At 41.7% G+C, this 57,671-nt stretch carries 44 protein-coding genes, 2 tRNA genes, 2 pseudogenes and 1 riboswitch (1 of these 49 running past the window's edge); of the genes and pseudogenes, 10 read left to right on the top strand and 38 right to left on the bottom strand.

Features of this window, described 5'->3' with window-relative positions:
- The 7 genes from G4417_RS01790 to G4417_RS01760 form a co-directional block, all read right to left on the bottom strand.
- Positions 1 to 43, bottom strand: the beginning of a protein-coding gene (locus G4417_RS01790) for a hypothetical protein (RefSeq protein WP_173682431.1). 1,028 nt of this gene lie to the left of the window's left edge; only the first 43 of its 1,071 coding nucleotides appear in the window; the start codon lies at positions 41 to 43; its stop codon lies beyond the left edge, outside the window.
- Positions 44 to 128: 85 nt separating this feature from the next.
- Positions 129 to 2,249 (bottom strand): glycoside hydrolase family 3 C-terminal domain-containing protein, encoded by a 2,121-nt coding sequence (locus tag G4417_RS01785; RefSeq protein ID WP_173682430.1) that lies wholly within the window; start codon positions 2,247 to 2,249, stop codon positions 129 to 131.
- An 80-nt stretch (positions 2,250 to 2,329) separates the two neighbouring features.
- Complete coding sequence (locus G4417_RS01780; protein ID WP_173682429.1) at positions 2,330 to 3,889, bottom strand: response regulator; 1,560 nt, start codon at positions 3,887 to 3,889, stop codon at positions 2,330 to 2,332.
- Positions 3,882 to 5,669, bottom strand: coding sequence for a sensor histidine kinase (locus tag G4417_RS01775; protein WP_173682428.1), 1,788 nt, complete (start codon positions 5,667 to 5,669; stop codon positions 3,882 to 3,884). Before G4417_RS01775 ends, G4417_RS01780 begins: the two co-directional genes overlap by 8 nt.
- Before the next feature lie 122 nt (positions 5,670 to 5,791).
- The gene (locus G4417_RS01770; RefSeq protein WP_173682427.1) at positions 5,792 to 6,640 is read right to left on the bottom strand and encodes a carbohydrate ABC transporter permease; all 849 of its coding nucleotides are present in this window, start codon (positions 6,638 to 6,640) and stop codon (positions 5,792 to 5,794) included.
- 3 nt (positions 6,641 to 6,643) lie between these two features.
- The gene (locus G4417_RS01765; protein WP_173682426.1) at positions 6,644 to 7,546 is read right to left on the bottom strand and encodes a carbohydrate ABC transporter permease; all 903 of its coding nucleotides are present in this window, start codon (positions 7,544 to 7,546) and stop codon (positions 6,644 to 6,646) included.
- Between the two features lie 295 nt (positions 7,547 to 7,841).
- Positions 7,842 to 9,209: an extracellular solute-binding protein gene (locus tag G4417_RS01760; RefSeq protein WP_243872046.1), complete on the bottom strand. Its 1,368-nt coding sequence runs from the start codon at positions 9,207 to 9,209 to the stop codon at positions 7,842 to 7,844.
- Between the two features lie 356 nt (positions 9,210 to 9,565).
- Here G4417_RS01760 and G4417_RS01755 point away from each other — a divergent pair, with 356 nt between their 5' ends.
- Together G4417_RS01755 and G4417_RS01750 are read left to right on the top strand one after the other, a co-directional pair.
- A complete protein-coding gene (locus G4417_RS01755) occupies positions 9,566 to 10,750 on the top strand; it encodes an iron-containing alcohol dehydrogenase (RefSeq protein ID WP_173682425.1) in 1,185 nt (394 codons plus the stop codon).
- 116 nt (positions 10,751 to 10,866) lie between these two features.
- Positions 10,867 to 10,939 (top strand) — tRNA-Phe (locus G4417_RS01750).
- A 107-nt stretch (positions 10,940 to 11,046) separates the two neighbouring features.
- Here G4417_RS01750 and G4417_RS17670 read toward each other — a convergent pair.
- Complete coding sequence (locus tag G4417_RS17670; protein ID WP_420314184.1) at positions 11,047 to 11,148, bottom strand: DUF6783 domain-containing protein; 102 nt, start codon at positions 11,146 to 11,148, stop codon at positions 11,047 to 11,049.
- A 120-nt stretch (positions 11,149 to 11,268) separates the two neighbouring features.
- On the opposite strand from G4417_RS17670, the gene G4417_RS01745 reads away from it, so the two are divergent.
- Positions 11,269 to 12,552, top strand: coding sequence for an O-acetylhomoserine aminocarboxypropyltransferase/cysteine synthase family protein (locus tag G4417_RS01745; protein WP_055059960.1), 1,284 nt, complete (start codon positions 11,269 to 11,271; stop codon positions 12,550 to 12,552).
- A gap of 103 nt (positions 12,553 to 12,655) precedes the next feature.
- Here G4417_RS01745 and G4417_RS01740 read toward each other — a convergent pair whose 3' ends face one another.
- Positions 12,656 to 13,750, bottom strand: a complete 1,095-nt coding sequence (locus tag G4417_RS01740) for a 3D domain-containing protein (RefSeq protein ID WP_173682424.1) — start codon at positions 13,748 to 13,750, stop codon at positions 12,656 to 12,658.
- Between the two features lie 421 nt (positions 13,751 to 14,171).
- On the opposite strand from G4417_RS01740, the gene G4417_RS01735 reads away from it, so the two are divergent.
- Positions 14,172 to 14,244, top strand: a tRNA-Gly gene (locus G4417_RS01735).
- A 394-nt stretch (positions 14,245 to 14,638) separates the two neighbouring features.
- Here the strand turns inward: G4417_RS01735 and G4417_RS01730 are convergent.
- The 11 genes from G4417_RS01730 to G4417_RS01680 all read right to left on the bottom strand — a co-directional run bounded on the left by G4417_RS01730 (position 14,639) and on the right by G4417_RS01680 (position 28,693).
- A complete protein-coding gene (locus G4417_RS01730; protein WP_019160977.1) occupies positions 14,639 to 15,823 on the bottom strand; it encodes a phosphoribosylaminoimidazolecarboxamide formyltransferase in 1,185 nt (394 codons plus the stop codon).
- Between the two features lie 34 nt (positions 15,824 to 15,857).
- Positions 15,858 to 16,571 (bottom strand): IMP cyclohydrolase, encoded by a 714-nt coding sequence (locus tag G4417_RS01725; protein WP_173682423.1) that lies wholly within the window; start codon positions 16,569 to 16,571, stop codon positions 15,858 to 15,860.
- 71 nt (positions 16,572 to 16,642) lie between these two features.
- A riboswitch (ZMP/ZTP riboswitch) is annotated at positions 16,643 to 16,723 on the bottom strand.
- Between the two features lie 124 nt (positions 16,724 to 16,847).
- A complete protein-coding gene (locus tag G4417_RS01720; protein WP_173682510.1) occupies positions 16,848 to 17,552 on the bottom strand; it encodes an N-acetylmuramoyl-L-alanine amidase family protein in 705 nt (234 codons plus the stop codon).
- A gap of 246 nt (positions 17,553 to 17,798) precedes the next feature.
- The gene (gene guaB / locus G4417_RS01715; RefSeq protein ID WP_173682422.1) at positions 17,799 to 19,256 is read right to left on the bottom strand and encodes an IMP dehydrogenase; all 1,458 of its coding nucleotides are present in this window, start codon (positions 19,254 to 19,256) and stop codon (positions 17,799 to 17,801) included.
- 110 nt (positions 19,257 to 19,366) lie between these two features.
- Complete coding sequence (locus tag G4417_RS01710; protein WP_173682421.1) at positions 19,367 to 19,870, bottom strand: DUF6106 family protein; 504 nt, start codon at positions 19,868 to 19,870, stop codon at positions 19,367 to 19,369.
- Positions 19,871 to 20,238: 368 nt separating this feature from the next.
- A complete protein-coding gene (groL, locus tag G4417_RS01705) occupies positions 20,239 to 21,858 on the bottom strand; it encodes a chaperonin GroEL (RefSeq protein ID WP_173682420.1) in 1,620 nt (539 codons plus the stop codon).
- A gap of 130 nt (positions 21,859 to 21,988) precedes the next feature.
- Positions 21,989 to 22,273 carry a co-chaperone GroES gene (gene groES, locus G4417_RS01700; RefSeq protein WP_008705701.1) on the bottom strand — a complete coding sequence of 95 codons (285 nt, stop codon included), beginning with the start codon at positions 22,271 to 22,273 and terminating at the stop codon, positions 21,989 to 21,991.
- Between the two features lie 565 nt (positions 22,274 to 22,838).
- The gene (gene codY, locus G4417_RS01695) at positions 22,839 to 23,624 is read right to left on the bottom strand and encodes a GTP-sensing pleiotropic transcriptional regulator CodY (RefSeq protein ID WP_008705703.1); all 786 of its coding nucleotides are present in this window, start codon (positions 23,622 to 23,624) and stop codon (positions 22,839 to 22,841) included.
- A 373-nt stretch (positions 23,625 to 23,997) separates the two neighbouring features.
- On the bottom strand, positions 23,998 to 26,067 hold the full coding sequence (gene topA, locus G4417_RS01690) for a type I DNA topoisomerase (protein WP_173682419.1): 2,070 nt from the start codon (positions 26,065 to 26,067) through the stop codon (positions 23,998 to 24,000).
- 131 nt (positions 26,068 to 26,198) lie between these two features.
- Positions 26,199 to 27,116: a DNA-processing protein DprA gene (gene dprA, locus G4417_RS01685; RefSeq protein ID WP_173682418.1), complete on the bottom strand. Its 918-nt coding sequence runs from the start codon at positions 27,114 to 27,116 to the stop codon at positions 26,199 to 26,201.
- A gap of 20 nt (positions 27,117 to 27,136) precedes the next feature.
- Complete coding sequence (locus G4417_RS01680) at positions 27,137 to 28,693, bottom strand: YifB family Mg chelatase-like AAA ATPase (RefSeq protein WP_334296869.1); 1,557 nt, start codon at positions 28,691 to 28,693, stop codon at positions 27,137 to 27,139.
- 286 nt (positions 28,694 to 28,979) lie between these two features.
- On the opposite strand from G4417_RS01680, the gene G4417_RS01675 reads away from it, so the two are divergent.
- Positions 28,980 to 29,195, top strand: coding sequence for a helix-turn-helix domain-containing protein (locus G4417_RS01675; protein WP_020993399.1), 216 nt, complete (start codon positions 28,980 to 28,982; stop codon positions 29,193 to 29,195).
- Positions 29,196 to 29,273: 78 nt separating this feature from the next.
- Here G4417_RS01675 and G4417_RS01670 read toward each other — a convergent pair whose 3' ends face one another.
- The 7 genes from G4417_RS01670 to G4417_RS01640 all read right to left on the bottom strand — a co-directional run bounded on the left by G4417_RS01670 (position 29,274) and on the right by G4417_RS01640 (position 41,752).
- Positions 29,274 to 29,876, bottom strand: a complete 603-nt coding sequence (locus G4417_RS01670; RefSeq protein WP_173682400.1) for a hypothetical protein — start codon at positions 29,874 to 29,876, stop codon at positions 29,274 to 29,276.
- 53 nt (positions 29,877 to 29,929) lie between these two features.
- On the bottom strand, positions 29,930 to 31,345 hold the full coding sequence (locus G4417_RS01665; RefSeq protein ID WP_173682416.1) for an amidophosphoribosyltransferase: 1,416 nt from the start codon (positions 31,343 to 31,345) through the stop codon (positions 29,930 to 29,932).
- Between the two features lie 208 nt (positions 31,346 to 31,553).
- Positions 31,554 to 33,509: a fructose-1,6-bisphosphatase gene (locus G4417_RS01660; protein ID WP_173682415.1), complete on the bottom strand. Its 1,956-nt coding sequence runs from the start codon at positions 33,507 to 33,509 to the stop codon at positions 31,554 to 31,556.
- Between the two features lie 97 nt (positions 33,510 to 33,606).
- Positions 33,607 to 38,097: a PolC-type DNA polymerase III gene (locus tag G4417_RS01655; protein ID WP_173682414.1), complete on the bottom strand. Its 4,491-nt coding sequence runs from the start codon at positions 38,095 to 38,097 to the stop codon at positions 33,607 to 33,609.
- 46 nt (positions 38,098 to 38,143) lie between these two features.
- Positions 38,144 to 39,196, bottom strand: coding sequence for a flavodoxin-dependent (E)-4-hydroxy-3-methylbut-2-enyl-diphosphate synthase (gene ispG / locus G4417_RS01650; protein ID WP_173682413.1), 1,053 nt, complete (start codon positions 39,194 to 39,196; stop codon positions 38,144 to 38,146).
- 85 nt (positions 39,197 to 39,281) lie between these two features.
- Complete coding sequence (locus G4417_RS01645; RefSeq protein WP_173682412.1) at positions 39,282 to 40,424, bottom strand: toxic anion resistance protein; 1,143 nt, start codon at positions 40,422 to 40,424, stop codon at positions 39,282 to 39,284.
- A 35-nt stretch (positions 40,425 to 40,459) separates the two neighbouring features.
- Positions 40,460 to 41,752 carry a 5-bromo-4-chloroindolyl phosphate hydrolysis family protein gene (locus G4417_RS01640; RefSeq protein ID WP_173682411.1) on the bottom strand — a complete coding sequence of 431 codons (1,293 nt, stop codon included), beginning with the start codon at positions 41,750 to 41,752 and terminating at the stop codon, positions 40,460 to 40,462.
- A gap of 346 nt (positions 41,753 to 42,098) precedes the next feature.
- On the opposite strand from G4417_RS01640, the gene G4417_RS01635 reads away from it, so the two are divergent.
- Positions 42,099 to 43,124, top strand: a complete 1,026-nt coding sequence (locus tag G4417_RS01635; RefSeq protein ID WP_008705724.1) for a branched-chain amino acid aminotransferase — start codon at positions 42,099 to 42,101, stop codon at positions 43,122 to 43,124.
- A 160-nt stretch (positions 43,125 to 43,284) separates the two neighbouring features.
- Here the strand turns inward: G4417_RS01635 and G4417_RS01630 are convergent, their stop codons facing one another.
- The 3 genes from G4417_RS01630 to G4417_RS01620 all read right to left on the bottom strand — a co-directional run bounded on the left by G4417_RS01630 (position 43,285) and on the right by G4417_RS01620 (position 45,746).
- A complete protein-coding gene (locus tag G4417_RS01630; protein WP_173682410.1) occupies positions 43,285 to 43,776 on the bottom strand; it encodes a dihydrofolate reductase in 492 nt (163 codons plus the stop codon).
- A gap of 104 nt (positions 43,777 to 43,880) precedes the next feature.
- A complete protein-coding gene (gene thyA / locus G4417_RS01625; protein WP_022381165.1) occupies positions 43,881 to 44,729 on the bottom strand; it encodes a thymidylate synthase in 849 nt (282 codons plus the stop codon).
- Positions 44,730 to 44,780: 51 nt separating this feature from the next.
- A complete protein-coding gene (locus G4417_RS01620) occupies positions 44,781 to 45,746 on the bottom strand; it encodes a diacylglycerol/lipid kinase family protein (RefSeq protein WP_173682409.1) in 966 nt (321 codons plus the stop codon).
- A 384-nt stretch (positions 45,747 to 46,130) separates the two neighbouring features.
- Here G4417_RS01620 and G4417_RS01615 point away from each other — a divergent pair.
- Together G4417_RS01615 and G4417_RS01610 are read left to right on the top strand one after the other, a co-directional pair.
- Positions 46,131 to 46,619 (top strand): annotated as a pseudogene (locus G4417_RS01615) (alpha-amylase family glycosyl hydrolase); the annotation flags it as partial.
- 261 nt (positions 46,620 to 46,880) lie between these two features.
- Positions 46,881 to 47,936, top strand: coding sequence for a LacI family DNA-binding transcriptional regulator (locus G4417_RS01610; RefSeq protein ID WP_173682408.1), 1,056 nt, complete (start codon positions 46,881 to 46,883; stop codon positions 47,934 to 47,936).
- A 161-nt stretch (positions 47,937 to 48,097) separates the two neighbouring features.
- On the opposite strand, the gene G4417_RS01605 is transcribed toward G4417_RS01610, so the two are convergent.
- The 3 genes from G4417_RS01605 to G4417_RS01595 form a co-directional block, all read right to left on the bottom strand.
- Complete coding sequence (locus G4417_RS01605; RefSeq protein WP_173682407.1) at positions 48,098 to 49,762, bottom strand: alpha-glucosidase; 1,665 nt, start codon at positions 49,760 to 49,762, stop codon at positions 48,098 to 48,100.
- A 193-nt stretch (positions 49,763 to 49,955) separates the two neighbouring features.
- Positions 49,956 to 50,891 carry an AraC family transcriptional regulator gene (locus G4417_RS01600; RefSeq protein ID WP_173682406.1) on the bottom strand — a complete coding sequence of 312 codons (936 nt, stop codon included), beginning with the start codon at positions 50,889 to 50,891 and terminating at the stop codon, positions 49,956 to 49,958.
- A gap of 254 nt (positions 50,892 to 51,145) precedes the next feature.
- Positions 51,146 to 52,255, bottom strand: a complete 1,110-nt coding sequence (locus tag G4417_RS01595; RefSeq protein WP_055053489.1) for a glycoside hydrolase family 172 protein — start codon at positions 52,253 to 52,255, stop codon at positions 51,146 to 51,148.
- A gap of 420 nt (positions 52,256 to 52,675) precedes the next feature.
- Between G4417_RS01595 and G4417_RS01590 the strand changes: the two genes are divergently transcribed.
- Entirely contained in the window at positions 52,676 to 53,467 is a 792-nt protein-coding gene (locus G4417_RS01590) for a sirohydrochlorin cobaltochelatase (protein ID WP_173682405.1), read from the top strand.
- 131 nt (positions 53,468 to 53,598) lie between these two features.
- Here the strand turns inward: G4417_RS01590 and G4417_RS01585 are convergent, their stop codons facing one another.
- From G4417_RS01585 to G4417_RS01570, 4 genes are all read right to left on the bottom strand, one after another.
- Positions 53,599 to 54,108, bottom strand: a complete 510-nt coding sequence (locus G4417_RS01585) for a VanZ family protein (protein ID WP_117675774.1) — start codon at positions 54,106 to 54,108, stop codon at positions 53,599 to 53,601.
- Positions 54,105 to 54,572, bottom strand: a complete 468-nt coding sequence (locus tag G4417_RS01580; protein ID WP_173682404.1) for a hypothetical protein — start codon at positions 54,570 to 54,572, stop codon at positions 54,105 to 54,107. The genes G4417_RS01585 and G4417_RS01580 overlap by 4 nt, the downstream gene beginning before the upstream one ends.
- A gap of 90 nt (positions 54,573 to 54,662) precedes the next feature.
- Complete coding sequence (locus G4417_RS01575) at positions 54,663 to 54,848, bottom strand: hypothetical protein (protein ID WP_173682403.1); 186 nt, start codon at positions 54,846 to 54,848, stop codon at positions 54,663 to 54,665.
- A 119-nt stretch (positions 54,849 to 54,967) separates the two neighbouring features.
- Positions 54,968 to 55,891 carry an alpha/beta fold hydrolase gene (locus tag G4417_RS01570; RefSeq protein WP_173682402.1) on the bottom strand — a complete coding sequence of 308 codons (924 nt, stop codon included), beginning with the start codon at positions 55,889 to 55,891 and terminating at the stop codon, positions 54,968 to 54,970.
- Positions 55,892 to 56,161: 270 nt separating this feature from the next.
- Between G4417_RS01570 and G4417_RS01565 the strand changes: the two genes are divergently transcribed.
- The gene (locus tag G4417_RS01565) at positions 56,162 to 57,223 is read left to right on the top strand and encodes a DUF5067 domain-containing protein (protein WP_173682401.1); all 1,062 of its coding nucleotides are present in this window, start codon (positions 56,162 to 56,164) and stop codon (positions 57,221 to 57,223) included.
- A gap of 236 nt (positions 57,224 to 57,459) precedes the next feature.
- On the opposite strand, the pseudogene G4417_RS16765 reads toward G4417_RS01565, so the two are convergent.
- Positions 57,460 to 57,671 (bottom strand): annotated as a pseudogene (locus tag G4417_RS16765) (IS200/IS605 family accessory protein TnpB-related protein); the annotation flags it as partial.

The following is a 57,671-nucleotide window of genomic DNA, read 5'->3' as shown; positions in this document are numbered from 1 at the left end:
CTGTCATTCCAAGAAGTAATATTTTTTTAATTTTGTTTTTCATGTCTGTGTTCCTCCTGTCCATATATAATATGGTTTTTATTTTATGTTACTTTTCGCAATTGAAACAGAATACTTACTCCGTTCGGTTAAAGTGCAATTTCTACCTCAGCAGGCTTATGTCCTGTCAGTTCTGCACTTCTTGTATCCGGCTGGGATACTCCTGCAAATAAACGGAAATGTTTTCCTGCGATGTAACGATTTCCATCTTCATCAACTATATTCATTGCTTTATTAGAAATTGTAAATTCTACAGATTTCTCTTCTCCCGCTTTCAGAGATACTCTCTTAAATCCGCAGAGACTGTAGTTACGAACTGCAAGCGGAGAATCAAGGTCTTTGATATACACCTGAACAACTTCATCTGTATCTACTGTTCCATTGTTCTTAACAGTTGCTTTTAACATGATATCGGACTCTGCTGATACTTCACCGACAACCTCTGCTTCTGTTACGCAGGTATCACTGTATGTAAGTCCGTATCCAAATGGATAAAGTGCCTCTTTTTCCATATAACGGTAAGTTCTGTTCTTCATAGAGTAATCTGTAAATTCCGGCATTCCTTCCAGGTCTTTATAGAAGGTTATCGGAAGTTTTCCTGATGGAGATTCTTTTCCGAAGAGAAGATCTGCTATTGCACGTCCGCCTCTTGCTCCCGGATACCATGCAAGAAGGATTCCATTACAGTTATCCTGCGCATAATTCAGGTCAATCGCACTTCCTGCCATCAGAACTACGATGGTAGGTTTTCCTACTGCTGTTACTTTCTCGATCAGTTCTTCCTGTACTTTCGGAAGATGAAGATCAACTTTGTCCCCGGATGCATCACTGTTTCCGGTATCTCCTTCTTCTCCCTCCAGAGTCTCATCAAGACCTACGCAGAGTATGACTACATCGCTGTTTTCCGCTGTAATTACTGCCTCAGAAATTCTGTCCTGATCCCATGCCAGATTTTCAACTTTGTCTTTATATAAATCACATCCCTGAGAGTAAAGGATCCTTACCTCGTCACCTGCTTCTTCACGGATTCCTTCAAGAACAGTAATATATTCTGAAGATGTTCCATGATAATTTCCAATAAGAGCTGCACGGCTATCTGCATTCGGGCCGATGACACCAATAGTATTTACTTTTGTTTTATCAATCGGAAGAACTCCATCATTCTTCAGAAGTACGCAGCTCTTTCTTGCCATCTTAAGAGCTTCATCAATGTGCTCTTTGCACTCTACCATACTATACGGTATCTTATCATATTCACTTCCGTCAAACAGGCCCAGCAGATATCTGGTTGTCAGCAGTCTTACTGCGGATTCTGTAATTTTCTCTTCTGTTACCAGTCCATCCTGATAAGCTCCCATCATATGAAGATATGTATTTCCACAGTTCAGGTCACATCCTGCATTTAATGCCATAGCAGCGGACTGTCTTGGTGTGGAAGTTACCATGTGATGTTCATGAAAGTCACGGATTGCCCAGCAGTCAGAAGTATAATGACCTTCGAATTTCCATTTTCCTCTCAGGACATCTTCCATAAGATATTTATGTGCACAGCAGGGTTCTCCGTTTGTCCTGTTATAAGCACCCATTACAGCCTCAACATCCGCTTCTGTTACAAGCGCTTCAAAAGCCGGAAGATATGTTTCCCACATATCCTTCATGCTTGCCTGTGCATCAAATTCATGTCTGAGCGATTCCGGACCGCTGTGCACTGCATAATGCTTTGCACATGCTGCCGCTTTCATTACAGGTCCGTCACCCTGGATTCCTTCTACGAATTTCACGCCAAGTCTGGACGTCAGATATGGATCCTCACCATAGGTTTCATGCCCTCTGCCCCATCTCGGATCTCTGAAAATGTTTACATTGGGGGACCAGAAAGTAAGACCCTTGTAAATATCTCTGTCTTCTTTTGCAGAATATGCATTGTATTTTGCTCTTCCCTCAGTTGCAATGATGTCGCCAACTTTTTTCATCTCTTCATCGTCAAATACTGCAGCCATCGCAATTGCCTGCGGGAACATGGTTGCCACACCTGCTCTGGCTACTCCATGCAGTGCTTCATTCCAGTAATTATATGCCGGAACACCCAGTCTTTTCACGGGAGCAGCATCGTATTTTAACTGGGAAGCCTTCTCCAGAAGCGTCATCTGTGATACCAGTTTTTCTGCTTTTTTTCTTGCTTCTGCTCTTTCTTTTCTGTGATCTTTCATTTCAGATCCTCCTGTTTATATAATTTGATAATTATTCAGCAGGTATTAACAAAGCCTCAGCGCAGCCCGCTACTCCTGCATTATGTATTCTGCATTTCTTCTCTGTATTTCGTCGGAGATTTTCCTGTATGTTTCTTAAATGCCAGTGAGAAATAATTCGTATCTCTGTATCCTACCATCATAGCAATCTTTCCAGTCTTGATGCTGGTAGTTTCCAGAAGGCTCTTCGCCTTCTCAATCCTCTTTCTGACAATGTATTCATTACATCCTTCACCTGTAATCCGCTTAAATAATCTGGAGAAATAATTCGGTGTGATATAGAGACTTTCCGCAATGCTGGAAACCGAAATATCCTCTGCAAGATGCTCATCTATATAGTGTCTGGCATTGGAAATGGTATAATGTACATCCTCTTCATCATTTTCAATGAGCTGCTCAATAAACATTCTCGTAATCTCACAGGCCTCTTCTTTTCCTGCTGATGACAGACTCTTGGAGAGTGCATCCAACTTTCCTTCTTCCACCTCACACGATACTTCCATGTAGGAAAAAATCAGAGTGGAGGCAATCTCGAAACAACATCTGCGCACAGCAGAAGGGGAAAGATTATAGGATTCTGTTGCCTTAGTAAAGGTATTAAATGCCTTTAGTACATAATCTGGAGTTCCTATATTGGAAATCATGATATTTCGCAGTTCTGCATAGATTTCCCAGAAGATTTTCTTCTTGTTCTGAGCCCCCATCGTCTGTATAATGTCCTGAATATTCTTTTTTTCATGTTCCAGAAGATATCTGGCATCATTGTAGGAAATTGCCAGATTTTCAAATCCTTGCACAACACTTCCAACCGTAATCTTTGGTTTATATTCAAATTCATCCTTCAGCACATCCGACAATTCTTCAATCTGTTCCAGAACGCTGTCGTCATCATCCTTTTCAAAACAGACAATCGCAATCGTACCGTCATCATCTACAAATGTGATTCCTCTGTTTTGGGAATCCACCATGCTCATGCAGACATTTTTAACAGTCATTGCACGGAATTTTCCGTCATTCTGCTGTTCTGTATACATTCCCTGTTCCAGAAGAATCAGGCTCATTTTCTGCTTAATATCAAACTGAAAATCTTTCTGGAGAATATACAACTGCATCTCTTTATCTGCTTTTGTATGCACCAAATTTCTCATGCACTGCTCCAGTCTCATCTGCACTACAGAGCCTTGAGAGCGCCACACTCTGGCCTGATTCTGCTCTTTGTTTTCCTGCTCTTTCAGTTCTTTTATCTGCTTTTCTATCGCATTGAAAAGATCATCTTCATCAATCGGTTTCAGGAAGAAATCCTGCACCTGAAGCCGCAGGCTCTCTCTTGCATACTCAAAATTATCAAAGCCTGTAAGCACGATCACACGCAGTTCAGGTACTGATTCTCTGGCCGCTTTAATCAGTTCCAGTCCTGTCATTTCTGTCATCTGGATATCTGTAACCATAATTTCAGGACCTTCTTCTTTAAGAATCTTCAAAGCCTCGTTTCCTGACGCAGCAGTAAATACGTCATCTACTCCCAGTTTCTTCCAGTCTATGGCATTTTTCATCCCCATGCGTATCATCTTTTCGTCATCAACAATCAGTACTCTATACACACGTCCACTCGCCTCCTGCTGTGTTCTTTTTGATTTCTGTCTGATATGGCAGATGGATCACGACAGTTACTCCACCCGAATCATTCTTCTGGTAATTAAGACCATATCCCTCCCCAAAAAGAAGTTCAATCCTCTTGTTTACGTTTCGCACTCCATATCCAAAGGAATCCTCGTATCTGGAGAGCTGTTCATTCATTTCATCTATCTGTTCCTGACTCATTCCTGTGCCTGTATCTGATACTTTTATGATAACTTCATCCTCATTTTTATATGCTGTAAGATAAAGTGTACCTGTTTTTCCCTCTTTTACTTTCATTCCATGATAAATGGAATTCTCTACCAGTGGCTGCAGAGTCAGCTTCGGTATCAGGCTTTCTTCCACCTGAGATTCTACAACAATCTCACTTCCGATAATGTTGTCGTATCTCATGTTCTGGATAATCATATAATTCCTGATATGCTCTACTTCTTCTCTGATCGTGATCACGTCATGTCCTTTGCTGAGACAGATCCTGTAATATTTCGCCAGCGCCTTTACCATTGTGGAAATCTCTTTATTTCCTTCGGCAATCGCCTGCCAGTGGATACATTCCAGTGTATTATAAAGAAAATGCGGCTGAATCTGCGACTGAAGGGCATTAAAACGAATCTGCTCCAGCTGATGCTGTTCCAGTTTTACCTGTTCCATCAACACCTCGATTTCATCCATCATAGAGTTAAAACCAATTGCAAGCTTGGCAAAATCCTCGCCCATATTGTCAACATTGATCCTTGTTCTCAGGGAACCTGTCGCAACATAATCCATCTTAGATACTACCTTATTAAGGGGCTGATACATTTTCCTGACCAGTGCTCTTATAATAATGCTTACTATGATCAGCACTATGATCAGAACCAGAATCACAACAACCATTATATGGAATCCTGATTCCATCAGTTTATAAAAAGAAATCGAACTGACTACATAATAATTCCAGTTCTTAATCTTCTGGCATACATACATATTCCCATTCTTGGTAAATATCTGTATCCCTTTTTCCATCTCATCTATGTAATTTACGTAACGGCCTGTCTCCTCTTTATCATTCGAAAGCAGTATCATTCCACCTGTGTCAACTACTCTTGTTTCTGCTGAAGAATCTCCCACGGCCAGCATCCTCTGTACTGCCGGATCATCGAAATTCATGCACAGAAGCCCTCTTGCATCAGATACTTTTCTGGTATCATATAATGGATAATACAGACTCAGCGTATATCTGTTCCCTTTATAATAATCATTGTTATAGGAAACTTTCATCGTTCCTTTCTGCGCATATTTGCATCTCTCATATGCCTGGGGATACACTTCTTCAAACTGCGTAACTGATAAAGAACCCTTTCCTCTGTAGTAGTAACTCTTATAATCCGAACTGACAATGGCAGCAAAGTTCAGACTCTCATACATATTATTCAGATTCTCCAGCTTGCTGTAAACTGCATCAATGTCTGCTGTCTTCAGCTCATTTTTCTGCACCTGCCTGCAGTAATTCTGCACAGAATCATCCATGATCGTACCCAATACGATTTCTTTATATGAATCCATTGATCCCTTAAAAGATTCCGCAACTGTATTATTCTGCATCTGCAGAAGTTCTACAGACTGCTCTTTCATCGATGCTATAGAAAAAGTCAGAGAAACACCTGCAACCGTCAGCGTTACAATAAGAATACTGACGGTCACAAGTAAAAGTATTTTTTTATCAAATTTCCAGTGGCTGAATTTTGTTTTCCATTTGTTCATGTTGTCTTTCCTCATCTGTCACATAATTTCACATATACCCACATGATCAGGGGGGGATTTTATCTCCCCAATATCATACCATGTTCAATGGTAAATGGATACAACAGATTTCGCAGAAAGAATCAACCCTTTACAGCACCTGCAGTCATACCTTTTACCAGTTTATCCTGGAAAATAATAAACATGATAACCATTGGTAAAAGTGTTAATGTAAGAACCGCCATGATCATTGGTGTATTCATAGAATACTGTCCCTGGAATTCCCAGATTGCCAGCGGCAGGGTACGATTCTGGGCAGACTGTGTCAGTGTATTTACAAATGAGAATTCATTCCACATATTTACACCATTGTAAATTGCCAGTGTCGCCATTCCGGGTTTGGAAAGCGGCAGGATCATGGAGAAGAACATCTGAATCTTTCCACATCCGTCAATTTCAGCAGATTCTTCGATTTCTCTCGGAATCTCTTTCATAAAGCTGGTCAGGATAAATACGGAAATCGGAACTGCGAATGCGACATACGGTCCGATCAGTGACCAGATTGTATCATAAAGTCCTGTTGACTTTGCCATTTTGAATACAGGGATCAATGTAATATGTACAGGAATAGACATACAGGCTACAATGATCGCATAAATCGGCTGTGCCATTTTAAACTTAAATCTTGCCAGAGGATAAGAAGCGCATGCTGAAATAAACAGCAGCAGGATCAGGGAGACTGCAAGAACGATCACACTGTTCTTGAAGTAATTTGCAAACCCTCCTGTAAGTACCTCAGTGTAATTGGACCAGTTCAGTTGATCAGGAAGCTGGAATACACCCTTGGTAAGCATCTCAAATTTCTCTTTGAATGAGTTCAGCACCATGAATATAAAAGGTGTAAATGATACAATTGCTGCACCGATAGCAAGAACAAAAGCAATGACCCAAGCTATGATGCTTTTTCTTCTACTTTTCTTATAGCTGTCCATCCCTTAATCCTCCTGTTTTCCGTTTATAAGTTTCATAGTAATCATAGATACCATTGTAATCAGGATAAACATACCTCCTGCAATGGCTGAGCCATAACCCATGTTAAAGTTCTTGAATGATTCTTTGTACATATAGGTTGCCATCAGCTCTGTAGCAGTACCAGGACCGCCACCTGTCATAACATAGATCAGATCGAAGTATTTCAGAGATCCAACCATTGAAAGGATAGCTGCACTCTTAATTGACGGAATAAGAAGTGGAAGTGCAATCTTCCAGAAATACTGTCCTCTTGTAGCACCATCGATTCTTGCTGCTTCAAATACATCATATGGGATGTTTGTATAACCAGCCATAAAGTAAACCATGTAGAATGGTGTAAACTGCCATGCAATGATAAGAATAACTGTGAGCAATGCTAATTTTGGATTACCAAGAAGGTCAATGTTGCTTCCTCCGAACCATCCGGAAATTGTGCTGACAATACCTCCATTTGTTGCAAGTGCGTATGTGAAAAGGAAACCAATTGCAACAGAAGACATAAGCATTGGAATAAACCAGATAACCTTGAAAATTGTAAGTTTCTTACCGCCAAAGTCAAGGAATGTTGCCATTGCAAGTCCTAACGGAATCTGGATAATGATAGATAGGATCATGATAATAACGTTGTTCTTAAATGCTATCCAGAATTTTGTATCTTTGATCAGTTTTGCCCAGTTTGCAAGTCCTACCATCTTCTTGTCTGCGGAAATACCATTCCACTGGTATCCGCTTGTAATAAATGTATCAATAATCGGATACGCGATAAATACTACTAATAAAATGATAACAGGTGCCAGAAAAAGTGCTGCTGTCTGACGTGTTTTTCTCTGTCTTAACTGAACCAGAGATATCCCTTTTTCATTCATTTTGGTGCCTCCTTTTTAATACTTTCTGAGATTTGATCATCTGACCTAACGTATGCCAGAGTATGTTTGAAAAATGCTTTCGGAATATGTTAGAGATATATTTCTGAGATGGTTTTTATATATTTTCTGACATGCTGTCTGATATGTAATTTGACATTGAAATGATTTTTCAAGCACACTCTGTGTACTCACATATTGTTTTTCAAGATAAAGGGTTCTGCACTTTCAGCATGTGCAGAACCCTTCTTTTCTACCCTTACTCAGGTCAGAATGAATGCCTGCTTTCCTTTAAAGATTATTCAGCATCATCTGCTGCTGCATCATCTGTAGCTTCTTCTGCAGTATCATCTGCTGCGCCGGAATCAGATTTGGTACTTAAATATTCGTCCATTGCTGTCTGCATTTCTTCCTGTGCTTCCTGAGGAGTCTTTGTCAGACCAAATACTTCCTGTAAGCCATCAAGATGTGCAGATGCAACAGATGTTGGCAGATACTGGTCATACCACAACTGGATAGAAGATGCTTCCTGGGCTGCATCAAAGATTTCCTTTACAACAGGGTCTTTGATGTGGTCTCCTGCATCTTTTACAGGAACAATCTTGTTGTTAGAGTATGTAATGTCTGCAACTTCATCAGATAAATGATCTGCTGCACATTCAAATGCTGCTGCAAGTTTATCACCTTCACAGTTAAAGGAAATGAACTGATCACCTACAGTACCGATCTGGATTGTAGGATCAGCATCGGAATCATCAATTGCAGGGAATGGGAACCAGCCGATCTTCTGATAGAATTCCTCACTGTCAGTCTGGAATGTTCCTGTATACCATGAGCCACAGAGAAGCATACCTGCTGTCTCCTGATACATTAACTGTTTTGCCTGTCCGTCATCTTCGCTTAAGGAGTTTACGCCATCCGGGAAGTATCCGTTGTTAACCCACTCCTGAATCTTCTCACCTGCTTTGATGAAGCAGTCATCTGTGAATTTACCGGTTCCTGCAACTGCATTCTGGAATGGTTCCAGTCCGCCATAACGTGCTGCCAGAGACATGAAGTACATGGAACCTGTCCATTTGGAAGCATTAGCAAGTGCAAAAGGTGTAATTCCGTTTTCTTTTAATGTTGCACAGATATTTTCCAGATCAGCTAATGTCTTCGGTTCTTCAAGTCCGTACTTTTCAAACATATCTTTGTTGTAGAAGATACCTGCCAGAGAAACATTCAGATATGGGATTGCATATACATGTCCGTTGTAGCTTCCCTGTTCAATAGCTGCATCCAGAAGTTTATCTTTAACATCGGACTGATCAAGAAGATCATCAATCGGCTGAGCAAATCCGGAATCAATATATTCATACATCGGACCACCGGACCAGCTTGAGTACATATCAGGACACTCACCGGAGCTCATCGCGATAACAAGTTTTTCCTTGTATGTATCGTTCTGGATAGCTACCTGATTTACAGTATAGCCTGACTCTGTTTCTTTGTTAAACTTGTCTACTGCTGCAGTAACAATATCTTTGTCCGGGCTCTCTACCGCGATATTCCAGTAAGTAATTTCTTTGTCGTCAGCTGCAAATGCAGTTGTCTGCGCTGCCATCGGTACCACCATAGCTGCTGTCATGGCAAGTGCCATAATCTTGTACATTCTTTTTTTCATTTCTTGTTTCCTCCTTTTTTATTCACTTTGTATATTTAAGTGTATTTATCATAGCATTCCATTCACATAATGCCCATAAAATATTCTATCCAAAATCTATAAATTTCTATCTTTCCGTTTTCTGTGTGCAGAAAATTATAGATATCTGTACTGGAATCTTTCCAAAAATGTCTTCTGAGAACCAACAAAAATTGCTTTCAAATTTTAATTTTTTTATTATTTTTTGACTATTTTTCCATTATTTGCTTTAATATAAAAAGGAAGTCCCACCTACTGCTCATTACATTTTACAATTAAAGCAGAGGGCTTACCTGATTCAGTTAACCTTTCAATTTATAGGAGGTCGTTTACATATTATGAGAAATTTTGAATATTATACACCAACACAGGTTCTCTTTGGAAAAGATACCCACCTTCAGGCAGGTTCCCTGCTGAAGAAGTATGGAGCAAAAAAAGTTCTGATCCATTATGGAGGTCAGAGTGCTGTCCGTTCCGGACTGATTGATGAGATCACTTCTAATCTGAAAGAAGAAGGTCTTGAATACATCACCCTGGGTGGTGTCATTCCTAATCCACTTCTTTCCAAAGTCCGCGAGGGAATCGAATTATGCCAAAAAGAACATGTAGACTTTATCCTTGCTGTAGGAGGAGGAAGTGTTATTGACTCTTCCAAAGCCATCGGCTATGGCGTTGCCAATCCGAACAATGATGTCTGGGATTTCTGTCTGAAAAAAGCTGTTCCAACCGGCTGTCTGCCCATTGGTGTCATCCTTACAATTGCAGCTTCCGGAAGTGAAATGAGCAGTTCCAGTGTTATCACAAATGAAAAAACAAAAGAAAAACGTGGATGTGCAAAGACAGATTACTGCAGGCCGAAATTTGCCATCTTAAATCCACGTCTCACCTACACACTCCCACAGTATCAGACAGAAAGCGGATGTGTAGATATCCTCATGCACACCATGGAGCGATATTTTGTAAATATTGAAACTATGGAGATTACAGACAGTATCAGCGAAGCTCTGATGCAGACAGTCATTTACAATGCCCGTATTCTTATGAAAGAACCAGACAATTACAGCGCCAGGGCAGAAATTATGTGGGCAGGAAGCCTTTCCCACAACGGTCTGACCGGATGCGGTACAGGTGGTGGTGACTGGGCATGCCACCAGCTTGAACATGAACTGGGAGGTGTCTACAATGTAACTCACGGAGCAGGTCTGGCAGCTATCTGGGGAAGCTGGGCACGATACGTCTACGATGTAAACCCTGAACGTTTTGCTCAGTTTGCCACCAATGTATTTGACATTCCATGTGGAACTGATTATAAAGAAACAGCCCTTGCAGGAATTGAAGCAATGGAAAATTTTTTCCGGTCTGTAGAAATGCCCACCAGTTTACATGAACTGGGTCTGGATCTCACAGATCAGCAAATTCATGATCTTGCATTCAAATGCAGTTTTGAAGACACTCGCACCATTGGAGTCTTTAAACAGCTCAATATGAGAGATATGGAAAAAATCTACCTTATGGCAAGATAAAATAAATTTTTGTTATAATTTTCTCTTTTTTCGCAAAAATCATAAAAATTACTTGCATTCAAACAATCAATATGCTATTATAAGGTTTGTGATACACAACAGTTCACAGACCAAATGCCCAGATAGCTCAGTTGGTAGAGCAGAGGACTGAAAATCCTCGTGTCGCTGGTTCGATTCCGGCTCTGGGCATTTTTTATTTTCTTTTTTGCTCACGGCTGGTTAGAAAAAGCCTGGGCATTTTTTATTTTCTTTTTTTGCTCACGGCTGGTTAGAAAAAGCCTGAGCATTTTTTTATTTCATTTTTTAATATTGTCTTCTCTCACTTTCAGCAGTATAATTTTTCCAGAGCTTGTTTGAAAAATGCTTTCCGCAAGATGTGCGTCACAATTTGTGGGAATGATTTTTCAAACACGCTCTAAGACTATCATGAAATTTTGTATCAATATCATCACAATTTTCCCAATATTAATACAATATTTTATTGAAGCAATATTTCACATAAGAAAGGAACTAAACTCATGAGTGACTTTAAAGTCGAGACTAAATGTCTCCATTCCGGTTACACTCCGTCTAAGGGTGAACCATGCGCACTCCCGATTTATCAGAGTACCACTTATAAATATGATACTACTGATGAAATGGGACAGCTCTTCGATCTTAAGGCAGAAGGATACTTCTATACCCGTCTGCAGAACCCCACAAATGATGCTGTAGCAGCAAAAATTGCAGATCTGGAGGGTGGTGTTGCCGCTATCCTTACCTCTTCCGGACAGGCTGCCAACTTCTATGCAGTCTTCAATATCTGCGAAGCAGGTGATCATGTTGTGGCGGCTTCTACTATTTACGGAGGAACCTTTAACCTCCTGGCTGTTACCTTCAAAAAGCTTGGCATTGACTGCACTTTCGTTGACACCGATGCTAGCCCTGAAGAAATTGCAGCTGCCTTCCGTCCTAATACAAAGGTACTTTTCGCAGAGACCATCGCAAACCCGGCCCTGGTAATTCTTGATATTGAAAAATTCGCAAAGGTTGCTCACGAACATGAAGTTCCGCTTATTGTAGACAACACCTTCGCTACACCTGTAAACTGCCGTCCTTTTGAATGGGGAGCTGATATCGTCACCCATTCCACAACCAAATATATGGACGGACATGCTGTGCAGGTTGGCGGAGCTATCGTTGACAGCGGTAACTTTGACTGGGATGCCTATGGACATAAATATCATGGACTGACTGAACCGGATGAATCTTATCATGGTGTTATTTATACTAAACAGTTTGGAAAGAAGGCTTATATCACAAAGGCAACCTCTCAGTTGATGCGTGACCTGGGCTCTATCCCGTCTCCTACAAACTGCTTCCTGTTAAACCTGGGACTTGAAACTCTTCCTCTCCGCGTGGAACGTCACTGCTATAATGCACAGAAGATTGCCGAATTCCTGAATGCCCATGAGAAAGTATCTCATGTAAACTATGCAGGACTTCCTGATGACAAATACTATCCACTTGCTCAGAAATACATGAACGAAGGCAGAACCTGCGGCGTTATCTCCTTTGAACTGACAGGAGGCCGAGAAGCTGCAGTCCGCTTTATGGATAGCTTAAAGCTTGCCACCATCGCAACTCATGTAGCAGCTTCCAAGACCATGATCCTGCATCCCGCAAGCCATACTCACCGCCAGATGAATGATGAACAGCTTGCAGAAGCCGGCGTATCACCGGGAATGATCCGTCTCTCCGTTGGTATTGAAAATGTTGAAGACATCATTGCTGACATCGAACAGGCATTAAAAAACGCTTAAAAACCAAATTCAAAAAATCCGGCAAAACTTCTAAAGTGATTTTATCACTTTCTGGTTTTTGCCGGATTTTTATTATTTTATCCAAAAATATTCTTCAGAATTTTTATTCAAGCAGATATACATCTGTATAATATACGCCTTTATCTTCCCCTTCCTGATGAGTAGCAACATAAATATCAATACAATTATGTTTAATCGCACCGCCACAGTCCTCAGCTACATAAACCTGACCATTAATCACAACTTTTGATCCATACGGAATCTGTGTAGGATCTACAGCAATCGTACGATTCGTCGTAGCCGTCACACCTGTAGAAGTAATGCCATTCGCCCACGGACCACAGCAGATACTACATGGACAATAATGAGTAATCTTAAATGTCCCCAGCGGCTTCAACGTTGCATCTGAAGATACTGCAACCGGCGTTCCTACCTTAACGCCTTCAACACTCTTATCTCTGGATGCAGTCACACCATCAACAGCATCCGCAAAAACGCCCTTGCCTTCACTCTTATGGATTACTCCCGCTTCCTGACCGTCTACTTCTGCGATCTTTGTTTCTTCCTTAGTCTCTTTCGTATCTGTTACATTTTCAAGTACACTGGTGGGAATATAGCCAATAGCTTTCTTTCCTTTATCATTCTTATAGGAAATCTGGCTCCAGATATCATTCACGGTAGCAATACGCTTAACCTTATCCTCCTGGATAATCTCTCCCGTTACTTCGCCATCCTTCTTACCCGGATAATCCAGAATATCACTGTCTCGCAACGCTGTAAAAGTACCTTTTGCAGGTTTAACCTGATCACTGTCATTAATCTCATTCGTCCTGACATATCCATTGATCTTCTGAACACCCTTCTTTCCTTTATGCTCATAAGTCACCTTGCTCCACCCATTATCGCATACCGCAACACGTTTCACATTTGTTCCCAGATATACCTTCTTTAATTTTCCGGCCTTCTTTCCAGGGTTAGACCGTATATATGTATATTTCGCAGATATGGAAACAGTATCTGACTTTGCAACTGCCGTTACCTTCTTTCCATTTCCATCGTCCACTTCAAAAGTCTGCGCCGTCTTATTGTCCTGCTTATATGCATTGATAGTTCCTTCATAATCCAAAATATCCGCAGATACTGTAGTCGGAACCATAAGCGCAGAACAAAGGGCCAGCAACATCAGTCTTTTCTTCATAAACAAGCCTCATCTCCTTTATTGCTTTGCGTATGACTGTTCAATACCTTCACAGTAGCATGCTATAGCATTTCCATAAAATAATGCAATCAAGACAGTTCAGCAGAGCGCGAAGGACAAGGAAGATACCTGCAGGCGTGCTGACGCACGGCAAAGATATCTGACGCAGGACTTCACGCTATGATGGACTGGATTGTTTGCAGTAATTTATAGAATTGCTATAAATAGTTTCTTTGCATCCATTAATCATAGCACAGCCCCTCTCATTTTGCAATTTACCACCCTCAGACTTCACGAAATGTTCAGAATTTGAAAAAATAAATTTTCTTATAATTTTTTTCAAAAATCATTTGACAAGCCTCGCATTCTATGGTAATATATATTTCGTCGCTGAGGAAATCACTCAACCGACATCATAAATGCGATAGTGGCGTAGTTGGTAACGCGCGACCTTGCCAAGGTCGAGACCGCGGGTTCGAGCCCCGTCTATCGCTCTTAAAGCATCAGCTAAGGCTGATGCTTTTTTCATCCCCTTCTATTAACTTTCCATAACTATAGCAATTCCATATCTGCGAATAACATCTATAGCCAATATCCCTGATTCAAGCGGATATTCGCAATTGAAGCAGGGTACTTGCTTGATTCGGTTAAATCAATAACCAGCACAGGACATTATATGTTTTTGCCCGCATTTGCAGAAGTCTTAGAAAAAGTTAGCGCCAGGAAATCTGCGTTATGTAAAAAAATTTCACTGTCTGAGCCGCATTTGCGGCGAGTTTGAAATTTTTTTTACATGTTTTTAGCAGATTTCCTGGCGCTTAGTTTTTCTTAGGCTCCGAAACCGCGGGCAAAAACATATAATGTCCTGCGCGTCCCCATATCAAGAATTTAGTGATGGAACAATCTGATACCAGTAAAGCTCATCACCATTCCATACTTATTGCAGGTCTCGATTACAGCATCATCACGCACAGATCCGCCCGGCTCAGCAATATACTTCACACCGCTCTTATGCGCACGTTCAATATTATCACTAAATGGGAAGAATGCATCAGATCCCAGTGTAACATCCGTCATCTGATCCAGCCATGCACGTTTCTCTTCCTTTGTAAATACTTCCGGTTTCTCTGTGAAAGTTTTCTCCCACATACCGTCAGCAAGTACATCCATATATTCATCCCCGATATAAACATCAATGGCATTGTCACGCTCTGCACGGGAAATTGTATCTTTAAATGGCAGATTCAGCACCTTCGGACACTGACGAAGGAACCAGTTGTCAGCTTTCTGTCCTGCAAGTCTTGTACAATGTACACGGGACTGCTGACCTGCACCAACACCGATAGCCTGTCCATCTTTTACAAAACATACAGAGTTGGACTGTGTATATTTCAGAATGATCAGAGAAATCTTCATATCACGTTTTGCTTCCTCTGTAAGCTCTTTATTCTCTGTCACAATATTGGAGAGCATTGCATCATCGATTTCAAGCTCCTGACGGCCCTGCTCAAAAGTTACACCAAATACTTCTTTGTGTTCCAGCGGAGCCGGTACAAAGTTCTCATCGATCTGGATTACATTGTAGTTTCCTTTTTTCTTCTGCTTCAGGATCTCCAGTGCTTCCTCTGTGTATCCAGGTGCAATAACACCGTCAGATACCTCTCTCTTGATCAGAAGTGCTGTATCTTTATCGCACACATCAGAAAGAGAAATGAAATCACCAAAAGAGGACATTCTGTCAGCACCGCGGGCTCTTGCATAAGCACATGCTAATGGTGAAAAATTCTTCCAGTCCATATCATTTACCCAGTAGATCTTTGCCAGAGTCTCTGTCAGTGGAAGTCCTACAGCAGCACCTGCAGGAGATACATGTTTAAAAGATGTAGCTGCCGGAAGTCCAGTTGCTTTCTTCAGGTTTGATACCAGCTGCCAGCCGTTAAAGGCATCCAAGAAATTGATATATCCCGGTCTTCCGGAAAGGATCTTCACCGGAAGTTCTGATCCGTCTGCCATATAAATTTTTGCAGGTTTCTGATTTGGGTTACAGCCATATTTTAATTCGAATTCTTTCATTATATAAATCCTCCATTATCATATCTGCCCTATTTTATTTATTCTTATTAATGATCTTGCTTTCGTACTTACCTGTCTCAATATCAATATATCTTACAAACAAAGATACTTTGTTATCTTCGTTCAGGCTGTTCCAGAGAAGTTCTGCAAACTCATCCATATTATCCGGAATTGCTACCAGTTTCGGTTCGCCTTCAAAGCTTGGAAGTGGATTTCCGTCGCATTTATAAGTGTGGATAAAATGTCCCTCTCCTGCAATGGCATTCTCGTATGCAAATGTGTATCTGTTACATGCATCCGGATTTCCGTTGTTGCTCTTGAGAATTGACATTGCATAGTTGAATTTTCCGTTCTCTACATGCATAACACCGGAAATACGAGGTGTATAGTTTGGACCGTCTGGCTCGAATTCTCTGCTTCTTAAAGACTGCTCAAAAGTAAGCTGATGATCCATTCCCTCATAAATGGTATCTGTCTGATCTCCGTTAGTTACGATTGTTTTGTTTCCCAGTACACGTACAGGTGCATAAATGATCAGGCTTGGATCTGTAAGCTTGGACGGGTCAAATGCCTGGGTACGGATTCCCTCACCATCCTCTACAAATACTCTGTTTCTGCTGTTCTCGCTTCTGCCCATGATGAAATAAGCTGTCACTGCTTTCTTACCGTCTGCGGAACGTCCGATCACAATTCCTCTTCCAGGATAGGAATTCTCTTTCAGTTCTTTTTCCAGTGATAACATTTCCATAATTTTTCTCCTTTTCGTTAAAAATAAGGTTAAAAAAAGCCTGGGAAACCTATTTATTCATTGAATAATTTCCAGGCTGCCCAGGCGGTCGGCTCATATACTCGCTGCACTCCCTGTAGGTAACCCTACTTCCGCCAGTCATGCAGACTCTGTTGTGAAAAAATCACACGTTGTTATTATAGTACAATACTTCTTTGTGGATTTCAAGGCAAATTTTTTTGTGCTGTGCTGAATTTTTGTTGTTACTGTTCACTCCGTTCTCTGTAACTTTTCGTTTTATCGAGCATTCTGCAAACCATAATCAACATCAATCTGCGCTGCAATATCCGATTTCATCTGTATCCATGCCTCCGGATTCTCCACATAATATTTCGGACAGTCTTTCCCGGTAACATCATAATGCCGAATCACGTTCTCTGAGGTAAGCCCAAACCGCACGCACAACCACGCAGAAAGCTTTACTGCCGAATCATAAGTTGCCTCATTAAATTCCCCCGTCTCATCCGAATGACAGCACTCGATGGACAAAGTATCTATATTACGTGAGTTCGTCGCATAGGACATCTCTGACGTAGGAATACACTGCACCACTTCCCCATCCAGACCCACTACAAAATGGCTGCTCACCTTTGTGTCATGAGTAGTCGCCAGATTTTCAAAGTAGTTCCTGTTCGCAATGGCTGTTGCCCCCGGATTTGCAGTATAGTGAATGGCAATATACTGTACACTCTCAATGGGAATCTGCGGTCTGGAATATTCATTCGGTGTCAGCAGTTCCACATCTATGTACGGCGCCCCTTCTTTCTGCCATTGTTCCGGTCCGCCTGAAGAATCCGCATTATCTGTTCCTGACTGGTCTGCATCAGAAATCATCGTGTCAGAATTATGTAAAAAGTCCCCAATACTCCATCCATTTTCACTGATCCAATTTATTATGATCCACCCACTCAGAACTATGATCACGAGCAGCATGAGACTCATAAGAATTCTCTGATTTCTCTGCCTTACTCTGCTGCTCTTTCGTCTTTTCGACCTGCTGCTTTTCTTTTTTACTGCAGTTTTCCCTGTTCTGGTATTTGTTTTTTTCTTTTTGTTTGTATGCTTTTGCATTTTTACCTTCTCTTACGGGATTTTTACTCCCTGAAAAAAATAACCCGGCCGGCATGCCTGGAAATCTTATTTCTTTCCATCAGCAGCCAGCCGGGCATATATTACACCTGAAATTTATTATTTGTCATCTACGCTATAGTTCGGAGCTTCTTTTGTGATATGAATATCATGTGGATGAGATTCCTTAAGAGACGCTGCAGAAATCTTGATGAATCTGCCTGTTTCTTTGAGTTTCTCAATAGTTTCTGCTCCACAATATCCCATACCGGAACGGAGACCACCCATGAGCTGGAATACAGTATCCTCAACATGTCCCTTATAAGCAACACGTCCTTCTACACCTTCCGGAACAAGCTTCTTCGCATTCTCCTGGAAGTAACGGTCTTTACTTCCGTTTTCCATAGCTGCGATAGATCCCATACCACGATATACCTTGTATTTTCTGCCCTGATACAGTTCGAATGTTCCCGGGCTCTCGTCGCATCCTGCGAACATACTTCCCATCATGCAGACATTCGCACCGGCTGCGATTGCCTTTGTGATGTCTCCTGAATACTTGATACCGCCATCTGCGATGATCGGGATTCCGTATTCTTTTGCAGCTTCGTAGCAGTCCATAACAGCTGTGATTTGCGGAACACCAATACCTGCAACAACTCGTGTGGTACAGATAGATCCAGGTCCGATACCAACTTTAACTGCATCTACGCCAGCCTCAATCAGTGCCTTTGTTGCAGCACCTGTTGCAACGTTACCTGCAATTACCTGCAGATCCGGATATGCTGCTTTGATCTCACGTACAGCCTTGAGGATATTTTCAGAATGTCCGTGGGCAGAATCAATAACGATTACGTCTACAGATGCCTTGACAAGTGCATCTACACGTGCAAGTACATTTGCTGTGATTCCTACTGCCGCACCGCAGAGAAGACGTCCCTGCTCATCCTTTGCTGCCAGAGGATATTTGATCTGTTTCTCAATATCTTTAATAGTAATTAAGCCTTTTAAATTAAAGTCGTCATCTACAATAGGTAATTTCTCTTTACGTGATTTTGCCAGAATCTTCTTGGCATCCTCAAGTGTAATTCCCTCTTTGGCTGTGATCAGACCCTCAGAAGTCATGCACTCTTTAATCTTCTTGCTGAAATCTGTTTCAAACTTCAGATCACGGTTAGTAATGATTCCTACCAGTTTTCTGCCTTCTGTGATCGGCACACCGGAAATACGGAACTTCGCCATTAACTCATCTGCATCCCTGAGTGTATGCTCTGGAGATAAATAAAAAGGATCTGTGATAACTCCGTTCTCAGAACGTTTTACCTTATCCACTTCCTCTGCCTGAGCTTCGATGGACATATTCTTGTGAATAATACCAATACCACCCTGTCTTGCCATAGCGATTGCCATGCGATGTTCAGTTACTGTATCCATTCCTGCACTCATCATAGGAATGTTCAGTTTAACTTTCTTTGTTAAGTACGTTGTGACATCTACCTGATTCGGAATCACTTTTGAATATGCCGGAACTAACAGAACGTCATCAAAAGTAATGCCTTCACCAATGATAGTACCCATTGCATTTCCTCCCTTGCGTATATGAAATTAAATTACTATTGTAATGTAAAAAGGAACCAGTGACTGGTCCTTTTTATTTTCAACAAGTGTAACAAAAATCAGTTTCTATGTCAATCCAAAAAAACTTTGCTCGGTGCTGAATTTTTCATAGCCTGTGCAAGCGCCTCATCCGGTTCCAGGATAATCTTACATAAATTTCCATCCAGTCTCATGATAACACCAAAGCGTTTATGCTCCGGATTTCCTGATGAAAAGTCAAGTACTTTCATGTTCTGGTTTCCGTTATAATAGTCCATTCTGTGGGAATTCAGCGGTGCAGCCAGATCTGCCTCTGATAATTTGAAACTCTTTACTTTCTTTCTTTTTGTCTTTGACATGATCATGTCGATGTCAAAATCGCCATTGATAAACAGATATTCATATTCTACATCTGTTTTCGGGATTACAAGATAACATGCAATTCCAAGTGCTACGGCAATGATCAGTGCCAGCGGTGTGATGATAAGTCCAGCAAATACTGCCAGCACGGTCAAAACGATCAGACCGTATTTGAGCAGGCTATCTTTAGCCGTCTTATCTTTCTTTACCAGTAATTCTGAATACAAGTCGCCCATTGTTTCGTCTCCTTTTCATTTGTTCTGCTGTTGAAAGCAGCTTTTTTTGCACAGCATATTTAACAATTATATTTTATTCATCATGCTGTTTTTCTGCATTATATCACAAAACGGAACCATCGTCTATGACGACGGTTCCGTTTCACATATTTCCGCCTGCGCTGTTTTTATCTATAGTAATCCTCGTAAATAATGCATTTAAGACAGTTCAGCAGAGTGCGAAAGACAAGGAAGATATCTGCAGGCGTGCTGACGCACGGCAAAGATATCTGACGCAGGATTTCACACTCTGATGGGCTGGATTAAGATGCATTATTTCAGAGGATTGCTATAAGCATACTGCGGTATAATTTATCGTTTATTAAAGATTACATCATTCCCATTCCCGGGTTAGCAGCCGGTGCCGGTGTGTCTTCTTTGATGATCGCAACAGCAGATTCTGTTGTAAGTAATGTAGATGCTACGCTTGTAGCATTCTGAAGGGCACTTCTTGTAACCTTTGCAGGGTCAAGGATTCCTTCGCCTACCATATCTACATATTTCTCATTGAGAGCATCGAAACCGATTCCCGGTTCGGATTCTCTTACTTTATTGATGATTACAGAGCCTTCCAGTCCTGCGTTTGCCGCAATGCGGTACAGAGGAGCTTCCAGAGCTTTCAGGATAATGTTTGCACCTGTCTTCTCATCACCTTCCAGAGTAGCTGCAAGTTTGGCAACTTCTTTGGATGCGTGGATATAAGCAGATCCGCCACCTGCGATGATACCTTCTTCTACTGCTGCTCTTGTAGCTGCAAGAGCATCTTCCAGACGAAGCTTAGCTTCTTTCATTTCTGTCTCAGTGGAAGCACCAACACGGATAACAGCTACGCCGCCAGCCAGTTTTGCAAGTCTTTCCTGTAATTTTTCTTTATCAAATTCAGATTTTGTTTCTTCAATCTGACCACGGATCTGTGCAACACGGTTTGCAATTGCATCTTTGTCGCCCATACCGTCAACGATAACTGTGTTTTCTTTTGCAACTTTAACAGATTTCGCACGTCCTAACTGCTCCATAGTTGCATCTTTCAGTTCCAGACCAACTTCTTCGGAGATAACCTGACCGCCTGTAAGGATTGCGATATCCTGAAGCATTTCTTTTCTTCTGTCGCCATATCCAGGAGCTTTGACAGCTACTACCTGGAATGTTCCTCTTAACTTGTTTACGATCAGAGTTGTAAGAGCTTCGCCCTCTACATCTTCAGCGATGATGAGAAGTTTAGCACCAACTTTTACGATCTGCTCCAGTAATGGAAGGATTTCCTGGATATTGCTGATCTTCTTGTCTGTGATCAGGATATATGGATCTTCCAGATTTGCTTCCATTTTTTCCATATCTGTTGACATATATGCGGATACATATCCACGATCGAACTGCATACCTTCTACAAGGTCAAGTTCTGTGTGCATTGTCTTGGATTCTTCTACTGTGATAACACCATCTTTGGAAACTTTTTCCATGGCGTCTGCTACTAACTGTCCAACTGTTTCATCGCTTGCAGAAATAGATGCAACGTTTGCAATCTGTTTCTTTCCGCTGATTGTCTGGCTCATGTTCTTGATTGCTTCTACAGCTGTATCTGTAGCTTTCTTCATACCTTTTCTGAGGATGATCGGGTTAGCGCCTGCTGCCAGGTTTCTCATTCCTTCGTGAACCATAGCCTGCGCAAGAACAGTAGCTGTTGTTGTACCATCACCTGCTACATCGTTTGTCTTGGAAGCAACTTCCTTGATCAGCTGTGCGCCCATGTTTTCGAATCCGTCTTCCAGTTCAATTTCTTTTGCAATTGTAACACCGTCGTTTGTGATAAGCGGAGCACCGTATGGTTTGTCAAGAACTACGTTTCTTCCTTTCGGTCCTAATGTTACTCTTACTGTATCAGCTAATTTATTTACACCAGCTTCAAGAGCTGCTCTGGCTTCTGCGCCGAATTTAATTTCTTTTGCCATGATAATATGACCTCCTGATTCAAATTCTGATCTCTATGAATTCTTTCTGATACTTATCCGATATTTTATATTATATTCTGTAAATATCATCTTATAAGTATCTTCATTTATATTTTCTATTTGATATTGCTTATTTAACAATTGCAAGAATATCATTCTGTTTTACAATGATGTATTCTGTGCCATCCATTTTTACTTCTGTTCCTGAATATTTGGAGTAGATAACTTTATCACCTACAGCTACTTCCATTTTTACTTCTTTGCCATCAACAACTCCGCCAGGTCCTACAGCTACAACTTCTGCCTGCTGTGGTTTCTCCTGTGCCTGTCCCGGAAGAACGATTCCGGATTTTGTTGTTTCTTCTGCTTCAACCTGTTTTAATACAACTCTGTCACCTAAAGGTACTAATGTCATGATCTATATCCTCCTTTATTCTCCAACTAAAGCTTTCCTGTTACCGTACTCTTTTCGTTATTGCAAAATATCCGGTAACTGTTTCGGCACTCTGTCTAATTCTGCCGTTTTTTGCTAGCACTCATTTACTTCGAGTGCTAATCACTGTCCTTATATTATTGAAAATGAGTCAATTTCGCAAGTGCTTTTATCATTATAAAATAATATATATACTCTTTTTTACTTATATATACTCTTTTTTTCTTTTATTTTCTTAATTTGCAAATAATTTTGTCATAACTAGTGTGCCGACAAGTTGATTCTTGAAACAATCTTGCAGGATAAATTTTCTTATTTCAAGGCGGAGGAAGGAGGCGTAGCGGTGGCTACGGCGACCGACGACAACGCCGAAATAAGAAATTTAGACGCAAGATTGTTCGAGAAATCAACTTGTCGGTACACTAGTCCGGAGAGCTTTATTATGTTATAGGCACATTGCGGAGTAATTTTCTACGACATAATAAAAAGACCGTCCGACATACAGCAGACAGCCTTCTTACCTTCATTATTTACGGAAGTTTCTATATCAGGATTTCTTGTTTCTCTGAGCTTTAATCTCTTCCAGTTCATCAAAGATGACTTCATTCAGCACTTTAATGTAGGTTCCTTTCATACCGGAAGATCTGGATTCGATCACACCGGCACTTTCAAACTTCCTCAATGCGTTTACGATAACAGATCTGGTGATTCCCACGCGGTCTGCAATCTTACTTGCAACCAGAATTCCCTCATCTCCGTCAAGTTCGTCAAAGATATGGATAATTGCCTCCAGTTCGGAGAAAGATAAGGTATTAAATGCAGATTTTACTACCTGCTGTTTTCTATCTTCCTCAGCATTCTCTTCATGGACTGCTCGCATCATCTCAAGCCCTACAACTGTTGTTCCATATTCACTGACAATAATATCCTCAATGTCATATGGTTTCTCATAACGGTACATAAATACTGTACCCAATCGCTCCCCTGCAATATCTATCGGATTAATGATTCCCTGATAACTGCTTGATACATGTTCAAATCCCAGTGTCTGAAGATTTACATTCTCTTTTGTTGACAGGACACCCAGAAATCTCTCATTTAACAGGGAATCTACATATCCGCCAACCTTATCCTCAATCAGTTCAGTGATCTCCTCTACACCCGGGCATAAACTGACGCCAAGAACCTTTCCTTTTTTACTGAGAACCAGAATGTTGGAACTCAGTGTCTCCATCAGGACTTGACAGATATCATTAAATACCACTTTGCTGGAACTGCTGTTATGCAGGAGTTTATTAATTTTTCTTGTTCTATCCAGCAGCTGAACACTCATATTGTCCTCCTTTCACCCTGTACATATCTGAAATCTTTCCGGCACTATTTCATAAATGAGCAGTCATTTTCTTTTGCTCTTCAAGAAGATTCAGACACACATGGACATTAACATTACTGATACTTTGATTTTACACGTTTCAACGGCGAATTACAAGACAAATTTTACTATTTTTTTATTTATTTTTGCTTTTCTGAAAATAGATTCCTTTTATAATATTATTCAATAAATATCCGCATCAAAAATTCAAAGGATTGAAGGAAAAAGATCACAAAGTCACTAACTGTAAGACAAAAAAAACGGAACTGTTGCATTAATGAAATTCATTTTCTGCTGTTGCAACAGTCCCATTTATAGCATTGACACTCTGTAATTATTCTTTCTCGTCCTTTGCCTCTACATATCCACATGTTTCCTGGCTGCAGACAAGTTTATTCCCCTTTTCCACCATATAACTTCCACATTTTGGACATTTTTTTGCCGATGGTTTCTGCCAGGACATGAAATCACAGTCCGGATTATCCTCACATCCGTAGTATTTACGTCCTTTTTTGGTTTTCTTAAGCACAATCTCTTTTCCACATTTCGGACATGGCACACCAATCTTTTCAAAATATGGTTTGGTATTTTTGCATTCCGGAAATCCGGGACATGCAAGGAAACGTCCATGGGGACCATATTTGATTACCATATGCCTGCCACAGTTTTCGCATATTACGTCTGTGACCTCGTCCTGAATGTCGACCTTTTCAAGTTCTTCCTCTGCAGCATCTACATCCTTTTTCAGATCCGGATAGAAGTTGCTTACTACTGTCTTCCACTTTACAGTTCCTGCTGCCACACAGTCCAGAAGCCCTTCCATAGTCGCAGTAAAGTTTACATCTACAATACTCGGGAAAGCCTGCTTCATAATATTATTAACAACTTCTCCTAGCTCTGTGACATACAGGTTCTTCTGTTCTTTTGCAACATAACGTCGGCTGATAATCGTTGTGATTGTCGGCGCGTAGGTACTTGGACGTCCGATTCCCAGTTCTTCCATTGTCTTAACCAGAGATGCCTCTGTATAATGTGCAGGAGGCTGTGTGAAATGCTGCTCCGGTTTCAATTCCTTAAGACTAAGCCTTACTCCTTTCTCAAGGCTCTGATTCAGCACGTTTCCTTTTTTCTGGTCCTCTTCATCTGTGTATACAGACATAAATCCGTCAAATATGATCTTGGAGGCAGAGACTGTAAAAATATACTCGTCCGCACCAATTTTTACGGATGTAGTCTCATATTTTGCAGGAGCCATTCTGCTGGCCGCAAATCGTCTCCAGATAAGCTGATACAGTCTGAACTGATCTCTTGAAAGAGATTCCTTCAGTACAGCCGGTGTACGGCTGATGTCTGTAGGACGGATTGCTTCGTGAGCATCCTGGATCTTCTGTCCCTTTTTCACAGTTTTCTCAGACTTTGAAACATAATCCTCTCCGTACTGACCAGTGATATATTCTCTTGCGGCAGCATCTGCTTCCTCTGAGATTCGGGTGGAATCTGTACGCAGGTAGGAAATCACACCTACTGTTCCATTTCCTTTGATATCAATCCCTTCATATAACTGCTGTGCCAGACGCATTGTCTTCTGTGTGGAGAAGTTTAAAGTCTTGGCAGCTTCCTGCTGTAAGGTACTTGTAGTAAAGGGAAGCGGTGCATTCTTGATTCTCTCGCCTTTCTTTACTTCAGTAATCTCATATTCTTTATCTTTCAGAGAAGCCAGGAGTTTATCCATTTCCTCTTTGCTGTGGATATCCATCTTCTTATCTGTTCCATAGAATTTCGCCTGCAGCGGTTTCTTCTCACCTTTTACCTGGAATTCTCCCTCCAGACTCCAGTATTCTTCCGGAATAAACGCATTGATCTCATCTTCTCTGTCGCAGATGATACGAAGTGCAACAGACTGCACCCGCCCCGCACTTAATCCTCTCTTCACTTTTGCCCAGAGCAGCGGACTGATGGTATAGCCTACCATACGGTCAAGCATACGTCTTGCCTGCTGTGCATCTACCAAATCCATATCCAGATCTCTGGCCTGTTTGATTGATGATTTTACTGCTGTCTTGGTAATCTCATTAAAGGTAATTCTGTGCATCTTCTTAGGATCTTCTTTTAATGCCTGCATCAGATGCCAGGAAATTGCCTCTCCCTCGCGGTCAGGGTCAGTTGCAAGATAAATCTTATCAGCTTTCTTTGCTGCTTTGCGAAGCTTCGCAAGCAGCTCGCCCTTTCCTCTGATCGTTATATATTTGGGTTCAAAATCATGCTCAACATCAATTCCGAACTGACTCTTCGGGAAATCACGGACATGTCCGTTAGAAGCTTCCACATCGTAATTTGCACCGAGGAATTTCTTTATTGTTTTCACTTTTGCAGGTGACTCTACTATCACCAGATATTTCGCCATGCTACCTCTCCTAGTCGTAATCTGTTATTCTTCACAGTGTCCCTGAACGGGCACATTGCCTGACAGCGATATTGTCACATATGAAAATCGCCCTGCGCCGCAGAAATGTGAAGCACAATAATCATAAATCGTCAACTGTCTTTTACATAATAATGTCTCCCGCTCTCTCTTATGAGCCCCCGCAGTGTCAGTTCCACAAGACAGTTGCTTACCTGTGCCGGGGAAAAGCCTGTTTTTCTCACAATGTAGTCGGGATTTTTTGGTCGTAAATCGAGACAACTATACACCATATTCAAATCTCTTGCAAGTCCCAAGTTATTTTTTTCACCGTTTTGCGTTACTTTTGCCGCCGAAATCCCAAGTTCTTCCAGCATAATTTCCGGACAGTATGCGATTCCTGCACCATCATAGATCAGCTTATGACAGCCTCTACTGAGATCATCTGTCACTGCCCCCGGAATTGCATAGACCATTTTTCCCTGCTCCAGTGCAAAACCCGCTGTGATCAATGAACCGCTGTTTTCTTTTGCTTCCACTACCAGGACAGCATCTGATAATGCGCTGATAATTCGGTTGCGCGCAGGGAAATGCCAGGAGACAGGTCCGGAACCCAGTGGGCATTCACTGATGATCCCTCCATTTTCCCATAGGATCCTCTCATAGAGTTTTCTGTTAGATTTCGGATAGCATACATCAACACCACTTCCAAGCACTGCAAATGTAGGCATATTTCCTTCCAGTGCACCTTTGTGCCCTTCTGAATCAATGCCAAGTGCCATACCACTGATAATCTGGACTCCTGCTTCGCTTAAAGCTTTCGCATACCGGAAAGCCTGTATCCTTCCATAAGGACTGCACATTCTGGCACCGATCACTGCCACTGTTCTTCGCTCCGGAGCAGGAAGCCTGCCTTTTACATAAAGCTTTGCCGGCATAGAGGGATACTGCTTCATTATCTGCGGATATTCCGGATCTGACTTCTCAATACATCGTATCTGGTCTGTACTGTATCCTTCTGTGTGATTTCTTTTTACATCAGTTCTTTCCATATAAAATACCTCACTGGTCTTTATTTTATGACAGAATCTTTGTCAAATGCCCTGTACGAAAGTGCTTCTCCGATATGATGACTGGCGATCATTTCATCCCCTTCCATGTCAGCAATCGTTCTGGCTACCTTCAGAATCCTGTGATAGGATCTGGCACTGAACGCGATTTTTTCAAAAGCTCTTGCCAGAAGTCGTGATGCACTGTCTGTAAGAGGACAGAATTTATCGATCAGGCTGCTCTTCAACTGCCCGTTAAAATTTATCTTCTCTTCTTTATACCGTTCTTCCTGGATTTTCTGTACTTTTTCCACTCTTTTTCTGATAGCAGCGGAATTTTCTCCCCTTCTTCCACAATGAAGCTGTGAAAAAGAAACCGGCGGTACATCAGTGCTGATATCAATTCTGTCCAGAAGGGGGCGACTGATTTTTCCCATATAATGTGTGATCTCGCCTGCTGTACAGGTGCATCTGTTTAAATCCGGATAATAACCGCAGGGACAGGGATTCATCGCTGCACATAACATAAAATCCGCCGGAAAGTTGTAAGTTCCGCTTGCTCTGGCTATCTGGATCACTTTATCCTCCATGGGCTGTCGCAGAAGTTCCAGACTTGCTCTGGAAAATTCCGGCATTTCATCCAAAAAAAGTACACCTTTATGCGCAAGAGTGATTTCGCCGGGTCTGGGATTACGCCCGCCTCCTGCAATTGCCTGCGGAGTACTTGTATGATGGGGGCTGCGAAATGGTCTCTCATCGATCAGAGGATGTTCTCTTGAAAGAAGTCCTGCGATACTGTAAATTCTGGTAAGCTCCAGCTTTTCTTCAAAGCCAAGCCCAGGCATGATCGTCGGCAGTCTTCTGGCAAGCATGGTTTTACCTGTCCCCGGAGGTCCGATAAGAAGAAGATTGTGAAATCCACTTACTGCAATCTCTGCCGCTCTCTTTGCTCCTTCCTGTCCTTCTATGTCCGAAAAATCCATTCCCATATCTGTATTTATAATAGAAGGAATTTCTTCCTGTATTTTCCTCGTCAGATACGGTTCCGGATTCTTAAGGCACTCGACCAGTTCCTGTAAATTTTTTACTCCTGCTACCGGTACATCTCTGATCAGTCTTCCTTCTTTCAGATTCTCATAGGGAACTACGCAAAAACGGCTGCCCAGACTTCTTGCGCACAACACAATAGGCAAGATTCCGGAGATTCCATGAATCTCTCCGTCCAGCCCGATTTCTCCTGCCATCATCACCCCACTGACAACCTGAGGGCTGATCATCTCAAAGGCTGCCAGTACTGCCGCAGCCACCGGCACGTCAAAACCAGCCCCCTCTTTCTTCATATCTGCGGGAGCAAAATTGACGGTGATTCTCTTTGGCGGAAACTGATAACCATTATTCTTAAGCGCTGTGCGCACCCGGTCCTGTGCCTCTTTTACCTGTGCAGAAGGAAACCCTACCATAATAAAAGATGGAAGTCCGTTACTTACATCAGCTTCTACCTGCACAGGACATACTTCTACCCCAAAAATCGCAGCTGACAATACACTTGCAAACAAATATAAACTCCTTTCTTCTAGCATAAATCTCCCCCGATATTTATGCACACATAAAAACATATATAACAGTTCAGCATCTCGCCAAACAGCGACAACTGAATAGTTACATTACTTAACTTGCATTGAAAATTATTTTGGGAATTATTTCAGAAATCAGATTTGAAAAAAGATTATTTTTATTATAGACCATTTTGCTCTGTTTTGCAACCGTTCATTTTGTTCTGTTTTATACTTTTTTCAGTACATAATCTGCGAAGGCTTTTCACAGATCATGTTTGGGAGTACACTACAAAACAGAGAGGTGAACTATATGAAATTTCAGCGTATTCAGGATTTACGTACAGATGCTGACATGTCACAGAAACAGCTCAGCGAAATTCTTCACATCAGCCAACGTTCCTACTCTCACTATGAGACAGGTTCACGCAATATACCGGTTGAAATGCTTATCAGACTGGCAAATTATTACGATATAAGTGTTGATTATCTGGTAGGACGCACTGATAAAAAAGAGATGAATAAATAAGTAAAATCACTTTTTTAAATATAAAAGGATTCCTGTAACTGTTTATGTTACTGAATCCTTTTATATTTTTTGTATCTTTTATTCTTTTATCATAACAGTATCCACAGAAGGATGGACTTTTGCACCCTCCGCTTTTGTCTTTGTCTTAATATTCACATAAAGGCGACCATTATCAAAGGTAAGATAACCCTTTGCTACATTTCCCAGCGAATCTGTAAACGAGAATCTGGTCGCGTTTCCTGCTACGGATTTCTTTACTTTTGCCTTACAGGAAGCTGTCTTTTTCTTATTTGTCTGCCAATAAGTGAATGTAACCGATTTCTGGCTGAGTTTTTTAATTTTGATCTTAACCCTGCCATTCTCACTGCGCCAGGTTCCCAGATAGTCCTCCGGGTTAAAAACATATGCCCTTTCCAGCACAGGTGTTGGGGTTACCGTAGGAATCGGCGTTGGGGTAGGTGTGGGCGTAGCTGCAGGTGTCGGTGTTACAGTGGGAACTCTTTCCAGTGCCGCGATCGCTTCTGCTTTTCTCTGCTCTCTGTCCACATTCTTTCTGTGTTGGAGCAGCAGAGTACCTGACAGCATAAGCAGGATAAACAGGATAATTACAATTATCAGAAGTTTTATAAGTCTTTTTTTCTTTTTATTCCGTTTCTGTTTCCCATTGTTTGTTACCGACAAATCTGCATCTCCTCTTCTGTTTCTTGTTCGTTACTGTCCGAAGGTCAGAATCCTTATTCTTTTCCATCCCAGCAATAGGTACAGAGTTTACATGGTGAAATTCCAATGGAAGCTTTCAGATCATCAAGTCTGTGGAATTTCAGTGATGTGAAATTCAGCTCCTTACGGATTTCTTCCAGCATTTCTTTATAATTTGTTGAATTTGGATCTGCATAGTCTGCCAGGACTTTATCACTGACATTCTCTCCCTCGCGTTTGGCGATCACACGTCTTGTGATCAGATCCATCTCCGATTTAGAACGTGAGAAATTCAGATATTTGCATCCATAAAGCAAAGGCGGACACGCAGGACGGATATGTACTTCCTTTGCACCATTTCTGTAAAGAAATTCCGTTGTTTCTCTTAACTGTGTTCCACGTACAATAGAATCATCGATCATCAGAAGACTCTTATCCTTGATCAGACGATGTACAGGAATCAGCTTCATTCTTGCGATAAGATTTCTCTGGCTCTGCTGTGTAGGCATAAATGATCTTGGCCAGGTTGGTGTATATTTGATAAACGGACGGGCAAAAGGCACACCGGACTGGTTCGCATATCCGATTGCATGGGCAATACCGGAATCCGGAACACCGGCTACAATATCAGGATTTACTTCTCCCCTGTCTCTTTTGGCCAGCATATCACCGCAATGATAACGCATTTCTTCTACATTCACACCCTCGTAGGCAGAAGTAGGATATCCATAATATACCCAGAGGAAAGAACAGATTCGCATCTCTTCCCCTGGTTTCTGCAGGGTTTCCACACCGTCCGGAGTCACTGCAACAATTTCTCCGGGTCCCAGTTCTTTCAGATCTTCATATCCAAGATTCAGATATGCAAAGCTCTCAAAAGATACACAACAGGCATCTTCTTTCTTTCCCACGATCAGCGGAGTTCTTCCAAGACGGTCACGTGCTGCCAGAATCCCCTTTGATGTCAGGATAAGCATGGTCATAGAACCTTCTATCACTTCCTGCGCATAACGGATTCCCTCAATTATGTTGTCTTTCTGATTGATCAGTGCAGCTACCATTTCTGTGGGATTTACGCTTCCTCCACTCATTTCCAGAAAATGAGTGCATCCGTTTTTAAAACAGTTGGCAATCAGTTCATCCATGTTATTGATCTTTCCAACTGTGGTAATTGCAAAGTTGCCAAGATGAGAGCGCACCAGAATTGGCTGAGGTTCATTATCTGAAATACATCCGATTCCCAGATTTCCCTCCATCTCACCAATGTCACCATCAAATTTCGTCCTGAACGGCGCATTTTCAATGTTATGAATCACGCGGTCAAAACCACGTTTCTTATCATACACTGCCATTCCGCCTCTGCGTGTTCCCAGATGGGAATGATAATCAATTCCGAAGAAAAGGTCCAGAATGCAACTGGACTTTGATGCTACTCCAAAAATTCCACCCATTATCGTATTCTCCTTTTGTTCATCATCTTCAGGCAACTTTTATCATAATCCTCTTCGATAATCCATTTAAAAAGATTACTATAGCCCGTTTCATAACGTTTTCCTTCACTATAACAGTTCTTATTCTGCCGAATTGCTGTAAAAACAGTTATATCACACAACACTCTCATTATATAGAATGAAAATTTAGAAGTAAAGAGTTTTAATCTTATTTCTTTTCCTTGATGATACCTGTTCTGTACGCATCCAGCAGTTGAATCAATTCCTGTATTCTCTCTTTCAGTGCATGTCCTGTGTCTGTATCACCCACAAGCTGGCGTCTGGACATGTAGCTGACTGCCACGCGGTTTGATACGATATCTGTCTCTTTTGCCACAGCATCTGCTTTGGACGTAAACGGTTCATGAGCCGTAAGATTCAGTCCATAAGAATTATAGATCAGCGTATATCCGGCAATTCCCGTTACTTTCTGATATGGCTTGGAAAAACCACCGTCAATCACGATAACCTTTCCATCACATTTTACAGGGCTCTCTCCTTCGCTCTGATGTACCGGAACATGACCATTGATGATATGCCCCTTTTCCGGATCCAGCCCAAATTCACGAAGCATATTATCTACCACTTCTTCATTTTCCCAGAGGCGGTAATAAGCATTCTTCTTCTCTTCATGTGTAGAAGGATCCTCTATGAAATATCTTTCAAAAGTACTCATCTTGCTCTTGCCAAACAATGGTGAATTCGGAGCAGCCCAGATATACCACATAATATCTCTGCCCTTCTTCTGTTCTTCTTTTCCTACAGAATAGAATGCTCTGCGCACATAGGTTTCCAGTACATCGTACAGTTCTTTTCCCTTGTAGCTTTTTCCATAAATCTGTACTTCCCGGAATGTTCCGTCTTCATTCAGAGGAATGCTTCCATGAAACAGAAGATTTCCGTTATATACTGTATAAAGCCCACCTTTGTCAAGTAGGAGACGGATGTGGTTTTGCAGCTTTTCACAGTTTCTGAATGCAGAGGACAATTTGTCCATAACTTCTTTCTCTCCGGCTGTAAGTTCGTATGGATGTTTCCAGTCAATAGTCGGAAAATTATTGTCGCGAAGCGGATATTCCTTTCCGTCAGGTAGTGTGATTGTCCCTTTTTCCGGATTGATCCGATGAAGAAGTGCTCTGTCTTCCATCTGGAATTCTTTATGTCTGCGCACCAGTTTACCTTCTAATTTAAACTGGATCACAGCAATAGCCTTGTGCATTTTTTTGCCCAGTTCTTCCTCAAGAACATTATAATTGGAAGCACCTTTCATGGCAAAAATCTCGCAGGGATCATCCTTATACGCCTCCATCACAAAGGTCGCCAGCGGCAGCATATTGATTCCGTATCCATCCTCAAGAATATCCAGATTTCCGTAACGGATGCTGTTTCTTACCACTGTTGCAATACAGGCTTTCTGTCCTGCTGCCGCGCCCATCCAGACAACATCATGGTTTCCCCACTGAATATCCAGGGAGTGATACTGCATCAGACGATCCATAATGAAATGCGGTGCAGGACCTCTGTCATAAATATCACCCAGAATATGTAAATGATCTACGACCAGGCGCTGGATCAGTTCTGCAAGCGCAATGATAAAATTCTCCGCACTGCCAATCTCAATGATCGTATTTACAATAGAATCATAATATGCCTCTTTATCGAGAACTTCCGCTTTCTCTGTGATCAGTTCTTCGATCACATAGGCATAATCTGCAGGAAGAGCTTTTCGTACTTTGGATCTGGTATATTTGGAGGCTGTTGTCTTACAGATTTCAATAAGACGGTAGAGAGTGATCTTATACCAGTTTTCCATATCTTCTTCTGTATCTTTGACAAGATCCATCTTCTCTTTCGGATAATAGATCAGAGTTGCCAGAGAACGCTTATCATTGTTACTTAATGTATGTCCAAACACATCATCAATCTTCTTCCTCACTGCACCGGAACCATTTCTGAGCACATGTGAAAACGCCTGATACTCCCCATGAAGGTCTGACATAAAGTGTTCCGTTCCCTTCGGCAGATTCAGGATTGACTGAAGATTGATAATCTCCGTAGATGCCTTTCCGATTGTAGGATAAATTTCTGCAAGTCTCTGTAAATATCTAAGTTCGTCTTTCTTCATATCCATCTCCTGTTATCATATATTATGATGTCAGGGCATTTTATGTTGCTGTCTGCACCATGCCCTGCAACACACTTTGCGGTCACAGAATTTATGCTCATCCTGTAAAGTCAAATAATGACATCTGGTTCGACTGCGGGATATCTCCGAATAATTTCAGATCATCCATCAGATCAATAACCGTTTTGCTGACCTTTGTTCTGTCGCGGAAGTCGTCTTTTGACAAGAATTTTCCCTGTTTTGCAGCATCGACCACTGCATCTGCCGCCTTATCTCCCAGTCCGTCAATAGTTGCAAGTGACGGCATCAGTTTCCCATCCACGATCTGAAATCTCTGTGCCTTGGCAGTATAAAGATCAATCGGTACAAATTCAAATCCACGTGCGTACATTTCCTGTACAATACGCATATCCTTCAGGGTATCCAGTTCTTTTTTAGATGCTGAATCACCTTTTTTGCGGATTTCTGCCATATAATACTCCAGACGTTCCTTTCCCATACACATCATCTCATAGGAGAACGCTGTGGCGCGGATACTGAAATATGCCGCATAATATGCCAGTGGCTGAAACACCTTATACCACGCAATTCTGTACGCCATCATAACATATGCAGCTGCATGAGCCTTCGGAAACATATACTTGATCAGTTTACAGGACCAGATATACCAGTCCGGAACTCCATGCTCTTTCATGGTTTCTATCCATTCATCGCGAAGACCTTTTCCCTTACGGACACTCTCCATGATCGTAAACGCCAGGCCACTTTCTACTCCTTTTCCGATAAGGTAGATCATAATATCGTCTCGGGTACAGATAGCTGTGGAAATAGTTGCCTTACCCTCCTGGATCAACACCTGGGCATTACCCAGCCATACATCCGTACCATGAGAAAGCCCTGCAATACGGATCAGGTCAGAGAAGTATTTCGGCTTGGTGTCAATAAGCATCTGCATGGCGAAATCTGTACCAAATTCCGGGATTCCCAGACATCCGAGCTTACATCCGCCAATATCTTCCGGTTCAATTTTCAAAGCCTTTGTACTTGCAAACAATGACATGACATCCCTCTGATCCAGGGGGACATCCCTGGCACTGATTCCTGTTAAATCCTCCAGCATTCGGATCATAGTGGGATCATCGTGTCCAAGTATATCAAGCTTCAGCAGGTTTCCGTCAATAGAATGATAATCAAAATGTGTGGTGATAATGTCACTGTTCACATCATTCGCAGGGTGCTGGACAGGAGTAAATTTCTCAATCTCCTCACCTACAGGAAGTACGATAATGCCTCCCGGATGCTGTCCTGTTGTACGCCGCACGCCTGTACATCCCTGTACGATGCGGTTGATCTCACAGTAACGTTTATGCACACCACGCTCTTCAAAATAATTCTTCACATAACCAAATGCAGTTTTCTCCGCAAGCGTACCGATAGTCCCTGCCTTGAATGTCTGCCCCTTACCAAAAATAACCTCTGTATATCTGTGTGCATTAGCCTGATACTCTCCTGAAAAGTTAAGGTCAATATCCGGTTCCTTATCTCCCTTGAATCCAAGGAATGTCTCAAAAGGAATGTCAAACCCTTCTTTTTTCATCCTGGTTCCACATTTCGGACAGATCTTATCCGGCATATCACACCCCGCCATACCTGCATACTGCTTTACTTCCGGTGAATCAAAATCACTGTATTTGCAGTCCGGATTAGGACAGAGATAATGCGGCGGCAGAGGATTTACCTCTGTGATACCGGACATGGTAGCTGCCAGAGAAGATCCTACAGAACCTCGCGAACCTACCAGATAACCATCTTCATTTGACTTCCATACAAGCTTCTGTGCAATGATATACATTACGGCATACCCATTGGAAATGATTGAATTCAGTTCCCTGTCAAGCCTGCTTTCCACAATCTCCGGCAATGGATCTCCATACATTTCATGCGCTTTTGTAAAACAGATATTCTTCAGATCCTGGTCGGAATTCTCAATGACCGGCGGGAATTTGTCCGGATGAATAGGTGATATCTTCTCAATCATATCTGCGATCTTATTTGTATTTGTAATGACAACTTCTTCTGCTTTCTCGCTTCCCAGATAGGCAAATTCTTCCAGCATTTCCTCTGTGGTACGTAAATACAGCGGTGCCTGCTCATCTGCATCTGAGAATCCGTTTCCGGCCATAATGATCCTTCTGTAAATCTCATCCTGTGGATCCATGAAATGCACATCACAGGTTGCAACTACCGGTTTCTTAAACTGCTCTCCAAGCTTAACGATCTTCCTGTTTATCTCCTTCAGGTCTTCTTCGGAACTGATCATATCATGCTTATCATCTGCTATCATAAATCTGTTATTTCCAACAGGCTGAATTTCCAGATAATCATAGAAATTTACCAGTCTGGCTATCTCCGGATCCGGTGCATTTCTCAGAATTGCCTGATACAGTTCCCCTGCTTCACAGGCACTTCCCACTAGAAGTCCGTCTCTGTACTGCTCCAGCACACTTTTGGGAACACGTGGACGTCTGTGATAATACTTCAGGTGCGACTGGCTCACTAATTTATACAGATTAATACGTCCTGTCTCATTTCTGGCAAAAATGATCACGTGGTAGGTCGGCAGTTTCCTGATAGTATTTACAGAGACAGCTCCCTGTTCATTCAGCATATCCACATCCCGGATATCACGCTCTTCCAGCATCTTTACAAATTTCACAAAAATCTCCGCAGTACATGCAGCATCATCTACTGCCCGGTGATGATTTTCCAGAGAAACACCAACTGCTTTTGCTACTGTATCCAGCTTAAATCTGTTCAGTGCAGGAAGCAGGAAACGGGCCATACCCACTGTATCTACATAAGTAAAATCATGTTCAATTCCCAGTCTGTCACAGTTTTTCATAATAAATCCCATATCAAAATCCGCATTGTGCGCAACCATAACCGCGCCCTTGCTGAATTCAAGGAATTTCGGAAGCACTTCCTCGATAGTCGGGGCATCCATGACCATACTGTCATTGATACTGGTCAGTTGTTCAATACGAAAAGGAATCGGTACCTTTGGATTTACAAATGTGGAAAAACGGTCTGTAATCTCTCCGTTTTCTACCAGTACGGCACCAATCTCTATGATCTGACAGGTCAGTGAAGAGAAACCTGTTGTCTCAATGTCAAAGACCACGAATCTGCCGTTCAGCTTCTGACCTTTTCCATTGGTCACCATACCTTTTAAATCATCTACCAGATAGCCTTCCATTCCATAAAGAACTTTAAAATCAGAATCTTTCGGCACACATCCGCCCCAGGCATCGAAACAGTGATTGGCCTCCGGAAACGCCTGTACAACCCCATGGTCTGTAATCGCAATGGCAGGATGTCCCCACTCATAAGCACGTTTCACCAGAGATTTGGCATCCGTAACCCCATCCATATCACTCATCTTTGTATGACAGTGAAGCTCTACTCTTTTCTGTGGGCTGGTATCTACTCTGGCAGTTGTAAAATTGGCAATTTTCTTAATCCCGGCTATGGATGCAATAGTCAGTTCACTGTCAAAACGGTCTACGGTTGTCACACCGCGAAACTTCAGAAAAGCCCCCTTCTTTACATGTTCTGTCACTTCCGGCACCTGTTCATTGCGCAAAAACATCTTCACAACAATACTGTCCGTAAAGTCTGTGATCGGGAAGATAAGAATTGTTTTTTCATTACGGATTTCTCTGGCTTCTACCTCCATAACCTGTCCGCGGACGATCACCTCACCCATCTCACCGGTAATCGTCTCAAGTGCAACAGGCTCTCCTTCAAAATCTCTTCCATAGATAACATCCGGATTGCTGTCCCTTCTGAATCCACCCCGGAAATCTCCCTTCCTGTTGTCTTTGCGGTCTGCAAATGCAGCTTTTTTGTCCTTCTTTTCCTGCTGTCCCTTATCAGTCTTTTTCTCTGCTTTCTTCTCTGCTGTTCCTGCTTCTTCAGACTGAGCCGGCTCTTCATTCTTACTGTTTAATTTCGCATGACGGATTACATTTTCCACTTCCTGAGCGATCTGCACTGCTGCATTCTTACGATACTTACTTTCCTGCGTCTCCCTGAACTCAAGTTCCACCTTTAAGTCCATTCCGCATCTTTCGCAGAAAACCTTCTGCAGATATTCGATCAGGATCCCGCTCTTTTCTCTGGCTATTACAGAATCAGGAAGGATCATATGAAGATCATTTTCTCCGGGAAAAGAAATCTGCGCCTGTCTGAACATATTGTATTCCAGCATATTGTAGCTACGCAGTTCCAGTTCCATGCTGGATCTGTAAGTTTCCAGAAAGTTCTGAGGATTGTACTGACCGGAAAGGCGGAATTTCTCAATAACTGTAACTGTCACACTCAGCCCGGCAAAAATCTGTCTCTCTATCTGTTCTTCCAATGCAAAAATATGCTTCTTATGAATCCAGCGTTCACTTTTTATATACACCCATATATGAGTTCTGGAAGGATTGCAGGACACTCTGGTCACAAGAACCATGTCCAGCAGCTCTTCCAGTTCTTTCTTCACTTTTAAGCTGGGAAATACGTCAAAAAAGTCTTTTTCCAAAATAAAATCTCCTCGTTGATCTGACAGGAAGTCTTCGTTCCAAATGTTACTTCCAGTTCAGAAGTTCCTCCCGCAAAGTATCCAGAAGCTGATCTTCCGGAACTTTCTTTATGATCTCACCATGTTTGATCAGAAGTCCCACACCAACTCCGCCTGCAATTCCGATATCTGCTTCTTTTGCTTCTCCGGGTCCGTTTACCACACAGCCCATAACTGCTACTTTAATATCAAGTGGGATATCCTGCACCATGGTTTCTACTTTATTTGCAAGACCGATCAGATCGATCTGTGTACGTCCGCAGGTTGGACATGATACAACTTCTATGCCACCTTTTCGAAGTCCCAGGGTTTTCAGAATACGTTTTGCTGATTTAATCTCTTCTAAAGGTGCTCCTGTAAGAGAGACACGAATAGTATCACCGATTCCCTGATTCAGGATGATTCCTAGCCCGATAGCAGATTTAATGTTTCCGGAATAAAGAGTTCCGGCTTCTGTGATTCCTACATGAAGTGGATAATTCGTCTTTTCCGCAATCAGTTCATGAGCCTTTGCACACATAAGAACATCAGAAGATTTGATACTGATCACCAGATTATCATATCCCAGGTCTTCAATGATATGAACTTTATCCAGCGCACTCTCCACCAGTCCCTCTGCAGTGACTCCTTGATATTTCTCCACAAGTTCTTTCTCAAGAGAACCGCTGTTTACACCAACACGAATGGGAATTCCACGTTCTTTTGCCACATCAACCACTGCTTTGATACGCTCTGTACTGCCGATATTTCCGGGATTAATCCGGATTTTGTCTGCACCGTTTTCCATGGCTGCAATAGCAAGACGATAATCAAAATGAATATCTGCCACAAGTGGTATATGGATCTTTTTTTTGATTTCCTTCAGTGCTTTTGCAGCTTCCATAGTCGGTACTGCGCAACGGATAATATCACAGCCTGCCTGCTCCAGTGCCAGAATCTGAGCTACTGTCTGTTCTACATCTTCAGTTTTTGTATTTGTCATGGACTGGATTAAAATCGGGTTGCCACCGCCAATCTTTCTGTCTCCGATCTGAATCACTTTTGTATGATCTCTGTACATAATTTTCCTCTTCTCTCATTTGGTATCAAACGGATATTCACAATCCGCTTTACAGTTTGATTAATTTATGTGTACTGCTGAACAGTTATCTGATTTCCAGAAGTTTTCTCTTCAGTTCTTCTTCCATGTGGTGCATTTCCATCTCTGCTGCCTGTCTCTTCTGACGGCCTTCCATCTGGATCCGCATCACATCATCCAGCGTCTGGATCAAATCTGCATTTGTCTTCTGGAGTGTTTCAAGGTCAACTATTCCACGCTCTGATTCTTTCGCTGTCTCAACCGTTGCCATATGAAGTGTCTCTGCATTCTTTCTGAGAAGTTCATTGGTGATATCTGTTACCTGTCTCTGTGCCTGTGCTGCTTCTGCAGAATGAGCAATTCCCAGAGCAAGCACCATCTGACTCTTCCATAATGGAATTGTGTTTACGATCGTTGTCTGTATTTTCTCAACCATTACCGTATCATTATTCTGGATCAGCCGGATCTGAGGCGCGGTCTGCATGGCAATCGTACGGGTAAGTTCCAGATCATGCAGTTTCTTTTCAAATCTGCTGCATTTCTCATCCAGGTCTCTGGCTGCCTGCGCGTCTTCGGGAAGCCCGCTCAGAGCTGCCTTATTTTTCATTTCTGCAAGCTTTCCGTTTCTGGTTTCTTCCAGTTTCTTTTTTCCGGCAAGGATATACATGGTAAGTTCTTTAAAATAATTCAGGTTCTGTTCATACATCTTGTCCAGCATGGCAGAATCTTTCATAAGGCGCACCTGATGTTGCTGAAGAGAATCTGTAATCTTCTCCACATTGACTTGTGCTTTGTCATATTTGTTTTTCAGATTTTCAATCTTAGAAGTCTGCTTTCTGAAAAATCCAAAGAATTTTCCCTCCTCCTGTACATCAAAATCTTTCAGTTCTCCCACAACATTACTGATCAGTTCTCCAATTTCACCGAGATCCTGTGTCTTTACATTCTCAAGAGCTGTATCAGAAAAGTCGGCCATTTTTTTCTGGGTTCCTGCACCATACTGAAGGATCTGGTTAGTATTCTCAATATCAATCTTTGCAGCAAAATCATTTACTATTTTCTGTTCTTCCGGTGTCAGTACAGGCGCTTCCTCTTCCTTCTGTGGCTGCTTTTTGGGGATCACTTCTTCTTTCTTTGCAAACTCTCCAAGATCCGGCTCCAGTGTTAATGATGGTGTTTCCATTTCAAAATCTTTAAATTCGTTTCCCATGTCCTCTGCCGCTCCTTTTTATCCTTTTTTTATTTTCAGTTCTTTTTCATTTTTGCAAAATCATCATCTGTCAGACCTTCCTGTGCAAGCAGCGTATGAAGCACTGAAATATCACTTGAAACATCCCACGCAGTATCCTGAAAGACAGAATCCAGAAGTTTTTCAAATGCCTGATTCAGTGTATCCAGCGTATCCTCTATCTCCTTTTTGGATGCCTGGATATTCTCTCCCTGCACAGGCTGCTGATCCATTTCTTCATATGCATCCAGCAACTTTACTGTCATGGGCAGATAATAATTCATCAGTTTCTTCAGATCCGGAATAATCTCCGGATGCTTCTGCGCCCGTTCAAAAATCTTCTCCACAATCAGTTCCATTCTGGATATTTTTGCAGAAATCTCCACTCCAGGAATCGCATCGTTGCTCCTGTGGATCTTATCCAGAAATTCATTTCCTTTATCCAGCACTTCCTGCACTTCAGGCGGTGTGTTCTTTCTGTTTCTCTCCTGTTCAGCCTGACATTTCTCTTCTTCCTGTTTCTTCTGCTCAAGTGCCTTCTGCGTCTGCGTATATTGCAGATAAGTCTCATTACTGGTGATCAGACAGGTTTCCTGCTCATCAATATGTCCCTGACGGAACCATCTGTCATCAATCATCTTTTTAATATCTTTTTTAACAAATTTCACCGGCTTATTTACTGCTGCAGATAATTGTTCAAAATTACAGTATGTGTGATTTCCCAGTGTGTCAATATACTTCTGAAAACGTTCCAGTTTACCCAATTTTTTAATGCCGCCTGCGAGAAGTCCCACTCCTGTCAAAGCTCCGACTGCCATAAAACAGGTTCCACCGGTCACAAGGGAACTCATATGTCCCACCGCGCCAAAGATGCTAAGGACCAGAGTTCCCAGTCCCATTCCACTGGCAAGGATTCCACCTGAAACAGCAATCATCATACCTTTCATTCTTCCCCCGGTGTTCCTTTCATAAAGAGTCAGCATCTTCTCTTTTGCTTTCTCCTTCTCAATCCTCTGACGTTCCTGCTCCTGTTCACGCCTGCGCTTTTCTTCAAATTCTTTTGTTTTATTGCGGTATACCCCGGAATCACCGGACTGACTGTTTCCGGTTCCAAATACATTATTCAGACCATTTTTGATTGCCTCGCTCCCGGAATCTACAGCAGAATTTACTGCACTGTTAACAGTCTGTCCCACCGTCTGCTTAATATCCTCGGTCATCTGGCGGTAATCTTTAGTAGAAACTGCTGTGTCTATGATCTTTTTTATTTTATCTCCAAGTTCTCCTAATTCATCAAAATTCTCGCTCATATTTTCCTCCATTTTCTATTCCATATTATAGCGAAATCCTCTATAAAAAACAAGACTGGCGGATTTTTTGTTACTGTTCACTCCGTTCACAGTAACATAGCCAAAATTCATTCCAGATTGCCTGCGGCAGTAGAATTTTGGCTTGTATGTCTCGGGATTTCAGCATATTCATGCCAATACACCTCGCGGGATAGGATATGTGAACAGTAACGATTTTTCAACTTTTCATTAAAATTGGAAATTTCCCATTGAACTTAGCAGACAAAAGTTTTACAATGGTAAAGAGATAAACAGTAATCACACTTGTAAATACTGTAAATATGTGTGAACGGAGGAAAGATTCATTATGGAAAAAAAGAATATCGACTGGAGCAGCTTAGGCTTCGGTTACGTACAGACCGATTATCGTTATGTATCTAAATTCAAAGACGGCGCATGGGATGCCGGAGAACTGACAACAGATCCTAATGTAACACTGAACGAATGTGCAGGTGTTTTCCAGTATGCGCAGACAGTTTTCGAAGGAATGAAGGCTTACACTACAGAAGACGGACATATCGTTACTTTCCGTCCTGACTTAAATGCAGAACGTATGGCAAACTCAGCAAAGAGACTTGAGATGCCTGTATTCCCGGAAGACCGTTTTGTTGATGCAATTGTTCAGACTGTAAAAGCTAACGCAGCATATGTTCCGCCATACGGTTCAGGCGCAACTTTATATGTTCGTCCATATATGATGGGTACTAACCCGGTTATCGGTGTAAAACCTGCTGATGAGTATATGTTCCGTGTATTCACTACACCTGTAGGACCATACTTCAAAGGCGGTGCTAAACCAATCACAATCCGCGTCAGTGATTTCGACCGCGCTGCACCTCATGGAACAGGCCATATCAAAGCAGGTCTTAACTATGCAATGAGCTTACATGCAATCGTAGATGCTCACAAGAACGGATTCGATGAGAACATGTATCTTGATGCAGCTACACGTACCAAGGTAGAAGAAACAGGCGGTGCTAACTTCATCTTCGTTACAAAAGACGGCAAAGTTGTCACACCGAAGTCCAACAGTATCCTTCCTTCCATCACACGTCGTTCCTTAATCTATGTTGCCAAGGAATACTTGGGATTAGAAGCTGAGGAAAGAGAAATATACTTCGATGAAGTGAAAGATTTCGCTGAATGTGGTCTCTGCGGTACTGCTGCAGTTATCTCTCCTGTCGGAAAGATTGTTGACCATGGCAAAGAAATCTGCTTCCCAAGCGGAATGGAGAAAATGGGTCCGGTTATCCAGAAACTCTATGACACATTAACAGGTATCCAGATGGGACGTATCCAGGCTCCGGAAGGATGGCTGAAAGTTATTGAATAAATAACAGCTGACTGCTAGGCAGTTAACGATTTTCAACATCAGAAGAATTGTTGCTGTTCAACACCACTATACAAAGACATCCCTCAGAATCAGTTTAAACACATTCTGAGGGATATTTTTTCTTTTACATCACTGGCTTTCCGGCTCTGCTTTGTTCCTTCTATTTCTTTCTCTCATACTTCACAAACTGATACTCCAGATCAAAGTATGTCTGCTCATCGCTCTCTCCCGTAATTTCCCATTCATCATCTTCGTCCAGATTTGGGAAATGACTGTCTGCTTCATATGCAAAGTCAATCTTTGTCACATGAGCTACGTCACAATACGGAAGCATCTGCGCATAAATGCTGTCACCACCTATGCAGTAAACATCTTCTGCCGGATATTTCTTTATCTCTTCCAGCGCTTCTTCAATGCTGTGCACTATGACCGCACCCTTTACCTCATATTCTTTATTGGATGTGATCACAATATTGATCCTGTTTTTAAGCGGAAGTCCGTTTGGAAAACTTTCCAGAGTTTTTCTTCCCATCACTACTACTTTTCCACTTGTTTCCTCGCGAAACATCTTCATATCTGCCGGAATACTTACCAGAAGCTGGTTGTTCTTGCCGATCCCCCAGTTTTTATCTGCTGCTACGATAACATTCATTTGAATTTTCCTCTCTTGATTCTATATTGTCAATTTAAGTCAGGCGAACAAAATCATCCGCATTCGCTACTTGCTCATAACCAGATAATTGCTCTACAGTTTGGTTAAACGGCAATCGGAATATTTTTAATCTGCGGCCATGTCTCATAATTCTCCACAATCAGGTCATCTGTTGTAAACTGATAGAAATCCTTCACTTCCGGATTCAGTTTCACAACAGGTGCAGGATATGGTTTTCTCTGGATCAGTTCCTTTATCAGCGGGATATGACGGTCATAGATATGGCAGTCTGCCACTACATGAAGCAATTCCCCTGCTTCCATATCACATACCTGAGCCATCATCATAAGCAGAAGTGCATACTGACATACATTCCAGTTATTCGCTGCGAGGATATCCTGTGAACGCTGATTGAGGATTGCATTCAGAGTCAGCTTATCGTTCCCCGGTGTCTGTGTCACATTAAATGTCATGGAATATGCACAGGGATACAGATTCATCTCATGGAGATCCTGATGCACATAAATATTGGTCATAATTCTTCGGCTGAACGGATTATTTTTCAGATCATAGATCACTCTGTCTACCTGATCCATCATTCCTTCTTTGTACTGATGTTTCACGCCAAGCTGATACCCATATGCCTTACCGATAGAACCACTCTCATCTGCCCAGCTGTCCCAGATATGGCTGTGAAGATCATGGATATTGTTGGATTTCTTCTGCCAGATCCAGAGGATCTCATCCATGGCACTCTTTAACGCTGTACGTCTGAGTGTCATAGCCGGAAATTCCTTTCTCAGATCATATCTGTTTACCACTCCGAATTTCTTGATCGTATATGCCGGAGTTCCATCCTCCCATACAGGGCGGACTTTTTCTCCTTCCGTACTTGTCCCGTTTTCCAGGATATCCTGACACATTTTTATAAATACATCATCTGCGTAACTCATTTTTCTTTACACTCCTGTTTTTCTGTTTTTTATATTGTTTCAGGTCTTACTTTAATCCCCTTTCTGCTCATGCAGCAGCCACAGTTTCTTCTCCAGACACCGAAATTCCACTCTCGTCACATCTGCACAGTACTCTCCGTCTGCATGGAGCACCATTGGCTTATCCAGGATCAGGCGAAATCCTTTTTCATTTCTGATAGTAAAACCATTAATATGCTCCTGCTTTGCAGCAACCAGAAACGGAAGCAGGAAAAAAGTCTGCCATTTGGCGATTCCGGATGCACTGCCAAGCGAGAGCAGACCGTCCTGCACCGATGCATGAGGTGCCATAGGAACCCCTCCGCCTTCTGCCGGCAGATTCATAGCTGCCGCAAAGATCATCTTCGGAAGAATATAGCCTCCATGTTCTGTCACCACCTTTGCATTGGCTGTCTCCATGGTAAAAAGAGACTGCACCGTCAATGCAAGATATGTAAGCTTACCCAGATGGAAACGGTTTAAAACCTGTTTCAGTCTGGAATGAAGTGCTTTTTTACACACAAGTGCATCCAGTCCCAGGCCGGAACTGATTCCAAAAATCCGCGGCTTCTCACAGCCTTCCCAGCTTACCTGCCCCAGATCTATCCTGTAAAGTGCTTCACCTCTCTGATCCTTTCTGATACAGGCACAGATTTCCCTCAGGCTCTCCTTCGGTGTTTTCGGCAGTTTCAGATTTCTTCCAAAATCATTCCCTGAACCAGTGGGGATCACGCCAAAACGTACCTTATCAAAGTCAGTAATACCATTCAGGACTTCGTTGATCGTACCGTCTCCCCCAACCACCAGCAGATAGACCGGCTCTTCACCCTTCACCCGGGAAATCTGCTCAGCCAGTTTCGCAGCATGCCCTTCATATCTGGTCATATGGGCTTCATATTTTATTTTGTATCCCCGAAGCAGGCGCTGTGTCTCCTTCCATACCCTGTGCGCCTGTCCTGTCCCAGCTCCATTATTTACAATAATCTGTATCCTTCTCATTCTTCCTCACTCATATATTATATTTTCTGCCGTTTCTTCTATCTCGTTATAAATACCAATACCTATACTATACAATATTTACCCATCACATACAAGACTTCGAAACTGCGAAATCCTCTTTCGTTACAATTCTATGATTTTGTCAAAAAGTCAAAATAATATATAAATCCATCAAAATATCGAAAGCATTTTCTCCATAAAGTATTTATTATATATTTATACAATATAACTATACACAAATTCAAGAGTATCAGGAGCAACAGATATTTATAGCAATCCTCATAAATAATGCATATTGAAAAGATTGCTATAGTCAGCTCACATAATTCTCATTCAAATCAAACGTATCAGAATATAATATTATCAGGAGGTCTTTACAATGGAAAAAAGATGGTGGACCTAGTTGTAAACCATACCTCTGATGAACACAAATGGTTCATCGAGAGCCGCAAATCCACAGACAACCCTTACAGAGATTACTACATCTGGCGTCCTGCAAAAGAAGACGGAAGCCTTCCAAACAACTGGGGTTCCTGCTTCTCCGGTCCTGCATGGGAATATGACAAGACAACAGATATGTATTTCCTGCGCCTGTTCTCCAGAAAACAGCCGATCTCCAAAGAGCCGGGGCTTCCTGACAAAGAACCTGGAATTAACGGCTATGCAACCTTCAATGTATCCGCAAACGGTCCTCATGTACATGAATATCTTCAGGAAATGCGTCAGAAAGCACTGAATAATGCTGACACAATTACTGTAGGCGAATGCTCAGGTGTTACTCTGGAAGAGGCAAAGAAATATGCAAGAAGCGATGAAAAAGAGCTGAACATGGTATTCCAGTTCGAGCATATGGATGTTGACAGTGATGCAAAAGCAAACCCAAAAATCACTCTCAGACCTTACGAAGCAATCGTAATCCAGAAATAATATTCCGTGCAGGGCTGTTGTCAGATATTTTTTGACGACAGCCTTATATTTTGCATTTTTTAATTATTATCGCTCTCTCCCAAACGACTTATGAGCAACAGTTACAATTTTCTTTTATTTTATTCAAACTTTTTTGTGCAACACTTGCATTTTTATGTCCCAATGTGATAATATATTCATATATTTTTGTATTGAGGTGAATCTCATATGATAACAATTAAAAAAATGGCAGAGATGCTGGGAATCAGTACCACCACAGTGTCAAATGTCATTAATGGAAAAACCAGCGAAGTTTCTCAGAAAACTGCTGAGAAGGTTCAGAAACTTCTGGACGAATATGATTACATCCCAAATATGAATGCAAAAAATCTCGCACAGAATCATTCCAGACTCATCGGAATTGTATTAAAAAGGAGAAAGGAGAAATACGACAATATCTTCACAGATCCATTTCACGGCGAATTGCTGGGAGCTCTGGAAGCTTCTATTCGTGAACAGGGCTATTATATGATGCTTTATACTTCTGAAGATATTGATGAAATCGTGCGCAACGTAGTGAGCTGGAACACAGAAGGACTGATCCTCATCGGTATGCTCCACGACGATTATCTCAAGATCAGAAGTAAATACAAAAAGCCTGCTGTCCTTATCGACAGTTACACTCCAAAAAATATTGCCAGATACGTTAACATCGGTCTGGATGATGAACAGGGCGGATACCTGATGACAAAGTATCTTCTTGACTGCGGTCACAGAAAAATCGCCTTTCTTGCCGACAATATGGAAGGTGTAGACTATATCCGATACACCGGCCATCAGCGGGCGCTTCAGGAATACGGACTGGATATTGATCTGGATAATCTGATTGTGATCCGCCCTTCCAAATATGAACGCCAGGGAAGTATGGAGGAGATTTATGCAGTCGCACACAAGTTCACTGCCTTTATGTGCTGTTCCGATTATTACGCAGTTACCCTGATGAAATATCTCAAAGAAAAGGGAATCCGCTTTCCGGAAGATCTCTCCATCACCGGATTTGACGACAATCTGTATGCACAGCTTTCATGTCCTTCACTTACCACTATTCACCAGGATATCTTTCCGCGCGGAACCATTGCCGCAGAATATCTGTTCAAAATGATTGATGGCTGGAATCCAAAAACAACGAACCTTTCTCTTCCGGTCAGACTTGTAGTACGTGACAGCGTAAAGCTTCTGAATCCCCCTGAAGATGATTCTTCCGATGACAGTTCAGCTTTATAAAGCACTCAGGGATATCTGTCGCAGGATTTCACGCTCTGATGAACTGTCTTAAATGCATTATTTACGAGGATTGCTATAGAAGATTGCTATAATTCATAGATACAAAAAGAACGAAAATCCAGGTACATATCATACCTGAATTTCCGTTCTTTTTTCTTCTGCTACATCTCAATAACAAGGAACTGATAACCCTGCAGTTCAATCTTATTTCCATCCATAGCTACCTTGTCATAGTTATTGATCAGAACCTTCCTGCACTCTCCTGCAAGTTCAATGGTCTGTGGCTCTTTCTGATAATTACCAACTACAAGAAGATTCTTATCCCCTTTACGATAGTATGCCATCAGATTGTGTACATCTTCCCATACTGGTTCCAGTTCTCCGTAAACAACAGTCTCTTTGTATTCCGGATTCTTACGCAGTGCAATAAGTTTCTTATAGAAACTTCTCACAGATTCCGGATCATTCATCTGGCTCTCTGCATTGATCTTTGTATAATTCGCATTAACCTTCAGCCATGGTTTACCTGTTGTAAATCCTGCATTCTCACCATCTGTCCACTGCATCGGTGTTCTGGCATTATCGCGGCTGAATCTGGAAACAGCTTTCAGTGCTTCCTCAGGTGTACATCCTGCTTCCAGAGCTACCTTATACTCATCCAGACTGGAAATATCATCTACCTGATCAATAGATTCAAACTTCACATTCTCCATACCAAGTTCCTGTCCCTGATAGATAAAAGGAAGTCCGCGAAGCATAAAGTTCAGACCGCCAAGCATCTTCTTACTTGCGTCACAGCAGTCACCTTCCGGGATATATCTGCTGACACCACGCGGCTCGTCATGATTTTCAATAATATTGGAAACAAATCCGATATCACCAATTTTTCTCTGTGTTGTAAAGCAACATTTCTTGTAAGCATCCGGAGTAATCTGTTTGCAGTCATACCATCCCTTGTCAGATGCACCCCAGATAGTCTCTTCGAAGTCAAACATACTGGAGAAATATCCATTATCACCAATGAAATCCGGAATCTCTTCATCCTTCTCATCGAAAACTTCGCCGACAGAGAATGCATCGTATTTCTTAAATGTACGGTCTCTCATCTCGCCAAGGAAGTCGCCGATTCCCTTCGCTTCTTTCAGCATCTTCCTGATACTGCAAAGACCGTCTTCACGATCCGGCTCATAATCATGCATCGGAAGTGCTTTCTTGATATTGATAATCGCATCAATACGGAATCCGCCAAGACCTTTATCCAGCCACCAATTGATATTCTTATAAACTTCTTCCCTTACTTCCGGGTTCTCCCAGTTCAGATCAGGCTGTTTCTTATGGAAAACATGCAGATACTGTTTATTTGTTCCTGGAAGATCTTCCCATACAGATCCGCCGAAATAAGAACGCCAGTTAGTTGGAAGTTCTCCTTCTTTCTTGTCACGCAGATAGAAGAAATTACCATATTTACCATCCGGATCCTCACATGCTTTTTTAAACCATTCATGTTCATCAGAACAATGGTTTACAACAAGATCCATCAGAATGTACATATCTCTCTTCTTAGCCTCAGCAATCAGTTCATCCATATCTGCCATGGTTCCGAAGCGAGGATCAATATCATAATAATCTGAAATATCATATCCCTGGTCAGCTAACGGAGAACGGTAGCAGGGGGAAAGCCAAATGATATCAACTCCCAGATCTTTCAGATAATCAAGCTTCTCAATAACACCTCTCAGATCTCCAATTCCGTCTCCATTGGTATCATAAAAACTCTTCGGGTAAATCTGATAAGCAACCTTTTCATTCCACCATTTCTTTACCATTGTAAAAATCCTCCTGTGTTTTTATTAACCGGCGCTATTGTCTGCTTTGTCCCCAGTATTATACCTCTTACCTTTAGCGCCTAAGGTCTCTTTTTTATTTATGGCAATTATATCAGAATCCAAGGCTTCTGTCTTATCTTTTTTTGATAAAAAAATACAAAATTTTGACTTTTTATATTACCGGTATTCTTATTTACTGTGTTTCTTTTAATGAATGTCTGCGGTACTGTAACGGCGTTGTTGACGTATATTTTCTGAACTCTCTCAGGAAATTTCCCAGATTATTATATCCGCATTCCAGACAGATTTCCGTAACTGTAAGGCCAGACTCCTTCAGATAATGAATAGCTTTTTTTATCCTGTACTCATTCACATATTCCATAGGCGAACGCCCGATCACCTTCTTGAAAAATCTGCAGAAATACTGCTCATTCATCCCGATCAGTCCTGCAAGGTCACGTATATAAATTTTCTCTTTGTAGTTCTCCTGTATGTAAGTCAGTGTTGTCTTGATCGTCTCAATCCTGTGGTCATGATTCTTCTCCGTTACCTCAAACAGATTATTCGCAGACAGAACTGCCAGAATCCGAAGCAACGCTGATTTGATAAACAACTGCCGGGTGATATCATCCGTAACCGCCTCGCCGTCATAATAATTCTCCCGAAAAGAATCTCCGCCAAATACATTACGGATTTCTTCATAAGATTTTCTTACCGGTTCAAATGCCGGTTCATTCTTTCGCAGACACCTCGGAAACTGGATACTGCCATTTTGTGCCGGCTGGATCAGATTCGTCTGAATCTGATCCAAAGCATATGCAGAGCTTAGCATATCCATATGAAAAACCACCGCATTTTCCACACAGCCGCCGTTTTTTTCAACAGAAATACTGTGCAGTTCCCCGGGATTAATAAAATAAAAACATTCCTCTGAAATGTTAAAACGTTCCATATTTACTTCCAGACAGAACTCTCCACCCGAGAAATAAAGCAGTTCTACTTCTTCATGCCAGTGGTGTTTCACCATATTCCCTTTTATCCTTGTTCCTGTCTGGTAAAATGCACAGGGAAAGTCCTGCGTGCCATGGACACGTATTTCCTTTAAAGTTGATGGCTGTTGATTCTGCATGAAGTAAGCCTCCTGTTGTTTGTTATTTTTACATTATAAGACTTTTGTTTTTTTCTGCAACTTATTTGCATGTATATAAATTTTTTTGCGGTCAAAAACAGCAGCCCTGCCCGACATAAAAATACCTCTGAAACAGATTTTGGCTGTTCACCATATCTGTTTCAGAGGTATCATATTAATCTATAACAATACAGGATATTTTTACTTATAATAAATGTCTATACATTTTTGTGCCTGTTCAAAAAAGCTCTGTTTTATCTTGGCCATCTGTCTTCTTTTGACATCAATGGTGCGAACGGTGCATGAGGATGTGTCTGATACCAGTACGCAACACTTGCCACGTCATCCTGACGCTCAAATAATCCTCTGTATCCAACACCAATCTGCTGGATCGTCACACGCAGATCCTCATCAAAGCAAATTGGATCCTGAATATGCCAACGATAGAATCCTCTCATTGGAGGGCAGTCATCATTATGATAGAAGTTGTGGATCAGTTCATCATGAGCAGAATAATACGGATAGCCCAGATATGGTGTATTATAATTTTGTTCCACAGTCTTGCCGTCTACCTGTTTTGCAAAACTCCAGGAGCCTCCGAAATAATCTTCAGAACCAGTTCCGCAGATTGTCGGATATTCGTCATCTCCGTCAATATAGAATTTTACTTCGCCTTCTCCCCACCAGTAACGTTCCAGTGTTGTCAGAGCAATATAAGTTCCTACATAATGCCCTTTTCCTTTTACACCATCGAGAATTGTGTAATCTTTCTGTTTCTCTGTCAGGCGCTCCCTTTTCCACTGTGCATGGAAATAAGTGATATCTTCCGGAAGTTCATCATACAGACAATAATCTACCTGATAGAAAAATGCCGGAATTTTATTTGCATGCTGATTCTCTAATGTAATCTTCGCTTTCTTTTTAAACGGCATTGGGAAATAGCAGTTAAATCCTCTGTTTGGCACTACTGCCATCGGTACAGAATTTACGATGCATTCTCTGCCAAATCCACAGCAGAAGAAGTCTCCGAGCGGACTTTCTACAGATGGATACTCTTCATCATCCCAGTACATACGGATAACCAGATCCCTTAATACAAAACAATCTGCATCTGTTGTCTTGTTATCCACTGTAATCCAGATATGATTGATTTCTCCCGGACCTTCCATCTCTGCAAGAGTTACAGTTGCACCCGGCTCAATATCATTCAGGCAGGGACTTCCTTTTCTGGACGGTCCCAGATGGCTCGCTGCCATTCCGCCTTTACCTTTTTCTCCGTGTGGATTCTCTGCATTAATTGCACGGCTTCTTCCATGTTTTGCCAGAGCAATTCCACCAAGTCCACCTTTAAATGACTGATACATAGTTTTTCCTCCCTGATATTTTTAATAATATGACATTAACACCCAAAAAACATTCCGTTTCTGGTCTGCTTATGCTTTTACTTCACCTGCCATTATATACCATCCATAATCTGTTTGTAAACCTCACACGACTGAATTCGCGTACTTCCAGACGCTTTAGGCGTCAGACTGAATATCAGCGGATACGCCTGTAACTTATAGCAATCCTTGTAAATAATACATTTAAGAGGATTGCTATAGCTTTTACTTGTGTTTCCCTATAACTCCCTGTATAATAAAAAACAATGTCTATTATCATGACATCTTTTTTATATGAGTGCGCAGTCAATTACCTTTTACCGCCACTACATCTGTTTTGCGGAAAACCTGTCAGTGGCAGTTGTGGTAAATGCCAATATACTTATTATAAGGAGATTTAAAATGGGGGTAACTGAAAAAACAGCAATTCTTGTTATCAGCTTCGGTACAAGTTATGAAGAAACACGAAAAAAAACAATTGAACAGATTGAATCTGACCTGCATCATGCATTTCCGGAATATCCGTTATACCGCGCATGGACAAGTCCCCGTATCCGCGCCAAACTCCGGAAGCGGGACGGGATCCACATTATGGATATTGATGAGGCAATGACCCAGCTGAAAGCGGACGGAATTCGAAATGTAATTGTACAGCCAACCTATGTGATCACCGGATTTGAGAGTGATGCTATGAAAGAAAAGGTTCTTGCACATAAAAAGGACTTCGATTCTGTCATTATCTGTGATTCTCTGATGGTTACAAAACAGGACAAAGAAGAGGTCTGTCAGGCTATGGCACAGGAATATCACCCTGATCCTGATGAAATTCTCTTATTTATGGGACATGGAACAGAACATGTTGCCAATGAACTCTATCCCGAAATGGATAAGCTGTTTGAGCATTTCGGCTATTCCAATATGCATATGGGTACAGTTGAAGGGAATTTCTCCATCGAAAGTTTTCTGGATGAATTGAAAAATTTCCACCCGGATCATATTCATCTGGCACCTTTCATGATCGTTGCAGGCGATCATGCCACCAATGATATGTCCGGCGAAGACGATGACTCCTGGAAAAGCATTCTGGAAAAGGAAGGATATTCTGTCAAATGTACTCTGAAAGGTCTTGGCGAGATCCAGGCGATCAGAGATATTTTTATCCGCCATACCAGAGCCGGACTGGACAGACTATGAACAATATTCTCTGATTTATACTACTACTGTAATCAGATTAAAAGGAGCTGTTGCATTAAATCTTTTATTAATGCGACGGCCCCTTTTTGTTTTTCCATCTTTTTTAATATGTACTTTTTCTCCCCGCCTGTTCAGCGATTTCGTTTTTTCTTCTTTTTATTGGGATTATTCAATACGGACCAGCAAAATGCCTGAACAAGAAGTATTCCGATAAATGCCCCCATACTGTCTATCCCCACATCTTTTACCGCTGGTGTACGTGCATCCACAAAAGACTGATGGTACTCATCCAGTCCTGCAAATCCCACACAGACAATTCCCGCAAGAATCATCAGCCAGATTCCTCTTACTCCATACACATATAGCGGAAAAGAAATCGCAATAGCCAGCAGAAAATACTCTGTCATATGTGCCGCTTTTCTCACATAGTAGTGAATTCCGTCTGCCTTATAAGCAATCTCTTCACTGCTTAGATTTTCTGATAAAAGCTCACTCTTCGTCTCCACAATTTCATAGCTTATCTGATAACTCAGATTCCCTGATACCTCGCCCGGCTGGGCTGAAAATGAAAAAATAATGTACATCATCAGCAGTGCCGGCAAAAAAGAAAGAGGCTTCAGCAATGTGATCAAAATTTTCATTCTTCTTCGTTTTCCCCGTCTTCCTCTTCGCCTTCCAATTCTTTAACCAGATTAGCTCTCTCAGCAATACTCATAGATTTATGCTGTCCGGATGCAGTTTCTTTCTTCAGTTCTCCGCCTGCGGCAGCTTCCATCGCCGCATTTTTCGCTATTTTTGCCTTTTTAAGCTTCTCTTCTGAAAGCATATTCTTAATGCTGAGAAACAGCAGACCAACACCGATCACAGCAAATGCAATCCCGGCAAGCATAAATCCCATACCTGTGCCTTCTGCACCTGTTATAAATCCCTTACAGAGACTGTAACCTGTATATAAAAGATAAATTCCTGCCAGAGTCCAGAGCAGAAATCTTCCGTTGGAAGATTTCTGTTCTTTTTCCTCACTTTTTGCAATTTCCTGCATATCTTTCTGCTGAATCTCTGCCGGATTCTGTTCCTGCAGTTCTTCATATTCGTTTTTCTCCATAAAAACCTCCCCTTATTTATACAATTTGCAACTGTTCAATACCTTCACAGATGGGACTATCTTACCATTTTTTCTCTCAGACGTAAAGTCTTAGTTACTCTTCATTTCACCCCGGCAATACAGTTCACAATGCAGAAAAAGACTGTCGGATTTCTCCGACAGTCTTTCATTTTTTACAAGTTCTCCCTGCTCTGCCGCCGGATTTTTCTCCGTACATCCTGCGCAGCTAAGACTGAAAGCAATTATCAGTAACAGTGCAATTTTGTTTTTTCCCAATATCCGGTTCCCCTCTCTGAAAATAATTCTTAATGGATTTTTGAATTCGTAACACCAAATAAAAAATAGTTACAGATCATTATAGTTTAACCAGATACCCATTCATCCTATACATCCGTTCAGAAGCCTTTTTTTCTCATGTATACAGTAATGTCATGATAAACCTGCTCTTTTCCGATCTCGTTGAGGATTTCATGACGCATTCCCGGATACAGCTTTCCTTTTACATCTTTATAACCTGCATAACGCATCGCCCGCACTGTTTTTGCAAAATGGCGTACATTGATCAGACACGGGTCCTCTGCTCCACTTACGAACAGTACCGGCATATCCGGATTTGTACAGGAAAAATGTTCCACGTCATATGCACGTTTCATCAGTTCAAATAATGCCAGATATGCGTCATCTGTAAAAGTAAAGCCACACAATTCGGATTCCTCATACTCTTTCGCCACATCAGGGTTTGAACAGATCCATGCCGTGCATCTCTTATCCTTTCGGAATTTCATTGCCCCTGCACCAAAGGACATTGTTTCTATCAGTTTACTTCTGTGTCTCGGCCCAAAGACAGCTTTCTCTGTCTTTGCAATGGCAACTCCCAGCGGCATGGCAGTATTGTAGCTTGGAGATCCACACACGATCAGCATATCCGCACAACTGTCATGTTCTGCAACAAACGCTCTCACTGCCAGTGAGCCCATACTGTGCCCCATCAGGATCAGCGGAAGTTCCGGATAGTATGTATGGATTTTCCTGTTCACTGTGCGGATATCCTGAAGCATTGCCTGTGCTCCCCCACCGTATGTAAAGCCGAGATCATCCTGATATTTTACACTTTTTCCATGTCCTCTGTGATCATGAATCACCACCACATATCCAAGTTTTGCCAGATACTGCATAAACGGAATATATCTCTCTTTATGCTCACTCATTCCATGAACCAGCTGTACAACTGCACGATAGGGTTTCTTATCCGGTATCAGTGCCATGACCGAAATCTCAAGCCCGTCTGCTTCTGATTTAAAAGAACTCTCATACTTCATAAATCCACGCCTTCTTTCTGTATTTTCTCATAATATTGTTTATGTTATCCGTTCTGATGTTACTATTCTCTCCGTTCACAGCAACCTATAATTTTGATTATAAGTAAGACAATTGCCATTGTCAACGCATTCTGATATAATCAATTATATCGTTACTGTTCACTCTTTCTCAGTAACATTACATCTGCACGAATGTTGTTGCAGATATAAAATCGAAACTTTTTAACATAATACGTTTCAGAGCAGTTATGCTCTAAGGCAGGAGGAAATATGACAAAAAGTAATAAAAAAGGGCATACCGGACTGATTATTTTCATTCTGATCCTGATTCTCGTCATTGGCGGAGGTACAGGTTTCTATTTCTATCAGCGTCAGCAACCACGCAAAGCAGTTGAAAATTTTCTTGACAGTATGAAGAAAATGGACTTCAATACAATGGAATCCATGATCCAGAGCAGCGATCTCACAGCACTGGACAATGCAGATATCCGCGATGCCGCATACACGGATTTCTTCTCAGAAATTAACAAAAAGATGACCTATAAGATCACCAGAAACAGATTTGATATCCAGAATGGTACAGCCTCTGTCACAGCACATATCACTTACATTGACGGAACCAATATTTATAAAGCAACTATCACTGAATTTCTCCGTCAGATCGTTTCCAACGCTTATGCCGGAAACCAGCTTACAGAAGAAGAGACACAGGCAAAACTTGCTTCTATTCTGAGTGAACAGGCAAAGAAAGTAGAAAAAGATGTATTCTCCGAAACAGATATCACCTATCCGGTGATCAAAACAGATTTCGGATGGAAAATTGTTTCTCTGGATGATGAGACGGTAAAAATCATGTCAGCAAACTTCAAGAGTGTTGAAGAGGAAATAAATAATTCCCTCAACACTATGGATAACGAAGATTCTTCAGATTCTTCTTCCAATGCACCGGCAGCATCTGCAGATGATACACTTAATCTCACAACAGAGAAATTCACGATCAAATATACCAAACATACGATTACCAAAGATTTTGCTGGAAATCCATGTATTATGGTTTATTATGATTACACCAATAATTCTTCCTCTGCATCCAGTGCAATGGTTGATGTCAGCTTAAAAGCCTACCAACATGGAGAATCCTGCGAGGCGGCGATTCCTGAAAATAATGATGATGCGATTGATCATTTTACAGCAGAAATCCAGCCTGGGCAGACTGTTAATGTATGTCAGGCATTTACACTGACAGACGAAAGTGATGTAACGGTTCAGGCACAGGAGGCATTTTCCTTTGATGAGGATGCAACTGCCAGACAGATACTTAAAGTAAAATAATCCGATTGTCAGACAGATATCCTCAATTGAGACAGGAAACTTATTTGATTCTGTTAAAATATGCACAGCGAGTGAACCTCACATGGCTAAAGTCACGTGCTTCCGGACGCTTTAGGCGTCAGACTAAATATCGGCGGATACGCCTGTAACTTAGGTCTGCACAGTTATGTGCTTTTTCCATGCCAGATATGGCTGGTTCCCACATTACAGGTAGTCCGCTGTATATCTGCCTGTATCTATGCTGCTTTTAAGAGTTCCATTTCTGAATGGAGTTTCTTCAGATCTGCATAGACACATGAGGTTCTACGCTTTACAGGAGGGACTTTTGCCTCCAGTAAAGACCTTTCCGTTGCCGGAAGGGGTTTTAAAAGTTCCCTTATAAAATATCTCGCCCCTATATTACAGGATGCTGACAGGTCACAATTATATCGTTTTCCTGTCTGGAAAG

The sequence above is a fragment of the Blautia wexlerae genome, from assembly GCF_013300825.1.
Lineage (GTDB): Bacteria > Bacillota > Clostridia > Lachnospirales > Lachnospiraceae > Blautia_A > Blautia_A wexlerae_B.
This window is presented reverse-complemented; position numbering and strand designations above follow the sequence as displayed.

Bases quoted from the DNA above. Each gene is read 5' to 3' on its own strand.
- G4417_RS01785 (WP_173682430.1), bottom strand. From the start codon at position 2,249: ATGAAAGATCACAGAAAAGAAAGAGCAGAAGCAAGAAAAAAAGCAGAA.
- G4417_RS01775 (WP_173682428.1), bottom strand. From the start codon at position 5,669: ATGAACAAATGGAAAACAAAATTCAGCCACTGGAAATTTGATAAAAAA.
- G4417_RS01770 (WP_173682427.1), bottom strand. From the start codon at position 6,640: ATGGACAGCTATAAGAAAAGTAGAAGAAAAAGCATCATAGCTTGGGTC.
- G4417_RS01765 (WP_173682426.1), bottom strand. From the start codon at position 7,546: ATGAATGAAAAAGGGATATCTCTGGTTCAGTTAAGACAGAGAAAAACA.
- G4417_RS01760 (WP_243872046.1), bottom strand. From the start codon at position 9,209: ATGAAAAAAAGAATGTACAAGATTATGGCACTTGCCATGACAGCAGCT.
- G4417_RS01755 (WP_173682425.1), top strand. From the start codon at position 9,566: ATGAGAAATTTTGAATATTATACACCAACACAGGTTCTCTTTGGAAAA.
- G4417_RS01745 (WP_055059960.1), top strand. From the start codon at position 11,269: ATGAGTGACTTTAAAGTCGAGACTAAATGTCTCCATTCCGGTTACACT.
- G4417_RS01740 (WP_173682424.1), bottom strand. From the start codon at position 13,750: ATGAAGAAAAGACTGATGTTGCTGGCCCTTTGTTCTGCGCTTATGGTT.
- G4417_RS01730 (WP_019160977.1), bottom strand. From the start codon at position 15,823: ATGAAAGAATTCGAATTAAAATATGGCTGTAACCCAAATCAGAAACCT.
- G4417_RS01725 (WP_173682423.1), bottom strand. From the start codon at position 16,571: ATGGAAATGTTATCACTGGAAAAAGAACTGAAAGAGAATTCCTATCCT.
- G4417_RS01720 (WP_173682510.1), bottom strand. From the start codon at position 17,552: ATGAGTCTCATGCTGCTCGTGATCATAGTTCTGAGTGGGTGGATCATA.
- guaB (WP_173682422.1), bottom strand. From the start codon at position 19,256: ATGGGTACTATCATTGGTGAAGGCATTACTTTTGATGACGTTCTGTTA.
- G4417_RS01710 (WP_173682421.1), bottom strand. From the start codon at position 19,870: ATGGGCGACTTGTATTCAGAATTACTGGTAAAGAAAGATAAGACGGCT.
- groL (WP_173682420.1), bottom strand. From the start codon at position 21,858: ATGGCAAAAGAAATTAAATTCGGCGCAGAAGCCAGAGCAGCTCTTGAA.
- groES (WP_008705701.1), bottom strand. From the start codon at position 22,273: ATGACATTAGTACCTTTAGGTGACAGAGTTGTATTAAAACAGGTTGAA.
- codY (WP_008705703.1), bottom strand. From the start codon at position 23,624: ATGAGTGTTCAGCTGCTGGATAGAACAAGAAAAATTAATAAACTCCTG.
- topA (WP_173682419.1), bottom strand. From the start codon at position 26,067: ATGGCGAAATATCTGGTGATAGTAGAGTCACCTGCAAAAGTGAAAACA.
- dprA (WP_173682418.1), bottom strand. From the start codon at position 27,116: ATGGAAAGAACTGATGTAAAAAGAAATCACACAGAAGGATACAGTACA.
- G4417_RS01680 (WP_334296869.1), bottom strand. From the start codon at position 28,693: ATGCTAGAAGAAAGGAGTTTATATTTGTTTGCAAGTGTATTGTCAGCT.
- G4417_RS01675 (WP_020993399.1), top strand. From the start codon at position 28,980: ATGAAATTTCAGCGTATTCAGGATTTACGTACAGATGCTGACATGTCA.
- G4417_RS01665 (WP_173682416.1), bottom strand. From the start codon at position 31,345: ATGGGTGGAATTTTTGGAGTAGCATCAAAGTCCAGTTGCATTCTGGAC.
- G4417_RS01660 (WP_173682415.1), bottom strand. From the start codon at position 33,509: ATGAAGAAAGACGAACTTAGATATTTACAGAGACTTGCAGAAATTTAT.
- ispG (WP_173682413.1), bottom strand. From the start codon at position 39,196: ATGTACAGAGATCATACAAAAGTGATTCAGATCGGAGACAGAAAGATT.
- G4417_RS01645 (WP_173682412.1), bottom strand. From the start codon at position 40,424: ATGGGAAACGAATTTAAAGATTTTGAAATGGAAACACCATCATTAACA.
- G4417_RS01640 (WP_173682411.1), bottom strand. From the start codon at position 41,752: ATGAGCGAGAATTTTGATGAATTAGGAGAACTTGGAGATAAAATAAAA.
- G4417_RS01635 (WP_008705724.1), top strand. From the start codon at position 42,099: ATGGAAAAAAAGAATATCGACTGGAGCAGCTTAGGCTTCGGTTACGTA.
- G4417_RS01630 (WP_173682410.1), bottom strand. From the start codon at position 43,776: ATGAATGTTATCGTAGCAGCAGATAAAAACTGGGGGATCGGCAAGAAC.
- thyA (WP_022381165.1), bottom strand. From the start codon at position 44,729: ATGAGTTACGCAGATGATGTATTTATAAAAATGTGTCAGGATATCCTG.
- G4417_RS01620 (WP_173682409.1), bottom strand. From the start codon at position 45,746: ATGAGAAGGATACAGATTATTGTAAATAATGGAGCTGGGACAGGACAG.
- G4417_RS01610 (WP_173682408.1), top strand. From the start codon at position 46,881: ATGATAACAATTAAAAAAATGGCAGAGATGCTGGGAATCAGTACCACC.
- G4417_RS01605 (WP_173682407.1), bottom strand. From the start codon at position 49,762: ATGGTAAAGAAATGGTGGAATGAAAAGGTTGCTTATCAGATTTACCCG.
- G4417_RS01600 (WP_173682406.1), bottom strand. From the start codon at position 50,891: ATGCAGAATCAACAGCCATCAACTTTAAAGGAAATACGTGTCCATGGC.
- G4417_RS01595 (WP_055053489.1), bottom strand. From the start codon at position 52,255: ATGTATCAGTCATTTAAAGGTGGACTTGGTGGAATTGCTCTGGCAAAA.
- G4417_RS01590 (WP_173682405.1), top strand. From the start codon at position 52,676: ATGGGGGTAACTGAAAAAACAGCAATTCTTGTTATCAGCTTCGGTACA.
- G4417_RS01585 (WP_117675774.1), bottom strand. From the start codon at position 54,108: ATGAAAATTTTGATCACATTGCTGAAGCCTCTTTCTTTTTTGCCGGCA.
- G4417_RS01580 (WP_173682404.1), bottom strand. From the start codon at position 54,572: ATGGAGAAAAACGAATATGAAGAACTGCAGGAACAGAATCCGGCAGAG.
- G4417_RS01570 (WP_173682402.1), bottom strand. From the start codon at position 55,891: ATGAAGTATGAGAGTTCTTTTAAATCAGAAGCAGACGGGCTTGAGATT.
- G4417_RS01565 (WP_173682401.1), top strand. From the start codon at position 56,162: ATGACAAAAAGTAATAAAAAAGGGCATACCGGACTGATTATTTTCATT.